We start from the raw sequence: 40,971 nt of genomic DNA, 5'->3' as shown, positions 1-40,971 counted from the left end.
TCAGCGAAACCTCCAGGACTACAATATTGAATTGGCTAGTTACGGCGGCAGAGACGTACCGGTAAAGCTTCTACGCGACATAGATTACACAAAGGAGCAGATTGCAAATCTCACCAAGCAAATTGGCAGCACCTGAGGATCCAAGGGTAAGACCAGCACCACGGGGGGGGGTTATCTGAAAGCCAAGTTCATAGTCGGCAAACCTAAATATCTCCCGATGAATTGATTTGCAAAGCTGCTTTCAATGGCTTCATCATTTCGTCTGATGTTTCTAAGCATCATAGTGCTGCTTACAATCGGAGGCGCACTTGCATACTATGGCTATCAGTCCTCTATCTACCCCATTGACGTCGCTACTGGCGACCTTGACAGGGCGGAAAGCGCCGGCACGCCCCAGGATATGGCGCAGTTTGTGACCCATGCGAAAAGGCTGCTACCTGAGAGTGGAAATCCAGTCTGGGCGTTTCCCACTCCGAGAAGCGACTTTGGGCTGATTCAGGCGCAGCTTGACGCCGTCATTTCGAGATCTAATTCAATATCAACTCTGGAACCTCACAGCAGCGCCTACAACACCGGCATGTCAGATATGCGCGAATCGATAAACGTAATGAAATTGGACCTTGTTGACATCATGCCCTACCTCTACGTTAGCTCAACTAACCTGATGTACAGTTTCATTTGGGCAGCGGTTATCCTGGTAATCTTTGTCGTGATGCGACGCGGAAGGGCCAAGTACCGCGAAGAACTTGAAACGCAATAGTCCCTCTGGTCAGGGAGCACCCGCACCTTCTGTTGAAGAACCTGCTCAAGTTTGGCTCGGTAAACCATGACAAGCAAGATTGCTGACCCGTCTCTTGTTTCCAGGGGGAGGCTGGCGCATGAATGGGCAAAGGCAAGGATGTCCATTCTTGACAGAATAGTCCGGTCGCATTCGGCAAAGCCACTGAGCGGCCTGCGTCTGGGAATATGCCTGCATGTAACCAGGGAAACATCCGTGCTTGCAATGGCTGCAAAGGACCTTGGTGCGCAGGTTTCGCTGTGCTCCGCGAATCCCTTGTCTGCACAAGACGATATCGCCGCGTTTTTGGACGCCGAAGGCATCGGCGTTTATGCCTGGCGCGCAGAGACTGAACAGGAGTACCGAGACTGCATAAGGACTGTCGCTGAATCAAGGCCACATCTCGTCATTGACGACGGCGGCGACCTGCACTCTGCTATTCACGGCGCGAAAAAGTCATCCAAACTGCCCATCGGAGGGACAGAGGAGACCACATCTGGGGTAAAGCGCCTGAAGGCTCTTGAAGCCGAGGATAGGCTGCTCTACCCGGTAATCGCGGTAAATAATGCTAAAACAAAGTTTCTGTTTGACAATCAACACGGCACCGGGCAGAGCACTATTGACGGCGTGCTGCGTTCCACCGGGATGCTAGTGGCAGGAAAAACCGTCGTGGTCTGTGGCTACGGCTGGGTAGGAAGAGGCGTCGCCTCAAGAGCTCGTGGAATGGGAGCGCGAGTCGTGGTAACAGAGGTTGACCCGGTCAAGGCCCTGGAGGCACACATGGACGGGTATGATGTCAGGAGGATGTCAGAGGCTACTTTGATGGGGGACTTGATTATCACATGCACCGGGCAGAAGGGCGTGATAAGAGCGGAGTACTTCAAGAATATGAAGGACGGCGCAATTCTTGCTAATGCCGGGCACTTTAATGTCGAGATTGACGTTGGATATCTAAAGGCTAACGGCAGACGCACTTTGTTAAGGCCGAACCTTGAACAATACGTCGTTTCAGGCAGAAAGCTGTATCTGCTATCTGAAGGGAGGGTGGTCAACCTAGTTGCGGCAGAAGGCAATCCGCCTGAAGTGATGGCACTATCATTTGCAAACCAGCTTTTATGCATCCTTTACTCTGCTGACAAGGCCCAGTCGCTTGAAAAGAAAGTCTATGGCGTCCCGGACGAAATCGACAGAAAAGTAGCCGCGTACGCGCTTGAAGACAGGAGGCTTCAGATTGATTCCTTGACGCCGGAGCAAGAGAAGTACAGCAGGTCTAGTTAGGTTAAAATCTAGATCGCGAATCTGACTGTTGATGCCGGAGACGATCAAGAGCGCGGTTGTCACAAGCGCCCTTCCCTATGCAAACGGTGAGATACACCTCGGCCACGTGGCCTCGACCTACCTTCCGGCTGACATTTTTACAAGATATTCTAGGCTCAAGGGCAGAGAGATTTACCACATCTGCGCTACCGACGATTTCGGCACTCCTATTCTTGTGAAGGCAGAAAAGGAAAACAAGTCCCCGCAAGACTATGTAAAATCGTGGAATGTGCGGGACCACGAGGACTTTACCTCGCTTGGCATATCGTTTGACTATTTTGGAAGCACCAGCGACCCGGACAACGTCAAGTTCGTGCAGTACGTTTTTTCCAAACTGTTCAAAAACGGCCACATCTACGACAAGCCGGTAATCCAGTACTATTGCGAGTACGACGACAAGTACTTGCCGGACAGGTACGTAATTGGCACGTGCCCGTACTGCGGCGCCCCAAACCAATACTCTGACCTTTGCGAGAGCTGCGGCAGGGTGCCGGAGAAAATCCTCGAGCCTCGATGCGCAATATGCTCAAGGCCGCCTGTCAAGCGCGAAAGCAAGCACTACTTTTTCAGGCTGTCGAGTTTTTCAGACAAGCTGCGGGACTGGCTCCAGTCAAACGAGCACCTGCAGCCCGAAGTAAAGAACTATGTCATTAACTGGATAAACGAGGGGCTGCAGGACTGGGACATCACCCGGGACCTGTCGTGGGGCGTGCCGATACCGCTTGAAGAGGCAAAGGGCAAGGTTCTCTACGGCTGGTTTGACAACCACCTGTGCTACATCTCTACGCTTGCCAAGCAGGTCTCGACGACTGGCAAGGACGGCAAGCAGTACTGGAACAGTTCAGAAATCTACCACTTTATCGGAAAGGACATCGTTTACCATCACTATCTCTTTCTGCCAGCAATGAGGATCGGAATTGACGAGGAATACAGGCTTCCTGACTATATTCCAACGAGGGGTCACCTGATGCTCCAGAACCAGAAGATATCAAAAAGCAGGAACTGGTACATCGGCCTTAAGGACTTTCTATCGCAGTTCAGCGCCGACTATTTGCGCTACTACATCGCGTCGGTGGTAACATACTCGCAGGACGACCTCAACTTTGACTTTGACGTGTTTTATGAAAAAATAAACAACGAGCTTATCGCGAACGTTGGGAATTTTGTAAACAGGGCGCTCTCCTTTACTGCCAGGACGTTTGGCGCCAAGGTGCCGGAGCCCGGCGAGTTTGGACCGGAAGACCGAAAGCAGCTCGAGGCCCCATCGAAAGTGGTAGTGGAGGCAGGCAACCTGCTGGAAAGAAACGAGATAGACAAGGCCCTCAAGGCTATCATGGCATACAGCGCAGGCCTGAACCAGTATTTTCAGGGCAAGTCGCCATGGTCGAACAAGGAAACCGCGGCGGCGACTCTGTACGTGTCGGTCAATGCCTCCCGCTCTCTCGCGATATTGCTTGAACCTTACATTCCCTTTGCAGCTGAAAAGATCTGGCAGCAGCTGGGCCTTGAGGGCAGCGTGCACGGGCAGAAGTGGGAATCTGCAGGCAAGATGGATGCCGTCAAGCCAGGCCATACTCTTGGCAGGATAGAGCCGGTGTTTCGCAAGATAGAGGCAAAGGAAATAGAGCAGTGGAAGGCAAAGCTAGGCAAGAGGTAGCGCTTGCGTGGGCAGGTCGGGGTCAAGAAAACCAAAGATCAGGGGACTGATGCTTGGCCGGTTCCAGCCCTTCCACAACGGCCATCTGGCGCTTGCGCAGCAGATACTCGCCGAGTGTGACGAGCTGATAATCGGCATCGGGAGCGCGCAGTTCAACTTTATCGAAAAGGATCCGTTCACCGCCGGCGAGAGGATGGCAATGATACACAACTCGCTCGCCCATGCAGGTGCCGACCTTAACCGCTGCTACATCGTGCCGTTTCCAAACGACGAGAACAATGCGCGCTGGCTTGCGCACATCAGGTCTCTCATGCCGCCGTTCCATGTGGTTTATTCGGGAAACGAGTTTGTCCAGCTGCTTGTAAGCGAGCAGGGCTCTGAAATTGAGGTGCGGCAGCCAAGGTTTGTGAGAATGGAGGAATACAATGGCACGAACATCCGCCAGCTGATGGCCGACGGCAAGCCCTGGAAAACCCTGGTGCCGGAGGCAGTCGCAGAGATAATCGAGCAGGTCAGGGGCGTTGAGAGGATACAGATGATAAGCCGATCCGACAGCGTGCCTCACAAGTGGTAGTCGTGACCGGCGGACTGAGAGCGTGCCCCATCTGCCCCGACTGCGGAGGCAGGAAATTCAAGGTACTGCAAAACTCTCAGACGGCGGGCGCCTCGGTGACCGTCCAATGCCTTTCCTGCAGCAAGATAATCTCGATTTAAAGTTGAATTGTTTTTCATTACCGGTTAGCTATTTTCGAGTTATCGGCTTAACCCGAAAGGCGCTTTACTGCGAACGATGGCAATGGATCTTGTCACGTACCTCCCACTGCTGAGTATCGTGTTCAGCTCGATGGGCGTCTCGTTCGTGTTCAAGGACTATATCGCGGACCTCATTGCCACTATGGTCATGAAGTACAACCGCGACATCAGGATAGGAAACAGGATCAAGGTCTCTATTATTCCCGGGGTGGTCAAGGGCGATGTGATGGACATCGGCATATTGCGGACCACGGTGATGGAGGTAGGCGACGGCGAGCGCCTCCCGTCGGTGAGGACCGGACGGCTAATTAAGATTCCAAACTACCTGATCCTTAGCAACGCGGTTATGATTTACGGCGACACAATAATCGACGAGGTTGTGTCCTACGTGCCAAGGCCTTTTCCGGATTCCACTCTTCTGATACAGAGCATGAGGCAGGCGATAATCTCAAACGGGCACGGGTTGATTGACATCGGGCTGTACCAGACAAAGGATGACAAGCTTGCCATTCACGGGGTTTTTGAGACCAAGACAAGCGAGATGGGCGACCAGCGAAGCAAGATTCTGCTGGACTATTTGACTCTGAGCAGGCAGTTTGCCCGGCCTGAAAATGCAGAAGCTTCTTTATCGGAAGAGCCTGCTGTGCATGATAACGTGACTATTCCGCTGCAAAACATAGAGCGGAACCCTTAACGCAAAAAGGGATTTGGCAGCTGCGGCAGGCCGATTGGCGGCGTGGCGTTGTTCGTAATGGCCGCACCGTTTCCTTCGGGCAGGAGTGGACTGCTAACTGCGGAGGTTTGAGTCAGAGAATTTTGCTGCTCAACGGTGCCATAGATTGGCTGGCTTGCAACCAGGATTCCCGGCATTGCGTCGCCGAGCACAATGCTGATTGCTCTGAATTTTGCTATTGTCAATGTCACGGGTATCCTGTGAAACAGCTGGTTTGAATTGGCAATGTCGACATAGCCTGATATGACCTTCGAGCCATCGGTCCTGTTTGTCACGATGCTGTTTGGGCCGGCGACAAAATTCGCAAGCCGGAAGCTTTGGGAATCAGATCCGTCAGACTTTAGTGCGTTTATGTTTGCTTGAAAAGCAGTTGCGTTGGCAGAACTGACATCGAGGCTCCAGTTTCCCGTTAGGATGTACGGTACTGATTGAGTATAGACAAGCGAGGCAATGGTCCCGTTAATCGAGAAAGTGTCTATATTGAAAAGGCCGTTGCTTGCTTTCATGACCGGAACGCCCGGATCCAGGGCGGCGGCAGGGCTCCAAAACAGCGCAATTGACGCCAGACCAAGGGTAACTGGAATGGTCAGTCCTGCAAGAATTTTCTCTTTCACGCTGCAGAAAGCTGGGGATTTGATTTAACGGTTAGCGGGTTCTGGCTTCTGGAACGGTCTGTTGCAAAATACCTACTAAGTTCGGAATTCCTACCAATCTTAAATATTCCAACAGGCCTAACTGCAGTAATGATTGATATCAGAACTGCTGACAGGCATTTCAAGAGCGACCTTGGATGGCTTACCTCGTACCACCACTTTTCATTTGCTGACTATCACGATCCAGAGAACATCAATTTTGGTCCGTTGCGGGTATTCAATGATGATTTGATTCGACCGGGCACAGGATTTGGATTTCATCCCCACCGGGACATGGAAATTATCACATATGTAATCGAGGGAGAGCTGGAGCACCGCGACAATCAGGGCAACCATGGGATAGTCCATCCCGGCGAGGTCCAGGTAATGACTGCAGGCTCGGGAATTGTGCATTCAGAATACAATCACTCAAAGGAAAAGCCATTGAGGCTCCTGCAGATATGGATTTTTGCAAACGAGCGTGGTCTGAAGCCATCCTGGAAGCAGGAAATATTCGCACCCGAACTTGGCAGGAACAAATTTCTTAACGTGGTCGGTCCTGAGAATTCATCTGAGACTCGGTTGAGCATTCATCAAGATGCAAGAATTTACATCTCATCGCTCGATAAAGGGTCAGAGGTAATACATCATTTTGCGCCGGAACGCACTGGTTATCTTTTCGCAATAGCGGGCGAACTAGCGGTGAACAACAGTGCCCTCTCAGAACGATCATCAATGAGGATAAACCGAGTTGAAGAGCTTTCAATCGCAGCTACAATCAAAAGCGAAGTAATTCTTATTGACATGGCAGAGAAGTTCCGCATTAATGGAATAGTGAACGAAGCAACTGCAATAATGTAAATAGAAATTGAAAAGAACTGAGGATCTCCAATACCGGCCCTTGAGTTGGCATCCAAACCTTGAAAATGCATTATCCGAATTATAGTCATGCTCCGCTTTATCCGGAACGGCTACATTATAGACTAGCGAGTTCTGCGGATCTTTAAGTTTTCCTGTCTGGCCCCAAGGGACATCAATCATCTAGGTGAACTTTAGGTCGAGTTTCATCTGTATCGATGGGTTTGGGATCTAAAAACATTTCCATACATCTGTTTTAGTGGATTGTGTCTTTCTTGTTTGACTTTTTCTGACCGCATCTTTAACGACCTTTGGCATATCTTCAGATACTTGATATCGAGCAGTTATCACGCAATTGTTAACTTCCTTTCCTAATTGTACTCGTTCAATTTGTTGAGAGCAAGGTCCTTGTAATGCAAAGTGCGATCGTTTTCAGGGTTTAGTTCAAGGGCCTTATCGTAACACTTGATAGCTTGGTTATACTTGTGCAAGTCGTAGAGAGCTAGCCCTTTGTAATTCCACGCGTCATCGTATTTGGGGTTTAGTTCAAGGGCATTTTCGTAACACTTGATAGCTTGGTTGTACTTGCCAAATTCGTGGAGAGCAATTCCTTTGTAATTCCACGCGTCATCGTTTTCAGGGTTTAGTTTAATGGCGTGTCCATAATATCTTGCAGCGGCACTATAGTCACCCTGTTGAAAGCTTCTGAGGCCTTGTTCACAAAAAGAAGAAAACTTGGGGTCAGACGTTTCTTTCTTCAGTGAAGACCCCTTCTCTGGCACCTCGTCGGATGTTTCAGCCAGCTGGTTAAGCCTTTCAATATAGTCCAATGCCTCAACGTTATCATTTTCGATAGAAATTACTTGATTGAAGCAGTTTTTCGCATCCTCGATTCTGCGGAGTTTCATACAGGAAATTCCTTTCCGAGTTAGCGATACGATATGTTTCGGATTTATCTCTAAAATCCTATCATAAAAAATAATTGCTCGTTCGTAATCCCTTCTTGCATAATAATCGCTCGCTGCCTTCGCTAGCGGTGACATTTCGTCAACCGATGGATTTGGGGGAGCAGGTAAAACAGGATTTGTTGACCCATTTTCCGCAACCGGCCTCGGATATATGTTAAATATAAAGTCGCCAATTTCGCTACCGGGAAGGTAGCCATATAGGGGGTTCTGTGGAATTTCATTGCGGGGTACGTTCTTTACCAGATATTGTCCCAATTCGCTGGCAGTCAATATCCCATCTTTGTCAGGATCGAAATCTCCATCCAGTACCTCAAGCAGACAACCAGTGAAAGCGCCATGTGCCGAGCTGAGTTGGTTGAAGCCAACTCCCGAATCCAAGGCTAATTGGCTTTTGTCAGTAGCTGCTAAAGCCTGTATAGACCTCTTGTTTATTATCAATTTGAGATATTCATCATTTATGATATCTGGTCGTGGCGGTGCCCGTCCATCAATTAGGGCAGTACCGCTATAGCAGCTATCGAGTATAATGAGAACATGTTTGGCACTGCATAGCTTACAATTCCTAGTTATTTTTTCAAGTTCAATGTAGCTGCTGTATTTGTGGTCAGACCGGAACTCTGCGTCGTAGGGGAGTAGAAAGGATTCCGTAAACGGATGGCCTTGTTGGTTCTTACCTTCCCTGATGTGACCGTGTCCAGAAAAGTAAACCAAGAGCCTGTCATCCTTGGTAATTTCTCTACTTCGAATTTTGTCATCAAAAAAGTGGGCAAGATTTTCGCGCGTCGCGTCAGAATAAAGTATCAATTGAACATCATCAAATCCGTGTTTTTCTTTTAGGACCCTCGCTACTTCTCGGGCATCATTTACAGGATTTTTGAGATTGAGCTTTTCTTCTTTGTAGCAGGATATTCCTATCACTATAGCATAACTGCGTGTGTAAAGTTCCTTTACCGAGAGTAAGCGAGCATTGCTCTTTGTACCAAATTCACGTTCCGAATCACCTTCGGGCGAAAGATTCCTAGCTCCCATTCTCGTAATCTCGAGAGAGATTATGTAAAAATGAGCTATTAATTAAATAATTGGTGCAATGACGAGAATTTAGCGTGAGATGGATGCTTAAAGTATTTTCGCGGTCATGGTCGGCATGATTAAGAATCATCTTCTGGCGCGCCTAGTTAACTTGACATCACGAACTAACTTTTCAAGAACCAATAATGCCGTTATCGGGTGAATACCTCTTCCGACCGTCGCTCGCGGCGATAGAATGTACATAAGGTTTCATTCTTTCAAGCTGACCACCTGAATCGATGGTTAATCGTTGGCACCCTTCGCGGCTCCGCCAGAAAAGAGGAGCGCCGAAGGCGCGACTACTGCCGGAATACCAAGGGTGTCAGCGTACTTGAAATGCTGTCCTGCGCTTTCTTCAATTCACTCTCCTGAATCATACCCACAATTATTGAAAAGTGATCATAGATTGGGGTAGGCGGCAGAAGAACAAAGTTTTGATATGGAAGCGGAGCATCCAAATCTGCTTTTAAAGTACCGAGGGGAATTGAGATCGAGCTGGTACCGGTCTTGGTTGAAAATGTCAAGTTCATATTAGCATCATCGTGGAACGCGCGGTGGTCGCGCACGTACCCTCCCCTGAAAAGGACTAAGATAGAGTCGCCATGGCTGACTGCCGCCCCATCTGAAGCAGCCACACCCCTTTGAGCAGTTCTGGAACCCTGCGAACTCTGTCGTAACTTTCATTCGAACTTTTTGAGGACTGGTCGCAATTTGCTTTTCTGACTCTGCATTGGCTTCTGTCATGAAAGAGGATTTCTCGCGCAAATATATGAGAAATCAGGGTTGACTTTAATGATCAACTAAGGAATGAAGTTACCCGACTGATAGTACTTGCGCACATGGTCGTTATGAATAGGCGACAAACTCGGCAGTCCTAGAATTGAAGAAGTGTAGAATTAATGACTTTTTGCGCCATCAAGAAATCTGGCTGACATGGGAACCTCTGAACCCCGAGCGGTTGGAGCAACAATTAGAGATACGGGTCTTGATTACAAATTTATTTATCCACTGCGAATTGTAGTCTTGAATTCTTCGTGCCCCGCGCCTTGTTTCTTATTGTGTAGCTTTCGTGTTCGAACTGTCTTCGCTGGTGGATCCGAGTCTTTGCTAATATCCCTTTAAATCATTTCGACCGCATCCTTTGACGCACTCGCAAGTGCGGCTTGAAATTTCGCAATTCCGTCAAGATGTAATTTCGGCGCAAAATATTCATTGTATTCGCTTGTAATGCTGAAAGTGCCATTCGGATCACTCAGAAGGCAACGTGGGATTTTCTTCTTCGTCACGATGTACGGCATTACCGTACATCTGCATTGCTTCTTGCATACCCTTGTAGTATTTGTTGTCGCCATTCATTTTAAAGGCCTTGAGATAGAAATCTTGGGCGGTTCCGAATTCCGCTGCTGCATCAATGTAACTCTTTGCCTCATAAAGCGCAAGGCCTCTCTTGTATGAGGCTTCAGCATCGCGGTAAAGTTCTTCCGCCATCGTAGTAGTCCGATTCTTATCTTCTGTTTCTTCTTGACTTAATCTCTTTTGCTCTTTTGCTTTTTTCTTCAATAGTATATTCTCATCAGAATTTGTCTTCAGGTTTTCGACCTCTGTAAGAAATTCTTGCGCCTCTATGTTCTTGGGGTCTATGTTCAGTACCCTATTGAAGCAATCGCTTGCATCCTTCAGTTTTTTTAGACGCATGCACGAAATTCCTTTGCGGTTCAGAGATTCGATATTTTGTGGATTTATCTCTAGAATCCTGTCATAAAAAACAATGGCCTTTCCATAGTCTTTTCTAAAGTAGTAATCAGTAGCTGCCTTAACAAGTGGTGACATCTCATCGTCTTTGCGGCTATTGGGTATGAAGGGATCCAGTTTAGATGATCCATCTGAGGAAGGTCTGGCATAAATATTGAAAATAAAGTCGCCAGTTTCGCTTCCCGGAAGGTAGCCATAAAGCGGATTCTGGGGAATACCGCCGCGTGGTACATTCCTGACTAAATATTGTCCTAGCTCACTAGCCGTCAAGATTCCATCATTTTCAGGGTCAAAATCGCTGTTCAATACCTGAAGTAGGATGCCAGTAAAGGCACCATGAGCCGAATTAAGTTTACTCATTTCAATGCCTGAATCAAGTGCCAATTGGCTCTTGCCAGTAGCCGCGATAGCCTGTACAGACCTTGTGTTAGTTATCATTTTAAGATAGTCGTCATTTATGATATCGGGTTTTGGAGTTCCCCTTCTTTCAACTAGCGCGGTACCGCTAAAGCAGCTGTCGAGTATGAGGAGAACGTGTTTCGCGCTACAGAGTCTGCAATTCTTAGTTACTGTATCGAGATTAAGGTAGCTGCTGTACACGCACAACTTTGCGTCAAAAGGGATAAGAAATGATTCAGCGTACGAATTTCCTTCTTGATCCGCACTTTGTCTAATATCCCCGTGCCCAGAATAGTAAACTAACAATCTGTCGTCATTTGTGATGTCTGCACTTCTAATTTTGTCATAGAAGACCTGTGCTAGATTTTCGAGCGTTGCCTCAGAATCAAGTATTAATTGGACATCATCAAAGCCATGTTTTTCCTTCAATACCCTCGCGACTTCTCGAGCGTCATTTACAGGATTATTCAGATTAAGTCGCTCTTCCTTATAGCAAGAAATTCCGATTACAATTGCGTGGCTGTGGCTATAAATCTCTCTTATGGAAAGTAACTTAGCGTCATTCTTCGGAGCCGATTTCTGTGTCGAACCACTTTCAGGCAGAAGGTTTCTGGATGCCATCTCTAGACTATCAAGCGTAGACATTTAAGAATGAGGTTTTTATAAAACGATCTGTCCTATGATTTAGTTTGACATCTTTCCACTGCCAAAGCTGGGACTGAACGTCTCCAAAATGAAAAGCAGCCAGATTTTATAGCGTGGTTTATTGGATAACACATCTGAGCTCAAACCATCGCCCATCTCTCTTTTCCATGGTGATCCGTTCTGCCGATTGGCCTGCCTCTAGCGATAGATGGAATGCAATTTTTTCTTTAAAAGTCAAAACTGGCTAGATTGTATACACGTGGCCAATATGCGGAAATGCATGGTCCGTTTTTCACATACTTGCTATGATGATAAAATTGAAACTACTTACATCGTGCAGTCTATCGGTCATTATGATTATATTTTTGAGGGCAGTTCTTTTAGGCGTGCGTACGGGCTTCCATAGCGTTTTTGCTTCGGGCAACCAACAAAAAGTTAAAGGCAATCCTGACAAGCATCCAACGGATTTCATTAGGCGGTCACGAGGCACAGTTTACGTATCTCCAAGAACTCTAGCGAATCAATCGAAGATGGACGCTCAATCCAAACCAAAAGTTCTGCGCCATCGGTCAGTAAGGGAGCTATATGTCAAGAGCCATGCCATAGTCATTGGAATATCTAATTATAAAAATGAAAAGCTCTACCTAAAAAACACTGTAAATGATGCAAAAGAAATAGCTAAGATTCTTGAAGAAAAATACGACTTTGAAGTTAGACTGCTAATAGACGAGCAAGCGTCTAAGCAGGAACTTGAAGAATTATTTATAGACACGATTCGTGGTCAAGCAATTGGTGAAAAAGACAGACTACTCGTATATTATGCAGGCCATGGCGTCCTAAGAAGTAGTGCCCGTGGGAGGGGTGGCGTATTTGAGGAATCATTCATCGTGCCGTTTGATGCAAAACCTGGCTCCCATTCCACTTATGTCAACTTGGACATTCTAACAAACAATTGTCAATTTTGTCATGCAAAACATGTATTGCTAATCCTCGACAGCTGTTATAGCGGCTCGGCGCTCGTTAACCGTAGAAATTTTGAGCTTGAATCTGACCAAGACGATCGATATCTTGCAGGAAAAATTAGCAAAAGATCATTCCAAGTAATTGCAGCAACCAGTAGAGACCAGGCGGCCCTTGATGGGTGGTTCGGATCTGACCATGGAGCCTTTACAGAAAGCTTATTGCAACTTCTTAACAACGAATTCGACCCTGATCATGATGGCATTTTAACGGCTAGCGAAGTTGGCGCTTACTTGGAAAAATATGTTCCTCGTAGTAGAGTGCCTCAGAACCCTATCTATGGCCATTTGCCCGAAAGCGACTGGGGTGAATTTGTTTTCAAGATTTTTTCTGACAGAGGTACGTTACATTCTAATGAACAAATATCGAGCGAGAATTCACCAATTCAGGACCGCGCAGACAAAATTACAGTGCTCAGAGAAATGGCTGCTACGAGCATCCAGAATACAGACTATCGTTCGGCAAGAGTTTTTTATGACAAGATCTTGGATTTACAACCGAGAGATGTTGACTCGCTAGTCGGGAAGGGACGCTCACTGTATTTGGAGGCAGGTACACTATCCGAGCAAGGAAAATACCAAGAAGCGAGAGAATGCTTTGAAAGGGCCCTCGCGCTAAACCCCGACAATACTACCGCAAATACCTGGAATGCCCGTACGCATAACATGCTTGGCAAATACCAGGAAGCTATTAACTTCTATAACAAGGCCATTGCACTCGAGCCGAACTCTTATGATGCAATTGGCGAAAAGGCGTACGCGCTTAACATGCTTGGCAAATACCAAGAAGCTATTGAGTGCTTTGACAAGGCGATTGCGCTAGAACCTGAATTTTCTCTTGCAGTTTGGGGCAAGGGTGAAGCTCTCCGAGGGCTTGGCAAATACCAAGAAGCTATAAAACTCTACGACAAGGCCATCGCGCTAGAACCTGAATTTTCTCTTGCAGTTTGGGGCAAGGGTGAAGCTCTCCGAGGGCTTGGCAAATACCAAGAAGCAATTGAGTGCTTTGACAAGGCGATTGCGCTAGAACCAAGTAATTTAGACATACTTCAAGGAACGAGCGACACCCTTCGCATGCTTGGGAAATACCAGGAAGCTATTGAGTGCGCCGAAAGGGCAACTTCGCTGGATCCAAAGTCTGCTCAGTCATATGCACTTAAGGGATACGCTCTCTACGACCTCGAAAAATTCCAAGAAGCGATAGATTTCCTTGACAAGGCCATTGCAATAAAGCCTGACTATCCACATGCCCTTAACGAAAAAGGATATGCTCTGCTCAGACTTGGCAATTATCATGAAGCTATTCATTGTTTTAATAATGCTATTTCGTTAGATCCTGACCGATACGATTCATTTGTAGGTAAAAGTATCTCGTTTCGCCAGCTTGAGAAGTACCAGGAGGCTATTGAGTGCGCTGACAAGGCGATTGCGATAAACCCAGACAAATCCGCCGCATTTGAGAGTAAAGGCCACGCTTTCTATGATCTTGGAATGTACCAAGAAGCTATTGATTGCTTTGACAAAGTTCTTCTAATCAACCCGGGCGAGACGGAAGTAGCGAAATTTAAGAAAGCGATCTTGGACAAACACAAAAAAGGGAATTCGAGGAGATGGCGAAAACCATGGTAGATGCGGAGTAAAAATTGAATTTAACACATGCACATTATGAACCAAAATAATTTTGTTCTGATTGAAATTAGCTGCTCATATACAGTTAGGTTTTCAATTAAGAGCCTATCCCACTAATCTTGACCTATTTGCCTCCTGCCATTGACTGCTATCCGTATAGCTTGCCTCTTTGACATTGCTCTCGTAAATTAGAGAGGGCACAAGACCCTTTGAAGCTTGATCTCCTTACTCAGTCTGCCCATTACTTAAGATAGCACCACGATTAGCTCGTCACAGCTTTAGCCTCAAAGGTGATAGCCATTTGGAAATGGCAGCAAAATTATTCTAGCTTACCAATCTGGTACAGATGGTCCACTTGTCAGGGTCACATTTGTTGATAATGTCGCGCAGATAGTCGACGAGCTGCGGGTAGAATATAAGCCGATACTGAATTTCGGGCTAGTTATGAAACTGTCACGAGACTAGTGTGCTATCAGTTTTTCAAGCAATTGCAAAGCGGATATGGCAGGAAGCTGATAGTTACGGACGGTCAACAATGCGTAGATACCAAGTTGCACAGATTCACTCGATGCTTTTATCATGGAACTGAAAAATATAGCAGGTTGCATTAACAATGTGAAATGTCCCAATGTCCATTTTCTATATCAGAAGAAGAACTTTAATAGGTCATACAAAGTAATAGGTTGTATCTGTTTCTGCTGTAGAGCATAATGGGCTTCCTCGAAGAGACCCTATTGTGGCCCGCCCACCCATGCTATCCAATACAAAAATGATTCTTATTTGAGGACTTTAGTGGAAGAAGATCAGTGCGATCCAAAGTTTCAAGAAACCGGATCTGATTATTAAGGCTCCTCCGGAGAACAGCCACGAAACATTCATCGAAATCATCGACGATTAGGTCGCCGATTCTGGGTCCTGCAAATATTTTACTTTAAAAGTTAGATTATCGAAGGAACTTCTTCTTTGGCAGATTCTTGGACATTCCTTTTGGCAGTGTGGGATTCTCAATTTGATCTCTTAGCAATGCGTCCGGCGAAGGATCCGTGCCATGCGCCGTTAGTGCCTCATATGGCAGAGTAGGTTTTTCACGCTGCCCTCTTGACAACCTATCCGTGTTTCTGCGTTCATCTTTTGACATTCCTTTTGGCAGTGTGGGATTCTCAATTTGATCTCTTAGCAATGCGTCAGATGAATAGGGATTGGTTTTCTGAACTCGGAGCTTATCCTTGGTATCCGAAATTTTGGTGAGCGAATTTCGATAATTGTTTCGAATAGCTAAATTGCTCGGCTCTAATTTGAGCGCAGTCTGAAAATTCGCAATTGCTTCCATATACTTGCCAAGCTTGTTTAGAGCAAGACCCTTGTTGTTGTATGCTTTAGCATAGTCAGGTTTTATTTCAATGGCTTTGTTATAGCAAGAAATGGCCTCTTCGATTCGACCCAATTCTTTCAGAAGAACTCCCTTGTCATTGTATGTCTCATAATAATCAGGTTTTATCTCAATGGCTTTGTTATAGCAAGAAATGGCTTCCTGGTACTCGCGTTGATGGAAGAGTGCAAGACCCTTGCCATTCCACGCAGCCGCAAATTCGGGGTTCTGCTCAATTGCTTTGTCGTAGAATTCTATAGCCTTTCTCGAATTACCTTCATCATAGAGTTTCCTTCCCTGTTCATACAATCTGATGGTCTGTTTAGGATGCATTTCGGAACCAGCAGATGGAATCTTTTTTTCCTGAGGCGAATCCTCTGATGTCGGGTTTGACTTTGCAGCTAATTGGTCAAGCCTTTCCAAGTAGTCCAATGCCTCGACATTATCCTTCTCAAGCGATAGGACCTGCCTGAAACAATTTCTTGCATCCTCAATTCTGTTAATTTTCATCGAGGAAATTCCCTTTCGAGTTAGCGATCCGATATGCTTTGGATTAATCTCCAATATCCTATCCAAGAAGGTAATTGCTCGTTCGTATTCCCTTCTCGCATAATACTCGCTAGCTGCTTTGACAAGTGGTGACATTTCGTCGAATGACTGAGCAACTGGGACTTCAGATACAGCTCCAGTCGACCCAATCTTAACAGCGGGTCTAGTGTAAATATTGAAAATAAAATCACCAATCTCACTGCCTGGAAGGTAACCATAAAGCGGATTCTGAGGTATATCGTTGCGCGGTACGTTTTTTACCAAATATTGTCCCAACTCGCTGGCAGTTAGGATTCCATCATTGTCGGGGTCAAAATCACTGTCCAATATCTCGAGCAGGCAGCCTGTGAATGCACCATGTGAAGAACTTAGTTGACCAAGACCAACTCCGGAGTCCAGAGCCAACTGGCTCTTGTCAGTCGCTGCTACTGCTTGTATAGACCTCTTATTCGTTATTGATTTGAGATATTCATCATTTACGATGTCTGGTCGTGGAGGGCTGCGTCTATCTATTAACGCAGTACCGCTATAGCAGCTGTCAAGTATGAGTAAAACGTGTTTCGCACTACAAAGTCGACAGTTCCTAGTTATGATATCAAGGTTAAGGTAGCTGCTATATGTGCCATATTTTGCGTCGAACGGTATTAGGAACGATTCAGAGTAGGTATTCTCCTGTTGGTCCGCACTCGCCCTAATATCGCCATGACCAGAGTAGTAAACTAGAAGCCTGTCGTCTCTTGTAACTTCTTTACTTCTAATTTTGTCATCAAAAATCGAAGCGAGATTTTCACGTGTCGCCTCCGAATCAAGTATTAATTGCACCTCATCGAATCCGTGTTTTTCTTTCAAGACTCTTGCAACCTCTTTAGCGTCGTTTACAGGATTCTTTAGTTTGAGCCTCTCATCCTTGTAGCTAGATATTCCTATTACGATGGCATAACTGCGAGTATAAAGTTCCTTGACGGAGATAAAGCGAGCGTCATTTGTTGCGATCAATTTCTTCTCCGCGCCAACTGCTGGCAAAAGGTCTCGTGTTGCCATTTCAGTAAACTCGAACCAGATTATGGATGAACATGCTATTAATTAAGCAATTGGTCGAGCGAGATTAGATGGCTTCAACGCAATTAATCCTAGAGGCAATCTCGGAAGCCATTAAAGCACCTTAAGAATCCAATATCACCAAGAGTGAGAATTGTGAAGAAAATAACAATTCTCTCGTGGTTTTATGATGACACTATCTGAACCTGAACAGCTGTCGTTGTCCACTCATAATTCGCATTCACATTTGGTGTCAATGCCCGTGTAACCGAAGCCTCGTCTGTCATTGCCAACAAGAACTTGTCTAGTTCGCTTGGGATGCCGCGAGTTACAACGCCCTTCTGAATCATAGGCTTTTGGTCAAGTGTCGGGAGTATCAGCGGGCGAAAGCTAGCCGCTCCCATCGTGCCGAAGACTTTGAAGACGTCTATTCCGGACTTGTAGCCGTCTGGCAGTCCGCAGGTTAGGAATACGTCTTCAAACTTGCCGGCATCAATACTGAAAAAGTCAGAGCCAACCGGGTATACTTGTGATATCTTCCAATCTGGTGCTAGATCTAATGCGGTTACATTCAGCGTTCTGTCCGAGTTATTCCGCATCCTGAATACTAGCTGCGAGCCAGACGTCACGGTGAAAGTACCATCCGCTGCGGCCTCTAGGGGGGTCAATATAGGCCTGTCTCCAATCTCGAAACCCTTTTGCAGGCTGTAAAGCTCGACGGATAATTTTCTTGCTAGAAGAGAAGCGGCGTTGAAATTATCCAGCATAAGGACGTTCTTGTATTTTGAAAGATGGATCAGCCCCGAGTACTTTGCCCGCCGCAAATTCGTCCGAGATTTTCAATTGAGGGTTAATCTTTGGGATTGCCACCCCTGAAGGATCTTGGATCTCAAACTCGTCTCTGTTATTGATTACCACAAAGAAGTCGGCTTCCTGCGGCTGACCAATCTCTACAATCTTGCCTGACCTCGGAATAATGTCTCTTAATTTTGCAAGAGCCGCCGTCTGTGGTGCCCCTTGTGTGGGAGGTATCGCCACTTTCTTACATGCTGCCGAGCGCTGCTTTCTTGATAGATGAAAGATATGGGACTAGTCCAATAGAATAACCCTTAACTCGAGCTTATCTGTACCTGCACGGAAGTCATGGTCCATTCATAGCTGGCATTCACAGGCTGATCTAGGGATCTAGTGGGGGGCGCGTCAGCAGATATTGCAGCCAAGAATGTGTCCAGCTCACTTGCAGCACCCCTAGTGACCGCGCCCTTGCTCACAAGAGGCTTCTGATCAAGCGAAGGCAGCTCAAGCTGCCTGAAGCTTGCTGTCCCAAGGGTCCCGAATACTTTGAGCGTGTCCATACCAGACGAGTAGCCGTTCGGCAGGTTCGCAGAGAGGATGACATCCTCGAACTTTCCAGCATCTATCGGATTGAAATCAGAGTTTCTGGGGTAGACCTTTGAGACTTTCCAGTCAGGTGCAAGGTCCATTGCTGTAACCTTTAGTGTCCGGTCAGAGCCATTCTTTATGCGGAAGAGTAACCAAGTGCCATGCTTTACAACGTAAGCTCCTTTTTCGGATTTTAATAGCGTGGGCACGACCTTATCCCCTTGTTCATAGCCGTCCTGCAGGGTGTAGACTTCTACCGTGAGCTTGCCCGCGAGTGGTGAATCTCCGTTATGGTTGGCAAGTTCCAAAAAGTTGTTGTATTTTGATAGGTGTACCAGTCGCTTCAATACCTGATCTTGCGCCGACGGGTCCGAAATCTTTACCGGGGGGCTAATATTTGCTATTGGAGTACCGGTTTTGTCCTGGATGACGAATTCATCTTTCTCGTTGACCGCAACAAAGAACTCGGCATTCTGTGCCTCGCCCACTTGAACCATTTTGCCTGTGCTTGCAATTAGACCCTGCAATTTTTGAAGAGCGGCGGATCTAGCAGATGATTGTGTTTCGACCATTGCGACACGCTTGATCAGCGTTACAGAAGCCGACTCCAATGGGGCTGCTCTGTCACCAATATTCACCTTCGGCATGGATCCCTTGGGATCAATGACTATTCCCCAAGATTCTGTGGCGCCAACCTCTGTAGCATTGATTAAAGCAATCTTGGTCTCCTTTGAAAAGACATTTGCATTTTGAGCATAAATCGCAAAATGGTCATCCTTGGAAACCATATCGACCTTACCAGCGCCGATCTTGATTCTACGACCCGCATCATCTACCTCGGTTACATTGTAAGCGAACTGCCCCGTGGATTCCAGTTTGTCCACGCCAAACACAATGCGGTCTGCTTCACCATCAATCATTGGAGTTTGAGCGGGATACATAGCTCTGATTTGAGGGGAGATCTGGTCAAAAAGCATCTGATAAGAATATTGAGAGTTGGGGCCAACCTGCCTCAACGACCTCAGGAAATGGTACGTGAGTACTCCTCTCTGCTCGTTTTCAAGTGTGTCCTCCCAAGCGCTCTGCTCAGGCATACAAGCGGCCAAGAGCGTATATCCCTCTGGGTACGGCACAAAGCTGGGTCCAGCTGTCATGTCTCTGGTAGTGCCCGATCTTGCTGACTGACCAGGATTAGACTTCAAATTCTGCCAATTCTCCATTAGCTCCTGCGGCGAAGCAACTAGGCTGTCGGTTGGTCTCTTTGTCGCATCGTACGGAACTTTTGACAAACCTCGGGCTCTAGGCGTACCTCTGGTCGCTCCGCCCGAATGACAGCAATCCAGAACTATGGTGACAATGAGACCTTTGTCAACCATCCTTTTTAGTATAGTTGCCAATTCAACATCTCTAAGATAGCGCTTTTTAGGATCGCCAATGTCGGTTGGCACCAGTGCTTCATCCAGCCCACCTCCTACATGTTCTTTTATTTCGGAGTAGATTGTCGTCGCTCGTCCCCCGTGCCCGGAGTAATGTATGTACACTTGGTCGCCTTTTTCCGACGTTTCAGTTATGCGATTGAAAGAGGATACCATGTTTTCATAAGTCGGCAAGTCCGATTCGGATTCCATTGGTTGCTTTGCGTTAAAGCCAGCCGGTGAAGCGGTAAGTTTGATGATATTTTTTGGCGAGACGTTTAGTTGGGTTGTCAAGTACTTTTCAACATAGGAAATGTCGCGCACTGAGCCGGTAAGCGATTCATATGTGCCGTATGTGCCGTTGCACTCAATCACATTTGGATAGTAAAAGTCGACGCCAATCAAAAGCGCATGCAAAGTAGTGTTTTGCTTGTCCATAACAAGCGGTATTATCAGATGGTTTTACTTAACTAATTCGGAGCATTTGACATGTCAAGCAATCAAAATGTATACGACCGAGATATTTCAAGCATTCATTCCGGATTTCTTAAATAATAGTCAGGGTAAACCGAGCACATGACCCTAACTGCAATCGAGTCAGAGAGCCAGCGGGATGAGCGCCCAGAAAAAATAAAAATGAGGATGAGTTCTCCACCCACGGCTGCCGCGAAAGGTCCCACACCCAGGGAAATTTCCTTCTCGCAAGATGCGGCCGCAGTCAATCACGGTGACCCCATCATGGTATTATTCAGAGAGGGGTATATCCGAAGCGACAATAAGATTAAGGGCGACCCAAACATCGACATTGTTTTTTCAATCAAGACTGGCACCAGCTCATTTTCGATACCTCTAGGATCCTTTACGGTCCAACTAAATGATTATTTACCCTTTCAAAATGTTGTACTTTTGCCGCCCACTCCGGTGTCCGATTACTTTTCGATTATTGTTAATGTGATCCAAGAAAGCCAGCTCGCCAAGGCTCAGGACAGCATAAAAAAAGCTCTTACTCTGGCCAGTGACGTAAGCGGCTTCATACCAGGACTTGAAAAGATAGGTCCTGCAAGTGCCGGGGTTGTTGGAGATATTATCAACTTGATTGTAGCGTTGCGCCCTGACTATGCCATTATCGGTGAGGGCAACACCTACATCGTGGACGAGACGAGATACCCGGGAATAATTGACAAACAGCTTTATCCCAATAGCGGCCTAGAATATCTTAGATTGGGAAGATATATCATCTGCGAAGACGGGTACTATCACAAGGACGGCAAGTTCTATAGTGAGGATAATGATCAACCTGCGGAGCCGACTAGGCTTATTATCGAGCTTCTCAGGCCCAGCATCAAGAGCGCGTGAGGATTTCGCGCACAGCCACGCGCGTCCGAATTGTGCAGGCAGTGGGACGTGTTTGCTGCGCGCGTAAGGTTCTTGCATGAATTAGGTACCTACCAGTCCTCAATCTCCCTAATCTGTGCTACTGATATCGTTATACCATTGGGGCTATTACCAGTACCATGATCCACGCGATTATTTCCGCGAGTTTATCAGATTCGATAGCAGGAAATTACCTGGCTGCTCAGTTTCGCTGGAGGTTTCGATTTCGTTGTGCTAATGATTTCGGATGATATTTAGCCTCGCTTAGAGATCTGGTGACATTTGGCTCGCCGGGATTGTGAGCGCTTCACACGTTGTCCGTATCTGAGCGTCTTCAGAGAAATACATCCAACAGCCCGAGTATATGAGGCTTATTCCCCGCTTGGCATGATCCGCTTAACCTCCAGATGCGACTTTCATGTTTTAAACAACTACTGTAATGCCGTACTTGTTGAACAACACGGATGATTTGGCAAAGTTTGGAATTGAAGTTTGAGGAGTGAAGCTTTCAATATTGGCTTCAGGGAAGCCAGCCTCATCAATTAAGCGACTCGGTTGAAGACCAGCCGAAGGACGCGTAGACTTCAGTTGAAGCGCTCAAAAGCCTGATATCACGAGTCGCGCTAAATAAGTAGAGGACCTGCAACTAGTGGCGGTTTACAGCAATCAGTATGGTTGCGCAGTTTATTCGCCTCGAGGAATGTGCGGAATTAATCGTTGAATCGTAAACGGCGGATGCGGATTCTCCCGGGCGCTCTGCTCGGGATTCAATAATAACTGCAGGTTAAATCGTCCAGCTATCAGGATTTTGGTCGCAGAGCTTCGACTTTACTACATTCTTATGACCGAAGTCGACGCCTAAAAATTGCGGAGATATCTTATTAGTATGTGTGATAAATATCTTCTAACTTGGTTACACGGATACTTTTTCTCTCAGCCAATCCTGCCAGTACTCAAAAATTGCAAATCGATAGGGAGTTCAAATCAATAGACTATGCCCTTAGACTAGGTGATTTTGGAAGAGAATTCGAACTTGAGCAGAGAAATGCAGTCACACTACTTGAGCTTCAGGAGCATATGCTTAGGTTCAGACCTAACATATTACACTTTTCAGGTCATGGGAGTGATCAGGGACGACTAATTTTTGAAAACCAGAATGGAGGGGGTGATGAAGCGCCATCATTGGCAATAGCTTCGTTATTCGAAATACTCAATAGTAATCGTACTCCAATTGATCCAACGAATATCCTCAGATGTATAGTTTTGAGCGCTTGTTATTCATTGGAGCAGGCCGAGGCAATCTCTCGGTATGTGGATTGTGTTGTTGGGGTATCAAGAGCGATAAAGGACGAGAGTGCAATCGTTTTCTCAACTAGCTTCTACAGAGGTCTGTCTTATGGAATGAGTGCACAAGCCGCTTTTGATTTGGGTCGAAACCAGCTTCAGTTATCCGAGAACGTAGATGAAAAAATAGTCAAGTTAGTTCATCGCGAAAATATTGATCCCAATCGAATTGACTTCATAAATGCAAATCGCTCCAACACGTCGGTTTCAGATAAACAGAGCGAGATTGGAATGAGTTCAGGGAATCTTCGGATATCTGACATTAGAATGGCGTATGAAGGCGAGGGGTCGTGGTCGTGTACTCTAGATATTCGTGCACAAAACGACGGCGACTCAACTATCTTGATAAACAGTCTCGATTTGGTCGTTCTGGATGTGGGGATCGTGTACACACTAGGTTTCAAGGAATATTCTCACAAATATGATCTAGATATTAGCAATTTGATGAAGAAAGGACAAGTAGCAAATCTAACTCTGGCTCAAGAGATTAGACCCCGAGAAATTGACCGATTTGCTGTTGTACTTACTGCCAGAGAGTTGGGAACCGGTGTTTTTGCCCGATGGAAACTGCAACCTAGATTAAACTATAATTATGGCAGCGTAAGTGGGAACCCACTGACAATTACCCTGCCCCACCCTATTCGATTTTTTCATGAGGACGGTACGCCCGCGGATGACTGGGAGGCGCCCGAGGAAATATATGGAAAATTTGAACGTTGATTGACACCCAGAAACGGTGGCTGTGACTTCTCCAGAGCACCTCGATCTGGATGCGATCATTAGGAATCGAAAAACGGGCGGATCTTTAAATATTCCGGTTCGAGCCCAAACAGCAACCAACGCTGTAGATGAGCCTTTGAAGGGTGGATATTTGGGATCTAAGAGTCTTTTTATTACATGAATTCTCGTGTCGCAACTCCCGCACAGCTTAGCTTATTTTCGCCGCGATTGAATTACGAATTCCTCACAGTCTTAAGCCGAAGCCTCGGCAAAGGAAACATGCAGAGAGCAAAGAACTGGTTCGTGCAGCAGAGCAAAAAGATTGCAAGTACATTAACTGAACTAAAGAGGGGTCTCGTGCATGAAGGTTGCGTTCACTAGCCAAATTTGACTTCCAACCGGAAGTTTACTGAACTTAATATCGAATCTTGCGTAATTCTGAGCGAAATATCTATTCTGACAATCTGGTCAATAAAATCTTCAAGAGATTCAGTGCTAATGTTAAACAGGAATGCTTCGGGGCTATTGCTTTTCTTATTCTCGGTTATAGCGCCATCTTTCTCCATTGAAATAAGGAGATTGGTTATCTCCTTCTTCAGATCAAGTAATAAGTCGGGCAAATATGCGCTTCGCGGCGGGGAGAAGCCTTTGACGGCTTCCAACCGGATCCTTGGGCTTACTCTAACTTTCGTTTCGAGTTTGTTCTTCGAAAATTGTATGACGGCATTAATTATTCCTCGAACTGCGTGATACGCGATTCGCATAACGCGAATATCCTCTTTGCTCGTCGTTCTCCCATTAGCTATTACTCCTCCGTGCATGTTGGATTTTACTGCAAGGATTCCATTTTGAGCTAACAACGCGAGTTCATTTTCATTATATACTGGGGTAGTTTCATTAACGACTATCTCTTTATTGGTAACAGTCTCAGGGTATTCGAGTCGGCTAATTAGTGCAGCAACGGCAGCGCCATATGGAGAGGGAGCTACCAAAATTGTTGAATCTGAAGCTAAAATCTGAGTTCTCAGAACCGCTTGCCCTACCGGCTCAAGCGCCGACACAGAGCATATGGCTAGTCGGGGACTAGGCAAATGACCGCGGTTAGATTGTGCATTGCTCATGATCTGGCAATGAGCGTCTGCAAGTCGATGTACCGCCGGATCAAAGACGTTAGATAAATACAAAATGCCTACCTCAGGTTCGTTTTCAAGTATTTCAAACGCTCGTTCATAGTCACGGATTAAAGGATCCAGCTCTTCCTCTTGGAACTCGATTCTCTGAGGAATTGGATTTTGCTGGGGGTCTGAAATTAATGACTCGGCTGAGATAGACTTTGAATTTGTATTTATGATATTTACAAGGTTAAGTGTGGAAATAGGTACCATCGTTAGATTATCATAATCTTCGATTTCTCCGTCTGCCTCGACTTGCAACCTCACTGTATCATCCGTCGCTCCGGGCAGAACTTGGACTACTAACCGCTTGAATTTCCTCCTAGCTGTAAACTTAACCAAATCTCTTTTGCGTCCTCTGAGTATTCCTGAAGGAAAGTGGGATGTTTGATTCACGACGCGCATTGCCAAAATTTCGGTGGCGCCGTTGTCAAATGCCAAAGCAATGTCTCTTGTTAACGATCCTGTATCGCCAAAATGTTCTTTACATTCATCAATACTTGAAATTCTTCTCGGAAGAAACGGTTTTCCTTTGTTTGACGGCCCTATAATCGCCAAAATTCCCAAAATATTAGACTTGCTGAGATTGGTGTGGTCAAACGCGGCCACCTGCTTGAGCCTATCCATATTATCTAGGGCCTCAAAATTATCGGCCTCTATTTTTAGAACCTGCTCAAAACATTCACGCGCTTCGTTAAAGCGATTTAACCTCAAATAGGAAATACCTTTTCGGTTAAGAGATTCGACGTGGTTGGGGTTTATCTCAAGTATTCTATCATAAAAGATAATTGCCCTATCATAGTCTCTTCTTTTGAAATAATCTAAGGCTGCCTTTGCCAGTGGAGACAGTTCATTGACGAATGATGACAGCGGCGAGGAAACCGCATCTCGAGATTGTGACACCTTGTAGATGTTAAAGATAAATTCTCCGTTTTCACTTCCTGGCATATAGCCATAAAGTGGGTTCTGGGGTATCTTGCTGCGTGGGATGTTTTTTTGCAAGAAAGATCCAACCTCACTGGCTGTCAGAATACCATCGTTATCAGGATCAAATTTCCTTGACAATACGTCAAGTAGACATCCGCTAAATGCTCCGTGTTCCATAGATAGACCGACTATTCCAGAACCGCTATCCAACGCTAATTGCGTTCTATCAGTTGCAGCTAGAGCCTGCAACGATCTCTTGCTGGTAATCCTCCTTAGGTACTCATCTGTGATCTGTTCATCTGGTTTCAAATTCCTTCCTTGAATTAGTGCCGTTCCGCTATAGCAGCTGTCTAAGATCAGGAGAACGTGCTTAGCACTACACCTTTGACAATTATCTGTCACTGTATTCAGATTTAGATAAGATCCAAACGAACCTAGTCTGGCGTCGTATGGAAGAATATAGGATTCCTCATAATGTCTCCCCTGCTGATCAGTACTCTGCCGGACTTCGCCATGTCCCGAATAGTAGATGAGAAGTCTATCATCTTTTGTGATTTCACTGCTCCTAATTCTGTCCTCAAAGAGGAGCTCGAGTTTTTGCTTGGATGCATCCTCTTCGATAATGAGCTCTACGTCGTCAAAACCATGATTTTCTCTTAAAACTTTCGCGATAGCATTGGCATCATTTACAGGATTCTTTAACCGCAGTTTTTCGTCTCGATAATTTGATATACCGATCACAATTGCGTGGCTTTTTGTATAAAGCTCTCTAATTGAAAGGTCACCCGCAGAGCTATGAGGCAATTATTGAAAGAATCGTCACCTTAGAATTAACGTTTTCTGTCGCTCGTACTCGCTGACTGTCGCTAGGCATATAACCTGTGCAAATACCTTCCCTAGCTAAGCGCTGTCCCTGCATGACGTTGGGTCCAATCAGTGACGCCCCGCTGCATTCTGAAACGGCGGCGATTGTAGTATATCACTTATTCAAATATACCTTTTCAGAGAACTAATACGAATGGGTATTGTTAACACCGGTTAACTTGACTTCACGAACTAACTTTTATGAAGAACCAATAATGCCGTTATCGGGTGAATGAATATTCCGCGCATCGCTGGCGACGACAGAATGAACATAAGGTTTCATTCTTTCAAGCTGACCCTCTGACCGATGGTTAATCGTTGGCACCCTTCGAGGCTCCGGCAGAAAGTAGGAGCGCCGAAGGCGCGACGACTGCCGGAACACCAAGAGTATCAGCGTATTTGAAATGCTGTCCTGCGCTTTCTTCAATTCACTCTCCTGAATCATACTCACAATTATTGAAAAGTGATCATAGATGGGGCAGACGGCAGAGATGAGTTTGAAATTCAGGACCCCGCGGGCGTCGTAATTCCAAACATAAGCCCGTCGTTGAAAATCACGGACGAGTCCGCGGCAGCCAAAGTGCTTCAGCGGCTTGTCCACCTTTCAAAGTATAGTAATATCCTTGCGCTCGACAATTTCAACACAGCTTCGCCTTTAGCGAGAAGAATATCCGTTGAGATTTATAGCCTGCAGAAGGGTTTTGAAACGGGAGACAAGCCTATGCTGACAGGGCTGAAGGCAGCAGCGGATGGCACTTACACGATTACATCAGGTTTACCCCTTGTGTTCAGGATACGAAATGACTCAGACAGTACTCTCAATGTGACTGCATTAGATCTAGCGCCGGATTGGGAGATTTCTCAGATTTACCCGACCGCCGCCGACTTTTTCAGTATAGATGCTGGCAAGTTTGAAGATGTCTTTCTCACACCAAGTTTGCCCAATGGTTACAAATTAGGGACAGATGTACTCAAGGTCTTTGGGACGCTGGGCGCTTCTAGTTTTCGTCCGCTTTTGCTTCCCCCGCTGGACCAAATGCCCGTGACTAGAAGGGGCGATGTCACTCGTGGTATTCCAGGCGAACTAGACAAATTTCTTTCGGCGATGACTGATGAGACTTCTGTCACTCGAGCGTTGACACCGAATGTCAATGCAAGTTACGAATGGACAACGACTGCAGTTCAGGTTCAAATCAGGGCATCGAACTTAGTGTGCCACATCGCCTTGACATAAGGGAAACAAGTGTAGTCACAGACGTTTGAATCCGGGGGTTGGTGTGAAAGACACTGGAGACAGAAAGATTGTTTGAATAATTGAACACTTGAGGCGAATGGTAACTTGCCATGATTATAATAATGACAACTAATGGAAATTTGTAAATCTCGGTTGCATAAAGATGATGCTGTGCACAGGTTCTTTAAATTGTCTCTAAGGCGCAAAGAAAAAAAGGGCAAGGTAGGCAACCCATGCCAGGTTTTGCACTTACTTCCCGTCGAAGAATCCGGACTATCCGAGGTTGAGGAGAAATTTCAGGATGGCTTTGCTTAATTCGAGTGGCTTCTCAAGAGGTATGGCATGCCCACAATCCTCCATCTTTAGGTATTGCAAGTTTGGGATTTCATTAAACTGAGCCGCATACGAAATCGGCGACATAGAGTCCTCCTCACCCCAAACTAGCAAAGTTGGGACGGATATCTTGGACAACCTACCCGGAAGCGCAGGATAATTTTGGAGTTCGCATAGCGTCGAAGCATAAGAGTGGCGTAGCTCAGGCTGCTGTATATTCTGAACGAAATAATCCACAGAGGACCGGACAGCCTTTCCTGCGTCAATATCTCTAGCGTAATAGTCGTTTACATTGGTACCTTGAATAAGTGCCTTCATTAGCGCGGGTCCATCCATGCTTGTCACAGCATTGATTACTCCGTCTATGGGAAAGCCAGGATATAGTATTTGAGGGCTGCATAAAACTAACTTGTTTACCAGCGAAGGAAATCTTAACGTAAATTCAATTGCTTGACGCGCGCCTACTGACATCGCTACAATGTTTGCCTTCCCTATAGACAAGCTTGCAAAAAAATCTGAAAGAAATTTCATGAAGAATTCGAGATCATACTTGACATTAGGTTTGTCGCTATCTCCAGAGCCGATAATGTCAGGCACAATTAACCTTAGGTACTTTGATAACGAGTTCGTCATCAAAAGCCATGTGTCGGCAGACCCAAGGAGGCCATGTAGAAGGACTGTAGGAATGGGTTCTTGTGCCGTCTTGTTTTCGCAAATTGGACGGGGATAATCAAGGTAGCGTGTCTTGTACGATCCAACCTCGACGTATTTTGCGGGTGCAGATTTAAGATCAAAGAATGAGGCAATTCCGGAGTGAGTTTGTGCATCACCGTCCACCTCAGGGGAGTCGAAATTGGCCCCATCAAAAGATTGAGGATCCAATCCTGCACGCTCTAGGTTTTTTGCCCCGCTTAGTAGCGCGAATTGGAAGGATGCTTTCTCAAGAACTGAGCCTTTAAACTCTGCGGTTCTGAGATCGGCAAAGTCCAAGCAAGCGTCAGAGAGATCAGCTCCTGAAAAGTCTGCTCCTTTTGCATCAGCTTCGCTCAGGTTGACATCACACAGGATTGCATTTTTGAAATTGGCATGCTCGAGGTTTCTTCGTCGAAAACTTTGTTTCGCTAAGTTTGGAGCTTCTCCGCGAAGTAGGTTAAATTGCTCGACGTCTTCAGCTCTTAGCAAATCTGAGAGAGGCTGGTTTACTGGCTGATCATCGATAGAGTTGGTTTTCGATTGTGCGAATATCTGGAAGATAAATTCGGCGCCTTCGGTGCCATAAAGCGGACCATAAACAGGATTTTGGCTTATCTGTCCTCGTGGGACTGCCTTTTGCAGATAGGAACCAACTTGAGTTGCGGTAAGGATCCCATTCTGATCCAGAACATTTGGATTGTTAAGATAATCCAGTAAATAACCCGTGAACGCCCCGTGGTGAGCTCCATCTCCATTTTGCATTGTATTTTGGTTCATATTATCATCCAGCGCAACCTGGTTCTTGTCTGTCGCTGCAATTGCCTGAATTGCTTTCTTGGCCATATTCCATGCTAGGAACTTGTCATCTGTTGCCCCAGCATCCGGGCCCTCCAAATTTCTTACGCGCGCAAAAAGGGTACCGCTAAAACAACTGTCAAATACAATCAAAATGTGCTTAGCCGAGCAGAATGCGCAGCTTGATCTGATCACGTCTAGGTCATAGTATGTGTCGTATTTGCCCGGGGTGGCGTCCTGGGGGATTAAGTAAGATTGTTCTGCGCTTTTGCCCGACGGATCCGTTCTGAGCCTAATGGTGCCGTGCCCTGAATAATAAACTAAGAGACGATCTTGATTGGAAATCTCACTGCTCCCAAGGTAATTTTCAAATAGGTCTGCAAGAGTTGCACGCGTCGCTTCCTCATTTAACAGAACTTTAATGTTCTCCTTTTCAAAGCCATACTTTTCCTCAAGTATTATAGCCATATCCCGAGCGTCATTTACGGCATTGTTCAACTTTAGGTCAGGTTCTTTATAGTTCGAAATTCCAATGATAACAGCATGGCTCTTTCGGTACAGATCCTTTAGAGAAACCAATCCAAATTCGCTTTGCCGTGAATCAGGCATTGTATTACTTAAGATTTCTCTACAACTAGTCGTTTTCATTATTAGCAAAAGTGCAGTTCTTCGACGATCGTTTTCCTTGCAGAAGACATAGGATAGGCAGCCATGATGAGATTGGCTTCATTTTGCGCCAATTCAGGCAGGGGCTAATACGCTTTACCGCGCAAGCAAGAGTGGATCTTAACTTGTAGGACTTATCCTATTCTTTGGCCAAACTCGAGATTCACGCTCGAACATGTTACAAGCACCGCTGGTTTTCAACTGACTCGGCTCGGAGCGGTGGCATTGGTCGTATACCGATGTAATAGCATATGACTTTACACAGCCAGTTGAATCAGTCGTCAAAGTTCCTTGGGCTCTCGCATTACTTCCGGAAACCCAGAAAATGAGCGTCTCAAGATCCCTCTCCAATTGAAAGGATAGCTAGCTGGCGGGCTTCCCTTTTTCCAAGCTAGCTTGGGGTGTGTCTGTTCGTAAATTCACACCTTTGATTATTAAACATTAGAAATCAGTTATTGTCTTTAGCCATTTGGAGCCCTAGGAAGGCGTTGCTTGCCTAGTTCTAATTAAAAAAGGAGGGAATAGATTTGTCCTGACCCTTCACAGAATATTATTATAATTGCCCGAGAAAGCCATTGCGGAAGGGTTCTGAACCGTAATGGCAAAGGACAACCCGATAAAACACGTAGTCGTATTAATGCTTGAGAACAATTCATTTGATCGCATTCTCGGCTCATTGTCGCAAGTAAAGCCTGTTGATGGCATCAGTCCCAATTCTCCGTTTACAAACAACTATTCGGGGCATAGCTATGCTCAGGCACCTGATGACACCAGAACTGTTAGCCCAGATCCGAAGCACGATCTAAAGGATGTCCTGATCCAGTGCAGCAAGGACAACGACGGTAACGAAATGAGCGGATTTGTCAGGAACTTTGCCGAGTCTTATCCCCAGCTTTCAGGCGACAAGCTTGGGCAAGTAATGAGCTACTACCCGCTCAACAGCCTTCCAGCCCTGCATCAGCTTGCGTCTGAATTTGCAGTCTGCGATCGCTGGTTTTCTTCGATCCCCGGGCCCACCTGGCCTAACCGCCTTTTTGCCATGACCGGAACCTCACAGGGCAGGGTGACTATGCCTGAAGGCATTATGGACCTCAATCTACATTGGTATGACCAGCCAACCGTATTTGACAGGCTAAATGAAAAGGGAATTTCTTGGAAAGTATACTTTGGAGATATACCAGTCTCGGAGATTCTTGTGCACCAATGGGAGCCTGAAAACTCTGCGCGACATAGGCCTATGGTAGAGTTTCCACTTCATGCTTCTGCAGAGAATTTAGATGATTTCCCAAGCTTCGCATGGATAGAACCCAGTTACCTTCCGCCTAGCGCTAATGACTACCATCCACCTCACGACATGTTTGATGGCGAGGAGCTTGTTCGAAGCGTATACAATGCATTGCGCTCAAACTCACGGCTTTGGAACTCGACATTGTTTGTACTGCTTTTTGACGAGCATGGAGGCTTTTTCGACCACGTCGTACCTCCAGCTGCCATTTCACCTGACCACCATAACGAAGAATGGACCTTTGACAGATTGGGGGTTCGCGTTCCGGCAATCTTGATTTCTCCCTGGGTACAGAATACCGTCATCTCCAAAACCTTTGATCATACCAGTCTTTTGAAATACCTGACAGAATTGTGGGGTCTTGGCCCCCTAGGATCGAGAACAGCGAATGCGAACTCGATTGGCGAGGCAATATCGACAGAATCTCGCACAGATACCCCCGCGTCCTTACCCTCGTCACCTCCTCGCCCTATTCAAGCGATTCCATTACAACGACTATCAGAGCATCAGATGTCATTGATCTCCTTGTCCCATGCTTTAGAATCAATGGCAGAGGAAGATGCCGCTATAGTAGCTGCAAGGAGTAGTCAGGTTCTTAGCGGACCCGCGAGTCAGATTGATGCCGCATTCGATCGGTTTGCGGCGTTCCTGCGGCACCGGACTGGTCTGCTCCCGGATACTAAATTGCAAAGCAGCAACCACTGAGCTAATCATCAAAGCTCAATGTCAAAGATAGACTATTGACCTTTAGTATCATCACTTATCCCAACCTTGGTAGTCTAGACTGTTTCGATTTTTGCAATGAACAATGTGCTCCCGGCAGGAATCCAGGTTCGGCTTACACTTCTTGAACGCTAGGACCAATCTACAAGCGACACTGCTGCAATAACACGGAGCCAAACTAGCGAGACGAAAGAGAGTCCTGAGCGCATCAGTGAATATAGCAGATATAGCAGAATATAGTCACTCACAATATAGCGAACATCGCTATATTCGGACAAGATAAATTGACACTCTGTTTTATGTCGTTTGCTTTACTACCAGAGACTAGATGCCATCAACAGTCTCTGGTCAGGAGAGCGCAGTCAATTCTTGACATCAAAGAGTCTTCCAATCTTTACATCAGAGACTTCTCGACAGGACAGTCGTTCTGACCACAGTCGAATCTTTCCCGCCGGCTCTGGGCCCTCGGTATCAGATGTCAGCAATTCTAACCGATTCAAGATTAGGCCTCTGGAGCAAAACCGCTACTACCTTCTCCATCATGGTAGTGACAGGTGCTTGCAGTTTATCAACAAAAGTAACCCGCGTGAGGTGTATCTCTTTACAATAGGCAAGCACATCGATTCTGCTCAAGCTGAGCTTCTAAAACGCAGGTACATCAAGTCACACCCACAGGAATGGGCAGCAGTTCAGCGCGCATCAAAAGGCAAAAAACGAGGAAGAAGGTCTATTCCAATTGAAAGTAAGTATACAGGATTTCAGAAACCTGTTGAAGAACAAGAGGCGTCAGTTTCTGAAACCAAGAGAAATGAAAGCAGACCTGTTCTAGGCATCTCTAATGAGACGTTGTTCCTCGCCATGAGCACGAGGATCCTTAAAGAAATATCCGCTCAAAAGGCGGCTGCCGATTCGGCAATTCGGGAGCTATCGAATTCTATGCTTAAGCTTGTAGAACATCTTAAGAGGGTCAACGAATCTGATGGTGAATTCCGCAAGGATGTTCTTAAGATTCAAAAAGACCATGTTAGTGAATTAAAGGCTATTAAAAAAATACTTGATTACAAGCTCCCCGAACCACTGAACTCAATTGAACAGATAGCAAAAGACATCAAAACAGTTGAAACGGTAAACAATTTCCTCGATAGCCGTGCCTGCAGCGAGTTAGCTAAACAAGCAAGACCGCAACCATCTACAATGCAATCAAGCATTCGAAATTACACACTTGATAGAAAGAGCAGCACAAACGAGCCACCCAGGGCAAAGAATGACACGCCTGATAATTCCGCGCAAAATCTAAATTCCAGAGTCTGCGAGGGGCGAAAGAGTGGCGGTGAGGAAAACGCGACAAATCCTCAAAGGGAGATCACCCTATCGACATCACAGGTAGAACAAATTCTAACCGAAACGGCGCAAAAGGCAGTCATTGCTACAGCTAAGTCGATTATGGGAGCTATTCAACAAGACCACCTCGACAAGATTTGGAAAATCAAAGCAGCACTCGGCGACAATCCAGGGGCACATCAGTTCTCCAGTTTCCTTGAAGAGCTTTTTGTCAACCACTTATCAACACACGATACGAATGGCTAACCAGTGGCTGAGTCGAGTTTGTGAACCTGAGAACATCGAGCCATATACTGCCCTCGGGCTTACCACCATTCCTGTTTGTCCAATTTCCCCGGTGACCTAAGCCTTGAGGATTATATCGATGAGCTTCGAAGTTGCAAGCGTCATGCGAATCGCGCAGAAGCCCTATCGCTTCTGATGGCATTCCCTAGCATTAACTCATTCAAAATTGCAAATTTAGCCGTGACACCTCAGTGGAATCTCGCTCGAGCCATGAATTCTGCCCCCCATACCGACAACAGTCCAAATTGGCCATTCAAGTTCTGCGCTAGGCGTACGACCTTTGCCATCAGAAAGCACCAAGTTGGTCTCCAAAAAGCGCCACAGCTACCAAGTTTAGGAATATTGTCAGAGTAATCAGATGCACTTGCAGTCTGAGGAAATTAATTTCCTTCTAGAAAATCCATGTATAGTTAAATAAGACAGCTTGGGAGCAATGGCATGTCCCAAAACGGAAAGGAAGTGCCAACGAAGCAGAGGGCATTAATCTTCCAAGGTGGTGGTTCACTCGGCGCATATGAAGCCGGCGTCTACAGTACCCTAGTTGAGCGGCTTACGTCTCAGATTGAAAAGACGGCTGGACCTAACCCTCAGGATCAAAACCTATTTGATGTTGTTGCGGGCATTTCAAGCGGCGCAATAAACGCTGCTATTGTTGTTTCTTACGTTTTAGCAAAAAGACGGCAGGGCAAAAGTGCGCTTGAGAGCTGGAAAGGCTCAGCTGAGCACCTAGCAACCTTTTGGAGGGATCTCTCTTCGGAGCCATTCTTGGAGATGACTCCATTTTTCGAAAAGACCTGGGCAGAGTGGTGGCAGGGTTGGAAGACTTGGGCCAGCACATGGGGAACGCCAGAAATGAAAGCAGCTGTTCCTACTTCCGAAGCGGCCCGACGCTACTATGCGGCAAGGCAGTTCTCACTATTTGGAGCCCCAAACGTCTTCGGCATCGTTCCATACTTTGACCAGCGGTACCTTGACAACCTGTTGAATTTTAGATACAGGTTTGACAGCTCGCCCTTGCGAAGCTCGGTCTCAAGGTATGCAGAATTTCCAATTCAGTCCAACTTTTCGAAAAATGAGCCAAGGCTCCTGCTAGGCGCAGTCGATGTCCAGGCTGGAAGCTTTGTTACTTTTGATAGTTTTGACAGCAAGACTGTCTACTTTATCGATCAGTCGAATGACGCAAAAAGAGTCTCAGGAAGCAAGCGTCCGGTGGTAATTTCATACCCTGATGGACTCACAATAGACCATGTTATGGCTAGTACTACGCTCCCAATCAATTCTGCCTATTTGCAACTGGCAGACAAGAATAATCCTGACGAACCGCGAACGTTCTGGGACGGCGCTCTTTTGAATAATACGCCACTCCGCCAGCTTACTAACCAGCACCGAGATTTCTGGCTGGATCCAAAGCTCAATTTCACCCCCGTCGAACGGGAGATGACACGCGGCATTGTAGAAGATATGGAGAAGATTGGAACTATCCCTGAACTCGAGATATACATCGTTGACCTGTGGCCTTCTCGATTGAAGGAAAGACGCGTGAGGACGGACAATGATTTTGTGCTGGACAGGCTATGGGACCTTGTTTACCAGGACACCACATACAACGACGAAAAATCTGCAAAGCTAATCACAGATTATGTCGACATGGTCCGGCAGCTAGTCGAAATAGCGAAAAAGCAAGACAAGGATGCAGTAGAAAAGATACTTTCTACTCCATCTCTTAGCGCAAATATTACCTACAACCCTGCTGACACCCCCAAAGTTAGAAAGCAGCTTGTCTACTCTAAATTCCCAATTAGAGATGTCTTTAGAGTGGAACTGGTTGACGATGGCAACTCTATCGCAAACAAATTTGGAGACTATTCCACCAAGACAATCCAATCTCTCATAGAGCGAGGACAGGCCGATTCGCTACGAACATGGAATGAAATTCGAAGCGTTCAAGCCACCGCAGATTCTATGCCAACTCCACTCGATGGCTCCAAAGCGCCCCAAGATGATCCAAAGATATCTAAGGTAAAGCCAACCAAGACGTAGCGCTGAAAAACGATAAAGGAGCGGACGCGCTCCTTCGTGTTTTTTCTTTCAAATCAATACTTTCTAGACGCATCCGTTCGCCGAGTTTGACCATTCCTTCTGGACCATGTAGCCCCCTATTCTTGCAGGCTTCATCTGCCAGGCGCAGTAATCTCCAATTTCGCCATGGTAGTTGTTGTACCAACCTGTGCCCGGAATCGGATCTGTTATCGCCTCGCAAAGTTCGTGTGAGCTTGTTGCAGTCAGCGCGTCCAATGTCACCATGCCTCCGACGCAGCCCTGGCAGCCCGCGTATGGCATTACTGCATAGAATATCTTGCCCGAAATGTCGCCATGATATCCGCAGAATGACTGGCAGGACCTGCTGCCGCCTTGAACTGCAACTACTCCCAGCGGAAGGTAAACAAAGTAAAGCTTGTTCATGTCAGGAGCAGGCAGTGTCCCGTTTGCAATCTCGGACTGAATGACCGTCTGTATCGCGGCATCGCTAATGCTGTGGGTGATCTTGGGGGTCGTTATTGTAGCAGTTCCTATGAACTTACCTTGGCCTATAGGATATTGCGGCGTGCTGTAGTCTTTGCTTATCTGATCGATAAGCGGGCTTTGGAGGATGGTCTTGAAAAACGAGTTGATGCTGTCAATGAGTGGCTGCTGTGTTGGGGACTGCCACCAGTAGCCCCAGAATACAGTAAAGACTTCGACGTTCTTTATCAGTGGACCGCCTAGATAGACAGCATTCGCTGGAGGCGAAGCCTTCAGATCCGCCGCGGCGACATCTTGTGCGATCATGGGTGGGACTATGCGGATGGGGTCTCCGGGAGCTGGTGGGATAAGGTCGTGGATTGAGAGCGAGTTCTGGCTCTCGCCGTCAGCGTTTGGACGCTCATTCTTTTTCGACATTAGGGAATAATCCCTTCAGATTTATTTAAGTATAGTATCTGCTCGTAGAGTCGCCGCATTTGGGGTGATCGTCATTTTCTCGCAACATAAATCGACTTTCCAGCATATTTTACATACAATCGCGCCGCAGCATAACATAACGACACGGTCTAACGTCAATAACCTTATCTAAGGGGCTTGCAAAGCTCTAAAAAACCGCCCCATGCAAAGGTCTGGTTCTGCTTCTGCCTTAGAATTGGCATTGCGCCTAGAATTATCATTTTCGATGACCAGAGCAGGCACTCGGCTGAAGGAAAAACCCGCGGCTGATCGGGCCTTGCAAGCCATAGCCACCGCCCTGAATCTTCAACTAGAGGAGAGCGATGGCTCTCCGATACCATTTGTAAAACCTCCTGACTATGAGGTCTTTCAGAACACACGCGTCTCGTTTCTTATGGGGCCAAATGGCTCCGGCAAATCAAGGGCCATATTTGAGCTTGTAAAGGAGTCGTTTGACGAGGTCGAAAACGTCTACGTCTTGAATCCCAAGACAAGCGCGGGTGACGAATACGGGAGGGTGAGCATTCAGGACCTTATCCAGCGAATCACCACAGCAGACCTTGTGGTCTGGGACAACTTTCCTGACGACCTCAGAAAGAGGGACATCTTTACCGTCGGCGAATCCATTGAACTCCTCCTGTCGTCTAGGGCCAGAAGCATTCTGATTTCGCTCAATGCAAATTACTTTGAAGCCTTTTCGGACCTCGCCGATTCGATCCCCGAACTCCAGCCACATTTGATGTCGTACGACAAGTCGGCGCTGACAAAGATGCTTTCTGAATTTGGAGAAAACATATCACTATTTCACAAGGCGTACGGCAAGTACGTGGCCGGGAGTCTGAACAAGGTTGCGAGCACGCTCTGGCACAACGACCCGTATCCTGCGACTGTTCTCCTTTACTACAGATCGCTTGTAGGTCAAATTGCAGCAGGCAAGGCACGGGTTGGAACAGGCGCGATAGTTCAGGCGAAGGAATTGGCATCACGGCGCGCCTACTTTGTAGCGCAGTTTCAAACATTGTCCAGAATCCCTTCCCGGCGCCACGATGCAGAGTTTCTCCTGACACTGAAGCTCTGCTACGACCTGAGGCTCGAAAGGAATTTCAACACGGTCTCCCGGCTGCAAAAGGCTATATTTGGATCTGAGCCAGCCCCGTCTCCCGCCCGCAGGCTGACTACCTGGGTCTATCTGGCCGGAGACTATTACTCGATGCATGCTCTGGCACTCGAATCATGCAAGTTCGACGCCGAGACAACGCTGGAGATAGCCATGTACTTGTCTCGCGAGTTCCCAGGTCTCGTGTCAACTCGTGCTGCAAGTTTTTCGATCGCCCGCTTTATGGGAAGAAACATTGCGTCAATTCTCAATGCCCCGAGAACTTCGGAAATCAAACTTCCTGATGCCATAACGGCCCAGATCAAGTCAAACATTGATTTCGCGCTTGGGCTCGGGAAGGGAATTGGAGAGGCGTTCATTGAGTTGGAGCAGCCGCTCCAGAAGTCGGTTCTGCAGGCCTCAGGGCTGAGTGGCGAGTTCTCTTTTGGACTTGGTTCCGGGCTGGCAGAGGTATTGCGTTCAGCGGACACCGACGTTTACGGATCGATAATTTCTGAAGCCAGGAGAAACATACATCTCGCAAGCGGACTAGGGGATGGCCTAGGAACAGGTTTCTCAACTCTCAAAGCCAAGCAAAAGGCGAGCCTCTTCGGACTCGCCGAAGAAAACGTCCAGTTTGCTTACGGGCTGGGAGTCGGGCTTGGCAGGGGTTGCTACCAGCTGCGAAAGTCAGAAAGAACGGAGCTATTCAATCGCGGCGACAGGAATAGCGAGTTTGCGAGGGGGCTTGGAGCCGGAGTCAGCGACGTCTTTGCGTTCATGAAGGATTCCTTCAGGCGCGAAGTATTTGCCCTGGCAAAGAAACACAGCGAGTTTGCAAGAGGCCTCAGTACAGGGCTGGGTCAGAATTTCAAAACGATGGAAGACCAGCTAGTCAAGGAGACGCTTATTGAAGAATCAGACAGGAACCCCCAGTTTGCTCATGGTTTTGGCTTTGGCATTGGCCAGGTCTTTTCGTCGCTTGAGGAAGTAGAGCAGGCGAAACTATTGGCTTACGCTAACGGCAATGCGGGCTTTTCCATCGGGCTTGGCTTTGGGGCTGCAATGAGATTTTCATTCCTGGGCGCGGCTATTCAATCCAATTTCCTGAAACTGGCGGAGCGAAATCACCAACTGAGCCATGGAATAGGTATTGGTATCGGTTTCAATCTAAAGTACCTAGATTCTGCGTCCCGTCAGCAGTTCATTGTCGAGATGGCTTCAAGTAATCCGCAGTTTGCCCGGGGAGTCGGCATGGGAATCGGATATGGCTTTAGGTACCACGAAAAGAAAACTCAGGACGAAGCTTTCCAGCTATCAAAGTCAAATACTGAACTCTCTGAAGGGCTGGGAATTGGCATCGGCTACATTTACCGTTATCTCGGGGCAGATTTGCAAGCCCGGATCTCAAAGACTATGAAGAGTGACCTGCAGTTTGCGCGTGGACTGGGCATGGGGCTGGCCTATAATTTTTCGTACCTGAGCAAGGAAACCCAAGACGAGACAAGGTGTCTAGCCGCTTCAAATGGGGAACTTGCTGAAGGCCTGGGGATGGGCTTTGGCTACAGTTTCACATACCTTTCTGAGGTCGAAAGGAAGTCTCTATTCAAGCGCGCCGAGACAGACGTCCAGTTTGCGCAGGGACTTGGCTTTGGAATAGGCTACCTTTTCTCCACGCTTGATGAAGAAGTTCAGGAGCAGCTATTGGTAGACCATATTCAAAAGGACAGCTCTCTTTCCCACGGATTGGGATCTGGCATAGCATACAGTTCCACGTACATGTCTGGGGCGGAGATTGCTGTAATCTTTGCCCACGCGAAAACAAACAGCTCGCTTTCGGAAGGCCTTGGACTGGGATTCGGCTATACCTTCTTGTATTACGACAAGGAGCGTCAGAAAGTGCTATTCAAGCGCGCCGAGACAGACGTCCAGTTTGCGCAGGGACTTGGCTTTGGGATTGCCAAGGTGCTTTCGTTCATTCCAATTCCTGAACGAAAAGAAATATTGAAGCATATGCGGACGGATTCTGCGTTTACACGGGGTGCAGGTGCTGGCCTTGGAACGAATCTGCCCTACCTTGACGGCAAGCTCAAGCAAGACCTCTATTCATGGACGCATGACAATCCGGGCTTGTCTATAGGGCTTGGCATCGGGGCTGGCAGAATTTTTGCCTCACTGGAACAGGACTCACAGAATGACTTTTTGAAAAGAATCGCTTCAATCAGGGGGCTTGCCCGCGGATTTGGAACGGGCATAGGAAGGAGGTATCCCCACTCCAGCCAGGTGACTCAACAGTTGCTATCAAATCTGTGCCGGCTCCAACTGCCAGTATGTGGCGAGAGTTCAACCGACCCGGGCGATGTGGAGGTTTGGCTGCAGGATAACGAGATTATGCAAAGTTCAATGAGGGATTCCGAATTTCATGCCGAGTTCTGCAGGGGCCTTGGCACCGGAATCGGCAGGTATTTTTCCTATTACGAAAATGATTTTCAAACTAAAATTATTCCGGCGCTCGAGCTCGACTCCGCATTCTCTGAGGGCTTTGGAATCGGGTTAGGTTTTGCTGCTCCCTATCTTGCATCGGATCATGAGGGCATATTAGCCCAGATCATGGAAACCGCGAAAGGCAATTTTGCACTTGCGCGAGGTCTTGGAACAGGAGCGGGATTTGGCTACAAATACGGACCTCCAAAGTTCCAAGTGCTCCTAAAAGAAATGATCCGGAGTAACTGTGAACTGGCAGCCTCTGCAGGGATCTCGATCGGAACCATGTTTCCGATGCTCGATGATAACCAAAAGCGCGAAGTGCTTCTGGATTGGCCAAAGTCTTCATCGCTTGGAGACTGCGCAGCCCGTTTCGTGGTTGGGCTTGGACAGGGGATAGGCAGGACATTTAGCCTTCTAGACATTACGCTTCAAAGGGAAATTCTTCGCTGGGCAAGTGAAGGCGGCCCCGGATGCAAGGAGCTTGCCTTTGAAATAGGGCATTCATTTACGACTTTAGAGCGCGCCACTCAGCGCGAGGTTTTATCAACTTTGGAACACGATAATGACTCCAGCGGTGCAACCGTGGAAAACAAAGGGGCAATCTTTGAAATTGGACTGGTGGAAGGGCTCGCAACTCGCATAGAATACTTGGATGATGAAACCAAAAAGCTAGTTGACTCATGGACAAAGC

Annotated in this window: 26 protein-coding genes (1 of these 26 cut by a window edge); 15 read left to right on the top strand and 11 right to left on the bottom strand. The window is 46.8% G+C overall.

Features of this window, described 5'->3' with window-relative positions:
- The first annotated feature begins 244 nt into the window (after positions 1–244).
- The 6 genes from ABI361_06680 to ABI361_06655 all read left to right on the top strand — a co-directional run bounded on the left by ABI361_06680 (position 245) and on the right by ABI361_06655 (position 5,199).
- On the top strand, positions 245–760 hold the full coding sequence (locus tag ABI361_06680; GenBank protein MEO9320340.1) for a hypothetical protein: 516 nt from the start codon (positions 245–247) through the stop codon (positions 758–760).
- Positions 761–826: 66 nt separating this feature from the next.
- Complete coding sequence (locus tag ABI361_06675) at positions 827–2,056, top strand: adenosylhomocysteinase (GenBank protein MEO9320339.1); 1,230 nt, start codon at positions 827–829, stop codon at positions 2,054–2,056.
- A 31-nt stretch (positions 2,057–2,087) separates the two neighbouring features.
- Positions 2,088–3,752 (top strand): methionine--tRNA ligase, encoded by a 1,665-nt coding sequence (gene metG, locus ABI361_06670; protein ID MEO9320338.1) that lies wholly within the window; start codon positions 2,088–2,090, stop codon positions 3,750–3,752.
- A 49-nt stretch (positions 3,753–3,801) separates the two neighbouring features.
- Positions 3,802–4,326 carry a nicotinamide-nucleotide adenylyltransferase gene (locus ABI361_06665; GenBank protein MEO9320337.1) on the top strand — a complete coding sequence of 175 codons (525 nt, stop codon included), beginning with the start codon at positions 3,802–3,804 and terminating at the stop codon, positions 4,324–4,326.
- The gene (locus ABI361_06660; GenBank protein MEO9320336.1) at positions 4,320–4,466 is read left to right on the top strand and encodes a hypothetical protein; all 147 of its coding nucleotides are present in this window, start codon (positions 4,320–4,322) and stop codon (positions 4,464–4,466) included. The genes ABI361_06665 and ABI361_06660 overlap by 7 nt, the downstream gene beginning before the upstream one ends.
- 76 nt (positions 4,467–4,542) lie before the next feature.
- Entirely contained in the window at positions 4,543–5,199 is a 657-nt protein-coding gene (locus ABI361_06655) for a mechanosensitive ion channel domain-containing protein (GenBank protein MEO9320335.1), read from the top strand.
- On the opposite strand, the gene ABI361_06650 is transcribed toward ABI361_06655, so the two are convergent.
- Positions 5,196–5,852 (bottom strand): hypothetical protein, encoded by a 657-nt coding sequence (locus ABI361_06650; GenBank protein ID MEO9320334.1) that lies wholly within the window; start codon positions 5,850–5,852, stop codon positions 5,196–5,198. The genes ABI361_06655 and ABI361_06650 overlap by 4 nt on opposite strands.
- A 129-nt stretch (positions 5,853–5,981) precedes the next feature.
- On the opposite strand from ABI361_06650, the gene ABI361_06645 reads away from it, so the two are divergent.
- Complete coding sequence (locus ABI361_06645) at positions 5,982–6,731, top strand: pirin family protein (protein MEO9320333.1); 750 nt, start codon at positions 5,982–5,984, stop codon at positions 6,729–6,731.
- Positions 6,732–7,099: 368 nt separating this feature from the next.
- Here ABI361_06645 and ABI361_06640 read toward each other — a convergent pair whose 3' ends face one another.
- The 3 genes from ABI361_06640 to ABI361_06630 all read right to left on the bottom strand — a co-directional run bounded on the left by ABI361_06640 (position 7,100) and on the right by ABI361_06630 (position 11,536).
- The gene (locus tag ABI361_06640) at positions 7,100–8,725 is read right to left on the bottom strand and encodes a tetratricopeptide repeat protein (GenBank protein MEO9320332.1); all 1,626 of its coding nucleotides are present in this window, start codon (positions 8,723–8,725) and stop codon (positions 7,100–7,102) included.
- A 338-nt stretch (positions 8,726–9,063) separates the two neighbouring features.
- Positions 9,064–9,399: a hypothetical protein gene (locus tag ABI361_06635; protein MEO9320331.1), complete on the bottom strand. Its 336-nt coding sequence runs from the start codon at positions 9,397–9,399 to the stop codon at positions 9,064–9,066.
- Positions 9,400–10,012: 613 nt separating this feature from the next.
- Complete coding sequence (locus ABI361_06630) at positions 10,013–11,536, bottom strand: caspase family protein (GenBank protein MEO9320330.1); 1,524 nt, start codon at positions 11,534–11,536, stop codon at positions 10,013–10,015.
- Between the two features lie 554 nt (positions 11,537–12,090).
- Here ABI361_06630 and ABI361_06625 point away from each other — a divergent pair.
- Positions 12,091–14,208 carry a tetratricopeptide repeat protein gene (locus ABI361_06625; protein ID MEO9320329.1) on the top strand — a complete coding sequence of 706 codons (2,118 nt, stop codon included), beginning with the start codon at positions 12,091–12,093 and terminating at the stop codon, positions 14,206–14,208.
- Between the two features lie 943 nt (positions 14,209–15,151).
- Here the strand turns inward: ABI361_06625 and ABI361_06620 are convergent.
- The 4 genes from ABI361_06620 to ABI361_06605 form a co-directional block, all read right to left on the bottom strand.
- Positions 15,152–17,167: a tetratricopeptide repeat protein gene (locus ABI361_06620; GenBank protein ID MEO9320328.1), complete on the bottom strand. Its 2,016-nt coding sequence runs from the start codon at positions 17,165–17,167 to the stop codon at positions 15,152–15,154.
- A gap of 182 nt (positions 17,168–17,349) precedes the next feature.
- Positions 17,350–17,832 carry a hypothetical protein gene (locus ABI361_06615; protein MEO9320327.1) on the bottom strand — a complete coding sequence of 161 codons (483 nt, stop codon included), beginning with the start codon at positions 17,830–17,832 and terminating at the stop codon, positions 17,350–17,352.
- Positions 17,833–17,920: 88 nt separating this feature from the next.
- Positions 17,921–18,202, bottom strand: coding sequence for a hypothetical protein (locus tag ABI361_06610; protein MEO9320326.1), 282 nt, complete (start codon positions 18,200–18,202; stop codon positions 17,921–17,923).
- Between the two features lie 71 nt (positions 18,203–18,273).
- On the bottom strand, positions 18,274–20,400 hold the full coding sequence (locus ABI361_06605; protein MEO9320325.1) for a caspase family protein: 2,127 nt from the start codon (positions 20,398–20,400) through the stop codon (positions 18,274–18,276).
- 138 nt (positions 20,401–20,538) lie between these two features.
- Between ABI361_06605 and ABI361_06600 the strand changes: the two genes are divergently transcribed.
- A complete protein-coding gene (locus ABI361_06600) occupies positions 20,539–21,318 on the top strand; it encodes a hypothetical protein (GenBank protein MEO9320324.1) in 780 nt (259 codons plus the stop codon).
- 978 nt (positions 21,319–22,296) lie between these two features.
- The gene (locus ABI361_06595) at positions 22,297–23,400 is read left to right on the top strand and encodes a CHAT domain-containing protein (protein ID MEO9320323.1); all 1,104 of its coding nucleotides are present in this window, start codon (positions 22,297–22,299) and stop codon (positions 23,398–23,400) included.
- 377 nt (positions 23,401–23,777) lie between these two features.
- On the opposite strand, the gene ABI361_06590 is transcribed toward ABI361_06595, so the two are convergent.
- Positions 23,778–26,303, bottom strand: a complete 2,526-nt coding sequence (locus ABI361_06590) for a caspase family protein (protein MEO9320322.1) — start codon at positions 26,301–26,303, stop codon at positions 23,778–23,780.
- Between the two features lie 523 nt (positions 26,304–26,826).
- On the opposite strand from ABI361_06590, the gene ABI361_06585 reads away from it, so the two are divergent.
- A complete protein-coding gene (locus ABI361_06585; GenBank protein MEO9320321.1) occupies positions 26,827–27,597 on the top strand; it encodes a hypothetical protein in 771 nt (256 codons plus the stop codon).
- 273 nt (positions 27,598–27,870) lie between these two features.
- Here ABI361_06585 and ABI361_06580 read toward each other — a convergent pair whose 3' ends face one another.
- Positions 27,871–29,997 carry an alpha/beta fold hydrolase gene (locus tag ABI361_06580; GenBank protein MEO9320320.1) on the bottom strand — a complete coding sequence of 709 codons (2,127 nt, stop codon included), beginning with the start codon at positions 29,995–29,997 and terminating at the stop codon, positions 27,871–27,873.
- A gap of 685 nt (positions 29,998–30,682) precedes the next feature.
- Between ABI361_06580 and ABI361_06575 the strand changes: the two genes are divergently transcribed.
- The 3 genes from ABI361_06575 (at position 30,683) to ABI361_06565 (ending at position 35,758) form a co-directional block, all read left to right on the top strand.
- Positions 30,683–32,074 carry an alkaline phosphatase family protein gene (locus ABI361_06575; protein MEO9320319.1) on the top strand — a complete coding sequence of 464 codons (1,392 nt, stop codon included), beginning with the start codon at positions 30,683–30,685 and terminating at the stop codon, positions 32,072–32,074.
- A 576-nt stretch (positions 32,075–32,650) separates the two neighbouring features.
- A complete protein-coding gene (locus tag ABI361_06570) occupies positions 32,651–33,679 on the top strand; it encodes a hypothetical protein (protein MEO9320318.1) in 1,029 nt (342 codons plus the stop codon).
- Between the two features lie 477 nt (positions 33,680–34,156).
- Positions 34,157–35,758, top strand: coding sequence for a patatin-like phospholipase family protein (locus ABI361_06565; GenBank protein ID MEO9320317.1), 1,602 nt, complete (start codon positions 34,157–34,159; stop codon positions 35,756–35,758).
- A gap of 63 nt (positions 35,759–35,821) precedes the next feature.
- On the opposite strand, the gene ABI361_06560 is transcribed toward ABI361_06565, so the two are convergent.
- A complete protein-coding gene (locus ABI361_06560; GenBank protein ID MEO9320316.1) occupies positions 35,822–36,658 on the bottom strand; it encodes a hypothetical protein in 837 nt (278 codons plus the stop codon).
- A 265-nt stretch (positions 36,659–36,923) separates the two neighbouring features.
- Here ABI361_06560 and ABI361_06555 point away from each other — a divergent pair, with 265 nt between their 5' ends.
- Positions 36,924–40,971, top strand: partial view of a hypothetical protein gene (locus tag ABI361_06555; GenBank protein MEO9320315.1) — the 5' portion only. It continues 11 nt past the right edge of the window; 4,048 of the gene's 4,059 nt are visible here — the first part of the coding sequence; it begins with the start codon at positions 36,924–36,926; its stop codon lies beyond the right edge, outside the window.

The organism is Nitrososphaera sp. (assembly GCA_039938515.1).
Lineage (GTDB): Archaea > Thermoproteota > Nitrososphaeria > Nitrososphaerales > Nitrososphaeraceae > Nitrososphaera.
Note: the sequence above shows the minus strand (reverse complement) of the source record. Positions and strands in the feature narration are given on the sequence as shown.

Coding starts and splice junctions, on each gene's coding strand:
- ABI361_06680 (MEO9320340.1), top strand. CDS start 245: ATGGCTTCATCATTTCGTCTGATGTTTCTAAGCATCATAGTGCTGCTT.
- ABI361_06675 (MEO9320339.1), top strand. CDS start 827: ATGACAAGCAAGATTGCTGACCCGTCTCTTGTTTCCAGGGGGAGGCTG.
- metG (MEO9320338.1), top strand. CDS start 2,088: ATGCCGGAGACGATCAAGAGCGCGGTTGTCACAAGCGCCCTTCCCTAT.
- ABI361_06665 (MEO9320337.1), top strand. CDS start 3,802: ATGCTTGGCCGGTTCCAGCCCTTCCACAACGGCCATCTGGCGCTTGCG.
- ABI361_06655 (MEO9320335.1), top strand. CDS start 4,543: ATGGCAATGGATCTTGTCACGTACCTCCCACTGCTGAGTATCGTGTTC.
- ABI361_06645 (MEO9320333.1), top strand. CDS start 5,982: ATGATTGATATCAGAACTGCTGACAGGCATTTCAAGAGCGACCTTGGA.
- ABI361_06640 (MEO9320332.1), bottom strand. CDS start 8,725: ATGGGAGCTAGGAATCTTTCGCCCGAAGGTGATTCGGAACGTGAATTT.
- ABI361_06630 (MEO9320330.1), bottom strand. CDS start 11,536: ATGGCATCCAGAAACCTTCTGCCTGAAAGTGGTTCGACACAGAAATCG.
- ABI361_06625 (MEO9320329.1), top strand. CDS start 12,091: ATGGACGCTCAATCCAAACCAAAAGTTCTGCGCCATCGGTCAGTAAGG.
- ABI361_06620 (MEO9320328.1), bottom strand. CDS start 17,167: ATGGCAACACGAGACCTTTTGCCAGCAGTTGGCGCGGAGAAGAAATTG.
- ABI361_06605 (MEO9320325.1), bottom strand. CDS start 20,400: ATGGACAAGCAAAACACTACTTTGCATGCGCTTTTGATTGGCGTCGAC.
- ABI361_06600 (MEO9320324.1), top strand. CDS start 20,539: ATGACCCTAACTGCAATCGAGTCAGAGAGCCAGCGGGATGAGCGCCCA.
- ABI361_06575 (MEO9320319.1), top strand. CDS start 30,683: ATGGCAAAGGACAACCCGATAAAACACGTAGTCGTATTAATGCTTGAG.
- ABI361_06565 (MEO9320317.1), top strand. CDS start 34,157: ATGTCCCAAAACGGAAAGGAAGTGCCAACGAAGCAGAGGGCATTAATC.
- ABI361_06560 (MEO9320316.1), bottom strand. CDS start 36,658: ATGTCGAAAAAGAATGAGCGTCCAAACGCTGACGGCGAGAGCCAGAAC.